Source organism: Photorhabdus heterorhabditis (genome assembly GCF_018448905.1).
Classification (GTDB): Bacteria; Pseudomonadota; Gammaproteobacteria; order Enterobacterales; family Enterobacteriaceae; genus Photorhabdus; species Photorhabdus heterorhabditis.
Map to the genome: position 1 here is coordinate 1 of NZ_RCWA01000017.1, position 57671 is coordinate 57671.

Sequence of the window (57671 nt, forward strand, 5' to 3'; positions counted from 1 at the left end):
AAAATAGTCAGCATTATATTCTTGATGTCGTTTTTAAAGAAGATGATTCACGGATTGTTCTGGATGGTGCGATTGAGAATCTTGCGTTATTCCGGCGTCTTGTCTTGAACATGGTTAAACAATGTGATTGTGGCGCCCCGAGCCAGAGAAACAAGCTCAAGAAAGCAGGCTGGAGTGATGATTATCGTGCAAGAGTGTTCTTTGGATGAAGATGAGTCAAAGTATGCTCGCGCCCTGGTCTGGATGGGGTTGATGTGGTACTTGCAGCAATCAATGATAAAGTTGTTGCTCAGCAAGCCAGTTATTCACATTTATTCCCTTATGAATTGAAACAAAAAGTTCTTGCGGTTTGCCAGGGACAGCAAACAACATTATCTGCAATAGGCCGATTAGATTATGAACTTGGTTCTTTATTTGCTGAAGCAGTACAAGGTTTATTAGATAAAACAGGGTTAACTGCAAGCGATATCACAGCGGTGGGATGTCATGGTCAGACTGTTTGGCATGAGCCAGATAGCCAAACTCCGTTTACCATGCAACTCGGTGATAATAACCGTATAGCAGTGTTAACCGGGATTACTACTATTGGTGATTTTCGTCGGCGGGATATGGCGTATGGCGGGCAGGGAGCACCATTAGTTCCTGCTTTTCATTTCGCTGTATTAGGCCATCCGACAGAACGAAGGATAATTCTCAATATTGGTGGCATTGCTAACATAACGACTTTATTGCCAGGGTCGTTAGTCAAAGGGTATGACATAGGTCCAGGTAATATGTTGATGGATAGCTGGGTATGGCGTCATCAGAAAAAACCTTATGATAAAGATGCTCAATGGGCACGAGAAGGGATGGTTAATAATAGTTTACTCAGACAAATGCTTTCTGATAATTACTTCTCACGACCAGCTCCTAAAAGTACAGGCCGAGAGTATTTCAATATGAGTTGGTTGGAGGCGCAATTAGCTAACTATCCGGATATATTGCCTGTGGATGTTCAGGCAACATTGGCTGAGCTGACTGCGGTGTCTGTGTCACAGCAAATCATGTTGAGTGGTGGATGTGAGCGTCTGATGGTTTGTGGCGGTGGTGCCCATAACCCACTAATAATGAGCCGACTTTCTGCATTATTGCCAGGAACAGAAGTGTGTCCGACAGATAAATATGGTCTTATTGGTGATGATATGGAAGCATTGGCATTTGCCTGGTTAGCATTCCGTACGATGTCGGGTGCTCCGGGGAATTTACCTTCTGTTACTGGTGCTAGCGCTGAAACTATTTTAGGGGCAATTTATCCTGTTACTAATCAATAACAATGATAAGCTGTCTGGTATTTGATGAGTGATAAGCAGAGCTACATAATGTCAGAGCATAATGAATTCAATGTTGCAGAATCACGTCGTGAATATATTCGTGGTGGGTTAAGACGTAAGGATTTGACCAAAGAACCTATTGAGCTTTTTGAGCGTTGGTTGAAGCAGGCATATGAAGCCAAACTCAGTGATCCAACGGCAATGTGTATAGCTACAGTGGATGAGCATGGTCAACCGTATCAACGTATTGTTTTATTGAAGCATTTTGATGCAAATGGACTGGTTTTTTATACAAATTTGGGTAGCCGGAAAGCAAAACATTTGGCTCAGAATAACAAAATTAGCCTTCATTTCCCTTGGTATCCTCTGGAAAGGCAAGTCTCTTTCCTTGGTAAAGCTGAACGTCTTTCTTCTATTGAAGCGCTGAAATACTTCCATAGCCGCCCTAAAGATAGTCAGATTGCAGCATGGGCCTCGCAACAGTCTTCCCGTATTTCCACGCGAGGTATTTTGGAGGGAAAATTTCTCGAACTGAAACAGAAATTCCTGAATGGTGAGGTTCCTTTACCTAGTTTTTGGGGGGGATTTAGAGTGACCTTTGATTCTGTTGAGTTTTGGCAAGGTGGTGCAAACCGGTTGCATGATCGGTTTATTTATCAACGAGAAGGTGATGGCTGGCATATTGACAGGCTTGCACCATAAATCGTGGATTATCATTTTTAATACTGGCACTTATAATAGTGGCGTTTTATGCTATGCCATACTTTTTTAAGCAGCGACTTATTATATCCCCAATGGATTTCAAGATGTATCGCGACGGCAAGGGAGCGAATCCCCGGGAGCCTATACCCAATAGATTTCAAGTTGCAGTGCGGCGGCAAGAGAACGCATCCCCAGGAGCATAGATAACTCTGTGACTGGGGTAAGTGAACGCAGCCAACAAAGCAGCAGCTTGAAAGATGAGGAGTATAGATAACTCTGTGACCGGGGTGAGTGCAGCCAACAAAGAGGCAACTTGAAAGATAACGGGTATACAACAGATAAATACACAAACTGATGGAGTCATTAATGTCTAGCAATAACCTGATAAAACAACTGCAAGAGCGGGGCCTCATTGCCCAGGTGACGGATGAGAATGCGTTAGCGGAGAGACTGGCGCAAGGCCCTGTCTCCCTCTATTGCGGTTTCGATCCGACAGCCGACAGCTTGCATTTGGGGCATCTGGTTCCCTTGCTGTGTTTAAAACGATTCCAGCTGGCTGGGCATAAACCTGTGGCATTAGTCGGTGGGGCCACGGGTTTGATTGGTGATCCAAGTTTTAAAGCCACTGAGCGTAAATTAAATACTGCGGATACTGTCAAAGAGTGGGTAGAAAAGATCCGCAGACAGGTTTCACCTTTCTTAGATTTTGATTGTGGTGAAAACAGCGCTAAAACAGCCAATAATTATGACTGGTTTGGCGGCATGGATGTTTTGACTTTCCTGCGTGATATCGGCAAGCATTTCTCAGTTAACCAGATGATTAACAAAGAAGCGGTTAAACAACGTTTGAACCGTGATGATGTTGGTATTTCTTTTACTGAGTTTTCTTATAACCTGCTGCAATCATATGATTTTGTACGTCTGAATGAAGAACATGACGTTGAATTGCAGATCGGTGGTTCTGACCAGTGGGGGAATATTACTTCTGGTATTGATTTAACCCGTCGTATCAACCAGAAACAAGTATTTGGTATGACTGTCCCGTTGATCACTAAATCTGATGGCACTAAATTTGGTAAAACCGAAGGTGGTGCTGTTTGGTTGGACCCGAAGAAAACCAGTCCATACAAATTCTATCAATTCTGGATCAACACCGCAGATGCTGATGTTTATCGTTTCCTTAAATTCTTTACCTTTATGAGTCTTGAAGATATTGATGCTTTGGAAGAAGAGGATAAAAACAGCGGTAAGGCCCCTCGTGCCCAGTATGTATTGGCAGAACAAGTCACCGGGATGGTGCATGGTGAAGAAGGATTGGCAGCGGCTAAACGTATTACAGAAAGCCTGTTCTCCGGTGCTGTTGCTGATTTGACTGAAGCTGATTTTGCTCAATTGGCACAGGATGGTATGCCAGTAATCGAGTTGGAAAAAGGAGCAGATTTACAACAGGCTCTGGTTAGTGCTGGGTTAGTACCTTCCCGTGGGCAGGCTCGTACTATGATTAGTTCCAATGCGGTAGCCGTTAATGGTGAAAAACAATCTGAACCTGAGTATGTGTTTACTGACAGCAACTGTCTGTTCGGTCGTTACACATTATTGCGTCGTGGTAAAAAACACGATTGTTTAATTTGCTGGAAATAACCGATATTGCATAGCATAACGGGCAACGGTAACTAACGTTGCCCTTTCTTACTATGATTCTTATTTTACAAATAGAAGCCAGAATAAAAAACATAGGCCACCATTGTGAAAAATATCCTTTCAATTCAATCTCATGTTGTTTTTGGGCACGCTGGTAACAGCGCTGCGGAATTTCCTATGCGTCGGATGGGAGTAAACGTCTGGCCGTTGAATACAGTGCAGTTTTCAAATCACACCCAATATGCACAATGGAAGGGGTGTGTTATGCCTGCGGGTCATCTTACAGAAGTCGTTCAGGGCATTGAAGAAATTGAACAGCTAAAATCCTGTAATGCGGTGTTGAGTGGGTACATTGGCTCACCGGAGCAGGGAAACCATATCATTGATATCGTGAAGCGGGTAAAAGCTGCGAATTCTGATGCTTGGTATTTTTGTGATCCCGTTATGGGACATCCAGAAAAAGGTTGTATCGTTGCTCCTGGAGTTGCTGAATTTTTGTGTGAAAAGGCTCTTCCTGCGAGTGATGTCATTGCGCCAAATTTACTGGAGCTTGAAACGCTCAGTATGCAGAAAGTGACTAATGTAGAGCAGGCGGTTACAGCCGCCAGAACTCTGTGCGAAAAAGGGCCGGATATCGTACTGGTTAAGCACCTTAGCCGTGCTGGTTACCGGACTGATCGTTTTGAAATGTTATTAGTGACTCAGGAACATAGCTGGCATGTTAGTCGGCCTTTGGTGGATTTTGGCGAGCGTCAGCCAGTTGGGGTTGGTGACTTAACCAGCGGTTTGTTATTAGTTAATCTATTAAAAGGTAAATCTTTACAGACGGCTCTTGAGCATGTTGCTGCCGCAGTTTATGAAGTTATGATAACAACCAAAGATATGGATGAATATGAATTACAGATTGTAGCTGCTCAAGATAGAATGGTAGCGCCTGACCATAAATTCTGTGCGACACAACTGGATTGATATATTTAACCGTTCCACGGGTATTGCATGTGGAACGGTTTGTATTATCTGTTAATCAAATTAACCCTTCAGCTTTTAATGCATCACGAACATTTGGACGTTCTGCAATCCTTATCTGATAGGCTTTAAGATGTAACAGATTGGATAAATCCACTTTAACCAAAGGTGCCCAATTACTAACAGTAAATAAATAGGCATCAGCAACAGTAAAATGATTTCCGGTAATATATGGTTGTTTTGCTAATACTTCATCCACATAAGTAAATTTCCTCAGCAAGTTATTAATAACAATTGGGAAATAATTTTCTGGTGTTCCTGGTAAAAACAGTGGTGAAAATCCTTTATGGATTTCACTGGAAACATAGCTAAGCCATTCAAGTTGATGATATCGTTCCATGGTTCCGGCAGGTGCAATCAATTGCTTGTCCGGTTTCTGGTCTGCAATATATTGAACGATAACAGATCCTTCTGTAAGGATATCATTGTTGTCTAGTAGGAGGGTTGGCACCTGGCCTTTAGGGTTAACTGCGAGGAAATCGTCGCCATTCTCTGTTTTTTTGGTTTTCAGATCAACTTTAATAATGCTGAAATCAAGTCCTGCTTCACGGAGTATGATGTGAGGAGATAGGGAACAAGCTCCTGGTTGGTAATAAAGTTTCATATGTCGCTCCTTAAAAATTTCCGGTAACAGATACAATAGAACAAAGGAACTCAGTAGGGCATTTATCATAGCCCTAATATATATTACCACGACACATGAAAATATGTTATATCAAACTGATAATTAAACCGATATAAGATTAGCTGATTATATCATTATCAGCTTCTTGTTACCTCTTTTCTTATATATCCGTCATCTTTCAAGTTGCCTCTTTGTTGGCTGCACTCACTCACCCCGGTCACATAGTTCTCTATGCTCCCGGGGATTCGCTCCCTTGCCGTCGCGATCCATCTTGAAATCTATTGGGTATATATGATAATTCATCTGGATTTTTATAATGTTTCTAGCAAAATTAACTGCGTAAATGGCGAAATTTAGGGGTAATTTTGGATGGAATTATTTATCCAAAACCACCCAATATTTAGTACCATATTGCATATTTTGCAACTAATTATATTGAACTGAATGAATAATAGGGATTATTGATAATTTCAGATATTTATTTTATATTGGCTATAAAATAATTAATATGTTATTTTTGCTGAATGATTTGTGATCATAGAAAAATAAATTAAATTTGTTTGTAAAATCGCTGAAAATTACCATGCATTGTTTATAATCTCTTGTGAATATTTCTCTTTTATTTTCTTTGTGAAAGCTCTCAATTAATTTATTGTAAATGTTATTAATTGTTTTAATTTGTTCGTTAAGTCTATTGACTGAATTATTTATATTTTCAAAACTAAATGAAATATCCGATATATTTAAAGTAATTTCCTCTATCAATGAAGAAATTTTATATATTTGTTTTTTATCTTCCCCATTGGGAATGTTCTTTAATAATTGTTGGATTTTTATGTGAGTTTTTCCTGCGAAACTTTTCATTCTCTCAAAGTCAATTTTAGTTATTTCAAAGAGTTGTGGTAATTTTGAGATAAAATCATTCACCTTGACAAAATCTAATTCAATTTCTTTCAATGCATCGCTTACCTTGGTAACATAACCATGACCTAAATACCCGCAGCTAAGTGATCCTAAATAAGTCGTTGCTTTATGTATATTACGAGTAATCCTATCAATATCTTGTTCATCAAAATTATATGCATGCTCATAGTTTTCCAGTGCTGAGGGCCAGCCAGATAATGATTTGCTAAATTCATACCAACAAGTTTCAATCTCTTGTAATGGGTCATGATTTTTCAGACATTTTGGTAATTTTATATTAGTAATCGATTTAAACATATTGGATATAATTAAAAAATCATTTTTCATTTTATGTACCTTGCTAAAATAATAAAAACTATTAAAAGGTAAAGAATATGCAATATAATATTTGAGCCGAAAATATTATAAAGATAAAATATTTTATTTTTTAAATATTAATTTTATAAAAGTTAAGTCTTTAACTATATTAAAGGACAGATTGATAATTAGTGCAAGGAAACAGAATGATATTTTTTATTTCAGTAAAATAATTATAATGCTATATCATTTAACTCTTTAATTACAAAGGGTTTAATTAATCTCTTAAATGGTTCTGATATTTTAATTTAAAATTAATTTTTACCTGTTAGTGACAATTTAATTAAGTGATTAATTTGTTTTTTATCCATAATATAATGCCCGAAAAGTGGTTTTTTCGGGCATTATAAACTAAAAGTCAATGATCATTAATTGGATTGATCATTAATTAGATTGTTGCAATTCCAGTTCATTCATTGTTGTAATGCTGAAGCCGCCGTCAACATGCAGAATTTCGCCGGTAATACCACCGGACAGATCTGAGCACAGAAATGCCGCAGCGTTACCAACATCTTCAGTTGTTACAGTGCGGCGAATTGGGTTGACGGATTCACAGTGAGCCAGCATCTTCCGAAAATCTTTGATGCCGGAAGCGGCTAAAGTACGGATAGGGCCAGCAGAAATACCGTTGACACGAATACCTTCAACACCCATAGCGTTAGCCATATAACGAACATTAGCTTCCAGGGAGGCTTTTGCCAGACCCATGACGTTATAGTTAGGGATTGAACGTTCTGCTCCTAGATAGGAGAGTGTCAGCAAAGCAGAATTTGGGTTCAGCATTTCACGGCAAGCCTTTGCCAGAGCAACAAAACTGTAAGAACTGATATCGTGCGCGATTTGAAAGCCTTCGCGGGTAATTGTATCCACATAATTACCATCCAGTTGATCAGCAGGTGCAAATCCAATGGAGTGAACAAAACCATCGAATTTTGGCCAGACTTTGCCTAACTCAGTGAACAGGGCTTCAATGCTTTCATCTTCAGTCACATCGCAAGGCAAAGTAATAGTAGAATTGAGGGATTCAGCGAATTCTTCTACACGAAGTTTCAACTTGTCATTTTGATAAGTGAAAGCCAACTCAGCGCCTTGGTCATGCATTGTTTTTGCAATACCATAAGCGATGGAGAGTTTACTGGCTACGCCAGTGATCAGAATGCGCTTACCGGTCATAAAGCCCATAACAGTATCCTTAGTGTGATAACGTCATTAATTGATATTAATGGATTAGAATTGCTCACAAAAACAATATCAATATGACGTTTTATTGTTAACAAACCTAGTGATTCTATCACGCTAGAGAGAAATATGCTGTATTTTGCAGGCTGCTCCGAGCAGTGATTAAGGTTTTGTATATCTTAAAGCATATCTTAAAGCATATCATGTCGCCAGGTATCAGCAGTGAGTGGTTCACCAAAATGGCTGGCGATCAGACGTCGAGTTATATCATGTAGAGGAGCAGCCAGCACTTCTGCTGTATTTCCCCGCTCAACGACTTCTCCCTGATGCATTACCAGTACTTGGTCGCTGATATGTTTCATCATTCCAAGGTGCTGGGTAACATAGAGATAAGAGATGCCTTGTTTCTCCTGTAGTTCCAACATTAGATTAATTATTTGGGAACGCATAGACATATCGAGTGATGCAAGTGCTTCATCAGCGATAATAATCTGAGGTTGTAAGATCAATGCACGTGCTAGTGCTACCCGCTGTTTCTGGCCTGAGGCTAACATATGTGGATAATAATTAGCGTGGTCCGGTAACAAGCCAACTTGCCGCAATGTTTGGTTAATTCGTTTTTCTCGCTCCGTAGTATTTAGTTCTGTATTGAGTAGAAGAGGGATATCAAGGATTTGTCCAATACGTTGACGCGGGTTTAACGATGTACTTGGGTCCTGAAATATCATGCGAATACGTTGACTGCGATAACTGTAATCGCCATAAGCAAGTTTATGACCTTCGATGATAATTTCGCCGGAGGTGGGTTCCATGACACCTGAAAGCATTTTTGCCAGTGTGGATTTCCCTGAGCCATTTTCACCAATAATCGCCAGTGTCTGTTTTGTCTTTAAAGTAAAACTGACAGGTTTCACTGCATCAAGATGCTGGCGATGAAAGAAACCGGTACGATAGCGGAAAGTTTTAGCCAAGTTTCTGACTTCCAACAGAGTATTCACCATTATTGCTCCTCCAAATTTAATGGGAAGTGGCAGGCAAAAGCATGGTTTTTAATTACTCGTAATCGCGGGGTTTCAATACAGGTTTTTTGTGCGTAAGGGCAACGTGGACCTAAACGGCAGCCGATTGGCAGATGCTCAAGGGAGGGAATAGCGCCAGGCAAGGTATTTAGCCTACTTTTATGAGGTAGAGAGCGACCAAAATCAGGAATAGCGCGGCTCAACGCTTGTGTATAGGGATGGTGTGGTGTCACCAATAATTCATCGGGAGCGGCGCTTTCGACCGTTTGACCACAATATAAAACATTAATGCGATCCACCAGTTTACTCATTATTTGCAAATCATGGCTTATTAATAGAATGGTGGTGTTATTGTTCTGGTTCAGTCTGGCTAACAGACGAAAGATCTGAGCCTGAGTGGTCGGTTCCATCGCATTAGTTGGTTCATCTGCAATCAGTAGACGTGGTTGGTTAGCTAATGCAATAGCAATCATTACCTTCTGGCATTCCCCTTCGGTTAATTCGTAAGGGAAACTACTCATAATATCTTTATGATCTTTAATTCCCACGCGATGGAGTAGCTCAATCGCTCGACGTTTACGCCAATTGAAACATTGCCACCAGCGGCCTTTATAAGTCCAGCGAGGGATTGCCTGAATAAGTTGTTGACCAATATTTTCAGAAGGGTCAAGGCAAGATTGTGGTTCCTGAAAAATCATTGAAATATTGTGACCGATAACTTTTCGACGTTGTCTTGGAGTCAGGCGAAGCAGATCAATATCATTGAAGCGGAAGCGGTCAGCGGTCACTTTGAGATTGTCTTTAGTGACCCCGCTTATCGCTTTGGCAATCAGGCTCTTGCCGGAGCCTGATTCGCCAACCAAGCCACGTATTTCACCTTCTATCAGTGAAATACTGACGCGATCAACGGCTTTAACTGGCCCTTTGGCAGTCATAAATTCAATCGTGAGGTTGCGAATATCAAGTAATGGCATTTATTCCGCCCCCGAATTAATTGCACGGTGTAATCCATCACCTAGCAAGTTTATTAACAATACACTCATCATTATGGCAGCGCCGGGCAGCATAACGGTCCAGGGAGCAACATAGATGAGCTCCAGTGAATCTCCTAACATAGCCCCCCATTCAGGTGAAGGCAGTTGAGCACCAAGATCGAGAAAACCGAGTGAAGCGATATCAAGTATGGCAATAGAAAGGGCACGTGTTAGCTCGTTAACCAATACTGCGGTAATGTTCGGTAATACGGCATACCATAGAATATGGTAATTAGATGCGCCATCCAGACGTGCTGCAATGACATATTCTTTATCCAATTCATCATGCACCGCACTGTAAACAGTGCGCACTATACGCGGTAATAGTGCCAGCCAAATAGCGATTATTGCATGTTGTAAGCTGGCACCAACAAAAGCGACAACAATAATTGCTAGTAATAACGATGGGATAGAAAGTAACGTGTCAAGGATATGATTGAGTACGGCGGATTTCAATCCTCGTGTCATACCTGCTAAACAACCGATGATTAGGCCACATAAAGCGGCTGCCACAGTTACTAACAGTGCTGAACCGAATGTGGATGCAGTACCTATCAATAATCGGCTGAGAATGTCGCGCCCAAGATCATCGGTACCTAAAAAGAATGCGATATTACCGTGATGTGACCATGAAGGTGGCAGTAGCTGATGACCAAGAAATTGTTGATCAAGCTGATAGGGAGCTAGATAACTACCAAGTAGACTTAAGGCAATGAGAATAAGTACCCCATAAAAACCCGTCATTGCCAGTGTATCAGAATAGAAAAAACGCCAGATGACCTTTATCGGCGACGGCATTTTCTTTTCACGATAAAAATCATCTAAGGGCATACCATTCCTTATGTTTCAGAGGGGTCATTATTGCGCCAATAATATCAGACAACACATTGACAGAAATAACGAGTGTACCAACAACCATGACCCCCGCAGAAATGGCGGAATAATCTTGTTGACGAATTGCACTGACTAGCCAGTGACCAAGTCCTGGCCAGTTAAATACCAGTTCTGTCATCATGGCCAATGTCAGCATGGTAGAAAATTGTAATCCCAATTTCGGAATGATGGGAGGTAATGCATTATGCAGTACATGACGGCGGATAATAGTTAGCCTTGATAAGCCACGGATTGTGGCAGCTTTAATATAGTTTTCACTAAAAACCTCTTCGGTGCTGTTTCTCATTAGCCGGATAACTTCAGTTGTTGGGGCGACCGCGAGGGTAATAACTGGCAAGATTAGATGTTGAATGGCATTAATAATTATCTCATTGCGATAGGGTGATTTTGATAACCAGGCATCAATTAATGAGAAACCTGTCGCAGGATTAATCTGATATAGCAAATCAAAGCGCCCGGAAACCGGTAGCCAGCCAAGATAAAGAGAAAAAAACAGGGTTAATAATAGCGCCAGCCAAAAAATTGGGATAGAAAATCCGATTAAGGCAATGGAGATGATGACGGTATCGGCTGTTTTGTTACGCCATACGCCAGCGATAATGCCTAGTGGAATGCCAGCCAGTAAAGCGGCAGAGAAAGCCAGAACACAGAGTTCCATTGTGGCAGGGAAGACTTCCCATAGTTGTTCGTTGATGAGTTCACCATTGATGCTGGATACACCAAAATCCCATAGTAATAAGCTATGGAAATAGAATGTATAAGCATCAAACAGGGATGCTCCGCTGAGCGGTGCATTGGGGGTAAAATAACTGAGGCTAAAGCTAATTAGCGATAGGAAAAATAGTGTAATAATCAGTAACAGCAAACGGCGCAGAGTGTAAATAATCATTTGCCGTCCTTTTGAGCAATATTATCGGTTTGTTTTTCCCGGTAAACACCCGCGAAAGAGGTATTACCAAATGGGCTAAGTATTAGCCCCTTAATATCATAGCGGTAAGCCTGTAAACGTAGGGAATAAGCTAATGGTAAGACAGGCAATTGTTGTTCAAGAATTTTTTGAGCATCATGATAATACTTAATCCGGGATAATAATTGCTGGTTAATCAAAGCTTGCTGCAAAATCTTATCAAATATTGGGTTACACCAATGGCTGAAATTCGTCTGTGAGGCGATAGCAGCACAGCTTAACAATGGCCGGAAAAAACTGTCTGGGTCATTACTGTCAGTAGACCAGCCTGACAGTGTCATATCGTGAGATTTATCCATCAGTTTGGTTTCCTGAAAGCGGCCCTCAACGGGCTTGATGCTCATTGTAATACCAACTTGTGCTAAATCAGCTTGAATCAGTTCTGCCATTTTTAGTGGGCTTGGATTATAAGACTGAGAAGCAGTAGGCACCCATAAGCTTAGTTTCATTCCATTCAGTCCAAGATCATTAAGCATTTTACGAGATTTTTCCGGATTGTATTCCGTAATTTCAGCTTGATTATCATAAGCCCATGACGCTCGAGGTAAAATTGATGCCGCTGTTTCTGCCGTTCCATAATAAATCGATTGCATCAGCCGTTGGTTATTAATTGCGTAGGCAATAGCTTGTCGAACTTGTAATTGGTCAAGAGGGGGCTTATTGGTATTAAAGGCAAGATAGGCAATATTCATTCCTGGACGTAAAGTCAGACGCAGGCGGGGATCGTCTCGTAAGACTTTGAGTTGACTGGCAGCGGGATAAGCTAAAACGTCACATTCACCAGTCAAAAGTTTAGACATTCGACCTGTACCGCCAGCACCGACATCAATCACTATTTGCTGCATCTGTGGTTTGCCTTTCCAGTAGTTATCATGGCGAATTAAGCGAATAAATTGTCTGGTCTGGTGGTCTTCTAGCATAAACGGACCAGTGCCGACAGGTTTCCAGTCAATTTGTTCATGGTGGTTCATTTCATGTAATCGCTGCCCATATTCTTGTGAAAGTACCGGGGCGTAATGGGTTGCCAAGTGCCAAAGAAAAGAGGCATCTGGTTCATTCAGGCGAAACTCCACCGTATATTCATTAATCTTACGGATACTTTGAATGGAATCAGCAAGCTGGAGACTATCAAAATAGGGGTAATTTCCCCCATTGACGTAATGGTAATAGTGTTGTTTATCAAACAGACGCTTAAAGCTGAAGATAACGTCGTCAGCATTCATTTTACGGGTTGGGGTAAACCAGTCTGTTGACTGAAAAGAGACATTATGGCGCAAATGAAAGCGGTAGGTAGCGCCATTATCAAGAATTTCCCAACGGGCGGCTAATTCAGGGAGTAGACGGTAAGTATAAGGATCAACGTCCAGTAGACGCTCATAGAGTTGTGCGGCCAAGGTATCGACCGTCAAACCGCTACTGGTCAGTTGTGGGTTAAAGGTATTTAGGTTGCCATTAACGCAATAAACAAACCCTTGCTGCCGGATATCAGCCGGAACGCGAGGCTTTTTTTCAGGCGTAGCCATTGTTGTTGCAATAGCTGGAGTTGAGAGGACTAATATGATCCAATAAATCAAATTGCGCATATAAGGCATCTGTTATTAATTAGAATTGACACATTGTATCTCAATTAGCGATTGAGCCAAGAAAAACGCTGCGATGACGATTAATGAGAAAAATTCTCAATAAAGTGCTTTACAAAACGTATTGATAACCATTATCATCTGTGTCGCACTTCCGGGTAACAATTTTTGTTATTCCAGGAAAGGCACGACATTGCTCACATTGCTTCCAGTGTTTTTTAGCCAGCTCGATTGCTGGCTTTTTTTTATTTGTTATTCGGGCTATTTATCACTTGCGTTGATATTGTGTTTCTTGATTAAGCCTCGTAACTGATAATAGGTCAGTCCCAGTTTTTCTGATGCTTTTCTCTGATTAAACTTGCTTTCTTTTAAGGATAACTCTATCAATTGTCGTTCGCTGTTATGTTGCCATTGTTTCAGATTAACCGGTAGGGAAGGCAGAGGCAGTGAAGATGAATTGTTATGATCACCAGCGTAAACTGAAGGGTGTTGCGCAGAAACGAATGGGTTAATAATGATATTATCAAGCTGATCGGGATTTTCGCCGTGACGATAAACAGAACGTTCCACAACATTTTTCAGTTCACGGATATTACCAGGCCAGTTGTAATTCTGTAGCTGCTGTTTTGCTTGTGCAGTGAAACCGGTGAATAAGGGTAAATTAAGTTCGCGGCACATTTGAATAGCGAAATGTTGTGCCAACAACATGATGTCTTGTTGTCTTTGCCGCAATGGGGGGATCTGAACTACATCAAAAGCGAGCCTATCAAGTAAATCAGCGCGAAACCTACCTTGTGTTGCCATTGTTGGCAGATCAGCATTGGTTGCGCATATTAATCGAGTATCGACTTGTAATGATTGACTGCCACCAACGCGTTCAAGATAGCCATATTCAATGACGCGCAGCAGTTTTTCCTGAACTTGCATCGGCGCGGTTGCTAGCTCATCAAGAAACAAGGTTCCCCCATCAGCACGCTCAAATCTTCCTTGATGCCTTTTTTGTGCGCCGGTAAATGCGCCAGCTTCATGACCAAATAGTTCTGAGTCCAATAAATTCTCGTTCAAAGCAGCACAGTTTAGGGAGATAAAGGGTCCTTGCCAACGAGGGGAGAGGTAATGCAGACGGCGGGCAATCAACTCTTTACCTGTTCCGCGTTCACCAATAACCAGTACCGGTTTACTTAATTTTGCTAGAGCAGATACTTGCTCCAGAATTTCAATAAAACTGTTTGCTTCACCTAACAGATTTTCTGTGGTCTCACCCATGGTTGTTTAAGCCAATAGTTGGTCAATATGACCACTATATTTTGTTATGATAAAAAGTCAAAGAGAAAAAATCGCTTTATATTTCATGCAAATAAAGAGAATAAAAAAGTTGGCATGACTCTTGATACATAACATTCACAATATCAACAAATCTTAAAATCTTAGTTAAAGAGGATAATTTATTATGGGTATTTTCTCTCGTTTTGCCGATATCGTGAATGCCAACATCTCTTCATTACTGGACAAAGCAGAAGATCCACAGAAAATGATTCGTTTGATGATTCAGGAAATGGAAGACACTTTAGTTGAAATTCGCTCAACCTCTGCCCGCACCTTGGCCGAGAAAAAACAGTTGGCTCGTCGTATTGAGGCAGGTGAACAGCAGATACGTGATTGGCAAGAAAAAGCTGAGTTAGCGTTAAGTAAAGATAGAGAAGATTTAGCACGGGCAGCATTGATAGAAAAACAGAAAGTCTCTGCTTTACTGGACACATTGAAACATGAACTGACCATACTGGAAGAAACACTTGAGCGTATGAAAGGGGAAGTTGTCGAGCTTGAAAACAAACTCAGTGAAACTCGTGCCAGACAACAGGCGTTGGCTCTGCGCCATCAGGCAGCTGCATCTTCCCGGCAGGTCCGCCGTCAGTTAGACAGTGGTAAAATTGATGAGGCGATGGCTCGCTTCGAGCAATTTGAACGTCGTATCGATCATATGGAAGCTGAAGCCGAAACTGTGGGTATGGGGAAACAAAAATCTTTAGAACAGCAATTTGCTGAATTAAAAGCAGATGATGAAATCAATGCGCAATTGGCAGCAATGAAGGCTAAAATAAATGCTAAAGAACAACATTAATTATAGTGTACTCAACTAACCATTAAGGAATAGTAATGGGTTTTATATTTCTTGGCATTCCATTGATGATCTTCGTGCTTTTTGTCTTACCCATCTGGCTGTGGTTGCATTACAGCAGCCGGAATTCAGACCAAAGTCGATTAGATCAACATGAAATTCAGCTTCTGGCAGAACGTGTACAACATATGCAGGCACGAATCAAAACACTGGAAGATATTCTGGATGCGGAACACCCTGACTGGAGGCAATATGGCAAATTATAACCGCCGGAAATTGTATAGAATACCTGAAAAGGGCAGGATCAAAGGTGTTTGCGCTGGGTTAGCCCATTATTTTGGCGTACCGGTAGGTTTAATTCGAGTAATGGCTGTATTGTCGTTGTTTTTGGGCTTGTTTGGTTTAGTCGTTATTGCTTATATCATACTCGCTTTTGTATTGGACCCAATCCCGATGGATTATATCGAAGAGGCTGGTCCTTCAGTACAAAAGCTGTTGAATGAAGTGGATTATCAGTTGAAAACGGGTGAACTTCGTCTACAACAAATGGAACGTTATGTTACCTCAGAAACATTCAGCATTCGCAGTCGTTTCAGCCAGCTTTAACAGTAAGGATTGTGTGTTGCCTGGCTATTGAAGATCAGAATGAAAAATCGTTATCTGTCAGGCTGGTACAATAAAATTATCGTGATATTTACCATAGGAGAGACATGAAACGGTTGCATAATGAATTAACGGCGCTTGTTAACCGTGGAATGGATCGTCATTTACGGTTAGCGGTTACAGGGTTAAGCCGCAGTGGTAAAACAGCTTTTATCACATCTTTGGTTAATCAATTACTTCATGCTTGCAGCGGTGCTCGGTTGCCGCTGTTTTCTGCTGTGCGTGATGGCCGTTTGCAGGGGGTGAAACGGGTTCCTCAGCGCGATTTAGGCGTTACTCGTTTTACTTATGATGAAGGATTGACCGCGCTTTACGGCACACCTCCCTCTTGGCCGACACCTACACGGGGTGTCAGTGAAATCCGTCTGGCACTTCGCTATCGTTCTAACGACGCTTTTCTGCGTCATTTTAAAGAAACTTCCACGTTATATCTGGAAATTGTGGATTATCCTGGTGAATGGCTACTGGATTTACCCATGTTGGCTCAAAGTTATCTGGCATGGTCACGCCAGATGAATAACTTATTACAGGGGCAAAGAGCTGAATGGGCAAAATCTTGGTTGGCACTTTGCAAACAGTGTGATCCATTGGCACCAGTAGATGAGAATCTATTGGCTGCTATTGCTCAGGCATATACGGAATATCTGATTAAATGCAAAGAGCAAGGTTTGCATTTTATTCAGCCGGGGCGATTTGTTTTACCGGGTGAAATGATGGGCGCTCCGGCTTTACAATTTTTTCCGTGGCCGGATATCGACTCTATCGTTGAATCACAGTTTGCTCAGGCAGATCCACACACGAATATTGGTATGTTGCGTAAGCGTTTTGAATATTATTGTCAGTCGGTAGTGAAAGGATTTTATAAAGAGCATTTTTTGCGTTTTGATCGGCAGATTGTGTTGGTAGATTGTTTACAGCCACTAAACGGTGGGCCGCAATCCTTTAATGATATGCGTTTGGCGCTGACACAATTAATGCAAAGTTTTCATTATGGTAAACGAACACTCTTCCGTCGTCTGTTTTCCCCTTGTATTGACAGGTTAATGTTTGCTGCCAGCAAAGCTGATCATATTACCTCGGATCAGCACGCCAATCTGGTTTCCTTACTACAACAGTTGGTTCAGGAAGCCAGACAAAATGCTGCTTTTGAAGGCATTAGTATGGATTGTGTTGGTCTGGCATCGGTGCAGGCGACCGAGAATGGAATAATTGAACATCATGGTGAAAAAGTGCCGGCTCTGAAAGGACACCGGCTAGTAGATGGTAAACTGCTGACATTTTTCCCGGGTGAGGTGCCCCGGTGTTTGCCAAGGGATGATTTCTGGCAAAAACAGGGTTTCTGTTTCGAAGAATTTCTTCCTCGTCAGGTGAATGCTGATACACCATTACCTCATGTTCGGTTGGATACCGTGCTGGAATTTTTATTGGGGGATAAAGTGAAATGACGGATTCTCTGCGGCCAAGAATTGATTTCGAAGATCCCTTGCAGGTGTCATCAGAGCCAGTTTTAAAACCAGCTCAGGTCTTTGATGGAAAAAATAGAGAAAACTTCTCTCCTGTTTCACCAGAGCTTGAGGCTGAGGAACGTGAAGGTCAGGTAGAAGGAATAGTCAATACAGCACTGAAACCCAAGCGCAGTTTCTGGCGTAAAATGGTACATACCGCCCTGATTTTACTGGCAGTGAGTGTTGTTGCACAGTCTGTACAGTGGGTCTATCAGTCATGGCAGCAACAGGATTGGATCGCATTAGGTGCAACAGCGGCAGGAGGAATGATCGTATTTGCTGGTATGGGTTCTATTATCAGTGAATGGCGTCGCCTGTACCGGCTAAGGATGCGAGCTGAAGAACGCGATACAGCGAGAGAACTATTGCAAAATCATGGCGTAGGTAAAGGCCGCGAATTTTGTGAGAAATTGGCAAGTCAGGCAGGTATTGATCCGCATCATCCTGCATTACAGCGCTGGCAGGCTGCTTTGCATGATACACATAACGATCGTGAAGTGGTGGTGTTGTACGGTAAATTGGTTCAGCCTGTTCTGGATTCTCAGGCAAGAGCTGAGATTAGTCGCTATGCTGCGGAGTCAGCATTAATGATAGCAGTCAGCCCGCTGGCAATTATTGATATGGCATTTATTGCTTGGCGTAATATCCGGCTGATTAACCGTATTGCTGCCTTGTATGGTATTGAATTGGGATATTTCAGTCGTATCCGGCTTTTTCGTCTTGTTTTGATTAATATCGTTTTTTCTGGTGTATCAGAAATGGTGCGAGAAGTTGGTATGGATTGGTTATCACAGGATATCGCTGCGCGTCTTTCTGCCAGAGTAGCACAAGGTATTGGTGTAGGTTTACTGGCAGCTCGGCTTGGCATTAAAGCAATGGAGTTATGTCGGCCATTGCCTTGGATGGAAGGAGATAAACCAAAATTAGGAGATTTTCGTCGTCAGTTAATCACTCAACTTAAGAATATCATTCCAAATAAATCTAAGAATGTAGTTGATTAAGTGATATACCCTTCATCTTTCAAGCTGCTGCTTTGTTGGCTGCGTTCACTTACCCCAGTCACATAGTTATCTATGCTCCTGGGGATGCGTTCTCTTGCCGCCGCACTGCAACTTGAAATCTATTGGGTATATATACTTTAATTTTGAATAAAGCACAAAATATCCAGATAACGACGACATTTTACGTTATTTTATTCATCTGTCTTATAGTCAATCTTAGAATTTATTTATTTTAGTGAAGGTTTCAATTTACTACATTAAAAAAACCGGGGGCTGGTCAATTTTTACTGACAGAATGCTTCATATGAATAATAGTGTAGAGTAATATTAAAAAAAATTATAGATAGTAATGTAAATAAGGTCAAAACAGATGCGCTTAGAAGTTATTTGCCATGATCGAATCGGGTTGACTCGTGAATTGCTCGATCTGCTGGTATTACAGGACATTGATTTAAAAGGGATAGAAATATCTCAAACTGGCCGGATTTATCTTAATTTTTCACAAGTTGATTTCAATACATTCCGTAGATTGATGGCAGAAATTCGCCGCATTAATGGTGTTATTGATGTTCGTACAGTCTCTTTTATGCCTTCAGAAAGAGAGCATAAAGCAATGTGTGCACTGTTGGAATCTTTGCCTGAACCTGTTTTTTCAGTTGATCTGAAAGGAAATATTGAGCTAGCTAACTCTGCGGCGTTTAATTTATTTGGCGTTAGTGAGGAACAAGCTTATCAGAAACCTATTAGCCAGTTTATCAGCGGTTATAGCTTTTCACGCTGGTTTGAAAATAAAAATGCCCAGCAGCGTGTAGAAAGGATAACTCTTAAAGGTCAGGACTACCTGATGGATATTATTCCAATTCAACTGACTGATGAAAAGCAGCAAATGCAGAGTGTGGGCACCGTGATTATGCTCAAATCTGCCGCCAGAATAGGTCATCAACTGAAAAAACTGACAGTCAATGATAGCAGTGAATTTGAGGAAATTATCGCTGTTAGCCCGAAAATGATTCAGGTTGTTGAGCAGGCTCGGAAAATGGCGATATTGGATGCGCCGCTGTTGCTGATTGGTGAGACAGGAACGGGTAAAGATGTTTTCGCAAAAGCTTGCCACTTGCACAGTTTGCGTGGAAAGCAACCATTTTTAGGGTTGAATTGTGCATCTATGCCGGATGATGTGGTGGAAAGTGAGTTGTTTGGCTATGCGGCGGGTGCTTACCCTAATGCCATTGAAGGGAAAAAGGGATTTTTCGAGCAGGCTAATGGTGGAACCGTTTTATTGGATGAAATTGGTGAAATGTCACCACAGATGCAAATCAAGCTGTTACGTTTTCTTAACGATGGTACTTTCCGTAGAGTCGGGGAAGAAAACGAAGTCAAAGTAAGTGTCAGGGTTATCTGTGCTACACAGAAAAATCTGGTTGAATTAGTACAACGGGGGGAATTTCGTGAAGACCTCTATTATCGCCTTAATGTGCTGGCTATTACGCTCCCGCCGCTACGCGAGCGTAAGGCGGATATTATGCCGCTGGTTGAATATTTTATTGATCGTTTTTCTGAAGAACAAGGGATACCGAAACCTAAACTATCTCCTGAGATTGCTCACTTCCTGACAGGCTACAGTTGGCCCGGTAACGTAAGGCAGTTACAAAATGCCATTTATCGGGCGTTGACTCAGCTTGAAGGTATGGAGTTGAAGCCGCGGGATATACTACTGCCAGAATTTGAAACTGAGATTTCTTTTAGTGAGGACGTGTTCGATGGCTCTTTGGATGAAATCAGTAAACGTTTTGAACGCTCAGTGTTGACCCGTCTTTATCGCCACTATCCAAGTACCCGTAAATTGGCTAAACGTCTTGGTGTATCGCATACCGCGATTGCTAATAAATTGAGAGAATACGGCTTGAGTAGCAGGAAGCACTCCTCCGGGTATGATTCGGATGATGAGGAGTGAAAATAATGCCCACTTTAGTGGGCATTATGCAATTGTTGGATTTATTTCAGAGCAGCTAGCACGCTGTCGTAATCTGGCTCATTAGTGATCTCATCAACTAATTGGCTATAAATCACTTTATCGCTTTCATCAAGTACAATTACCGCACGAGCTGTAAGACCTTTCAGAGGGCTGTCGCTGATAGCCACTCCATAATCTTCACTGAAAGTATCGCCACGCAGAGTAGAAAGAGTGACAACATTTGATAACCCTTCCGCACCGCAGAAACGAGACTGTGCAAAAGGCAGGTCGGCAGAAATGCATAGGACAACGGTGTTCTCCAGGTCATTCGCTACCTGATTAAATTTACGTACTGATGCAGCACAAACACCGGTATCAATGCTTGGGAAGATATTCAGTACCTTACGTTTTCCGGCATAGTGGCTGAGGGAAATATCGGAAAGATCTTTGGCTGTTAGAGTAAAATCTTTCGCTTTTTCCCCTGATTTTGGGAATTGGCCATTGACGGAAATATCATTGCCCTGAAATTTTACTGTTTGTGTCATAGTCTTTTCTTCCTCTGATAAAGAAACCATAGCGTCCCAGTGTAGAAGAATATTCGGCTTTTTCCCATCAAAATAGCTCCTGTGACGTAAAATTGTCTGATTGTGCCATTTTGACAATGGTTTATAATTAAGCACTGGAATATTTTTTTATCTATATATACAAGGTATATTACCTTATGCGCTATTTTAGTCTGACTGCATATACATTACTTATTAGTGGCTCTTTTCTCACTGTTTCTGCTTTTGCTGCGGAAGTTCCTCCTGGCACTCAGTTAAATGATAGACAAGAACTTGTGCGTCACCTTAAGGACGAGCCAGCATCTTTAGATCCGATTAATGCTGTGGGCCTGACAGAAGCGCAAATTCTGCGTGATTTGTTTGAAGGGCTGGTAAATCAAGATGCGTATGGCAACGCAATCCCCGGAGTAGCGACAAAATGGAAAACAGCGGATAACAAAATCTGGTTTTTTACATTGCGTTCTGATGCCCGCTGGTCAAATGGGGAACCGGTTACTGCTACAGATTTTGTTTATAGTTGGCAGAGGTTGGTCACTCCGGCTAACATTTCTTCTTTTGCCTGGTTTACGGCATTGGCAGGTATTGAAAATGCACAAGAGATTATTGATGGTAAATTACCACCAGAAAAACTGGGTGTTAAGGCCATTGATAAACATATATTACAGGTTACGCTGAACCGACCTGTTCCTTATTTCCCTAATTTGACGGCGAATTTTAGTCTCTATCCAGTAAATAAGAACACAGTAGAAAAATATGGAAAAGATTGGATAAAAGTTGGCAATTTGGTAGGGAATGGCGCTTTCAAATTACATGATCGAGTTGTTAATGAGAAAATCGTTCTGATATCAAATCCTTATTATTGGGATCATAAAAAAACGGTTTTGACCGAAGTCACATTTGTGCCGATTAATCAAGAATCACATGCGACTAAGCGTTATCTGGCTGATGATCTGGATATCACCGAATCCTTCCCTAAAAACATGTACAAAAAGCTGCAACATGAATTACCGGGGCAGGTATATACGCCTGATCAATTGGGGACCTATTATTACGCTTTTAACACACAACACGCACCAACTAATGATGTCAGAGTGCGTAAAGCGCTTTCTATGACGATCGATCGTAAGATCATTGCGGAAAAAGTATTGGGGACAGGAGAGAAACCAGCTTGGCATTTTACGCCAGATGTGACAGCCGGTTTCCATCCTACAATCAGTGATATGGAACAACGCACCCAAGCGGAACTGGATCAGCAAGCAAGAGCTTTGTTACAGATTGCGGGTTATGGTCCTAATAATCCGTTGAAACTTTCTCTACTCTATAATAGCTCGGAGAATCATCAAAAGATTGCTATTGCTGTTGCCTCAATGTGGAAGAAAAAACTGGGTGTGCAGGTAAGTCTGGTTAATCAGGAATGGAAAACATATATTGATAGCCGTAATACTGGTAATTTTGATGTTATTCGAGCATCTTGGGTTGGCGATTACAACGAACCATCCACATTTCTAAGTTTGCTGACTTCAACACATAGTGGCAATATTGCTAAATTCCATCAGGTTAACTATGACAAACTTCTACAATTAGCCAGTGTGCAAACAGATGATATTCTGAGAAACGATGACTATAACAAAGCGGAGCAGATGATTGCTGAACAGGCACCCATTGCGCCGATTTATCAGTACACTAATGGCAGGTTGATAAAGCCTTGGCTAAAAGGATACCCAATCACCAATCCGGAAGATGTGGCATATAGTCATACTATGTACATTATTAAGCATTAAAGTAAGGAGCTGGATGTGGAAACGATTTACGGTTCATCATTGAAAGATGCTGATGCCGTCTATACCTGCCAATTTGATGGAGATGGTGGTATTACACCGATTAATATCAATGTACCCGCCACACCAGCTCAACCTTTCTGGCAACATTTGGATTACCATAATTCCAGGAGTTATCGTTGGATTATGGATACGGATTTGTTACCAGAACCTATCAAAACGGGGTTGGCAGGGGAAAGTTTGAGGCCGAAAATGATCCGTACCGGTGACGGTACGATGATCACTCTCCGAACAATTAATAACAATGAAAGTGAACGTCCTGAGCAATTGGTAACCTTCCGTATTTATATCAATGATAAAATCATTGTTTCCAGCTGTCATCGTGAAGTTCATTCACTTGGACAGGTGTTAAGTGATTTGCAAAATGGTATAGGTGCGAAAGCGACCGGGCACTGGTTGGTAGAAATGGTTGATACTATAACCGATGAGGTTGGTAACTTTATTGAAGATCTGCATGACAATCTTATTGAGCTTGAGAATACGATTTTGGATCAACAGATGCCGGGGCGGGGAGAATTAGCGTTGCTACGTAAACAACTGATTATTCTGCGTCGTTATATGGCGCCCCAAAGAGATGTGTTTTCACGTCTTGCTAGTGAAAGATTTCCCTGGATGAGTGATGAAGATCGTCGCCGGATGCAAGAAATTTCTGACCGTTTGGGGAGAGAACTGGATGATTTGGACGGTAGCATTGCCCGAACGGCAGTTATTTCTGATGAAATTACCTCGATGATGGCAGATGCCATGAATCGTCGTACCTATACTATGTCATTACTTGCTATGATTTTTTTACCAACAACATTCCTGACTGGGTTATTTGGTGTCAATCTTGGCGGTATTCCTGGTAATGAATATTATTTGGGTTTCAGTGTGTTTTGTTTATTACTATTGGGATTGATTTTATTTGTTGCGTGGTGGTTAAGGCGAAGTAAATGGCTATGACGGTCAAAGGGTTATATTAAAGAAATAAAACATAATTACTAAAGCTTTGCTAAAACTGGCCTTTAATTTGAGATATATACCCAATAGATTTCAAGATGCATCGCGACGGCAAGGGAGCGAATCCCCGGGAGCAGAGATAACTCTGTGACCGGGGTGAGTGAGTGCAGCCAACAAAGAGGCAACTTGAAAGATGACGGGTATATCAATATTCACCAAGAATAATTGAGGCATGATGACTTCCGCAGGTGAAAACAACGTTAAGCGATGAACGTTGTGCTCTATAATTGTAGTTTTTCTCACATTGAATCTTTCTGTGACCGGAGTGAGTGCAGCCAACAAAGAGGCAACTTGAAAGATAACGGGTATAGAATAATTGCCCATTCCTGTGCCGATATTATTTTCTAATATCGGCTTTTTTTATTTTTCATTATTATCTTAATTAGAATAAGAAACTAATAAATGAAAATTAAGGTGAAAAATAAATTACCGTTCTTAAATATGTCTAAAGTGGTACTTATACGGAAAAAATCATTGTTCATTCGGATTGAGGCAGTTAGTACGGAAACGATGACAGACCGAGTTTGTCGGACCAATTAAGAGGAGGTCGATAGTAAGCACCGTTGATAACTGCTATGCCCTGGCGTATCAGCTAATCCCTGTTGGCGGATCTTGTTGGTACGCTCATACGACACGTGGGTTTCGCTACGAGAGATTTCCTCTGTACCCAATCAGAGACGATAACTGTGAATCCAATTATTCCGTGTTAAATAACCTGTTACTTTTTTGTGACGATTAACTTGCCATATAAATAGCTGGCTGTAGTCGTTCGCCTTTAGTGAAAATAGTCGTAAGTGCTCGATTGGGCGGGGAGTCGTCACCTACAGATATGTTTCAAACAAAAAGAAAAATCCGTATAATCCACTCCCTGCAAAAATCTATATAGGAAATCCATAGTCGATACAATCGACAATGTGAGAAGTCGCGATGAATCAGAAAGATACGAGAAAAGAGACACTGGAATTCAATAAGCTTCAGAAACGCTTAAGGCGGAATGTTGGCAATGCTATTATTGATTACAATATGATTGAAGAAAATGATATTGTGATGGCATGTATCAGTGGTGGTAAAGATTCATTTGCGATGTTAGATATCCTATTGAATCTGCAAAAGGCTGCACCAATAGAATTTAAAGTAGTTGCAGTGAACCTTGATCAGAAGCAACCTGGTTTTCCTGAACACATTTTACCTCAATATTTTGAGAGTCTGGATATTCCATATTATATCGTAGACAAAGACACATATTCAGTTGTTAAAGAGAAGATACCGGAAGGTAAAACCACCTGTGGGTTATGTTCAAGGCTTCGCCGTGGAACACTTTATTCTTTTGCTGAAAAAATTGGGGCAACAAAAGTTGCACTTGGACATCATTTAGACGACATTGTTGAAACTCTATTTCTTAATATGTTCCACGGCTCACGTATGAAAGCTATGCCGCCAAAGTTACGATCTGATGATGGACGTAACGTAGTCATAAGGCCACTAACATATTGTCGAGAGAAAGACCTTGTTAATTATGCGGAATATAAAGAGTTTCCAATTATTCCTTGTAATCTATGTGGTTCTCAAGAAAACCTACAGCGGCAGGCGATTAAAGCTATGTTGGTAGATTGGGATAAGAAAACACCAGGCAGGGTGGAGAGTATTTTCAAATCTATTCAAAATGTTAGCCCAAGTCAATTAGCAGATAAAGCGCTTTTCGACTTTGTCAATTTGCCGCTGTATCGTGAAGGTGAAAGAGAAGAATACGCATTTAACGAAGCAGTAATATCGTCGACTAACATTGATGAATCAATGTTTATTGATATTAGTATTGATATGTGAATTTTTATGTATCTACTGATTGTCAGATCACCTCTTTTTTCTGACTAACCGGTTTTGTAAGGAATTGTGTATATACCCTATGGATTTCAAGATGCATCGTGACGGCAAGGGAGCGAATCCCCGGGAGCATAGATAACTCTGTGACCGGGGTGAGTGAGCGCAGCCAACAAAGAGACAATTTGAAAGACAACAAGTATACAAGTTATCATGCTCTTAGCTGCCATTGGGAAAGACCTAAACATATAACATTTACGGATACGGACTTGCTCTTAAGCAAGTCCGTACAAAATTGTTGAATCACTCACTCACACCTATCTGCTTCATAAGCACAGAATCGTCCCAGAACAGATACTCTTCATCCATAACCCCTTTTTTGTTCCAGTGTCCGAGTGTCGCCATGGGGAGGTGATACGCCTTACCTGTAGGTTGAATAACCTTACCATCCGGGAGAACCATGGGTTTCGTAAATGTTCCATCAGTAAATCCTGTTACAGCGGTCCATTCCGCATCAGCAGTACCAAACCGTACCGGATGTTCTGTGATTCGGTTATCAGGAGCAAATGTCCACATATACTTCAGATCGTCAATATGCTTTCGAATACCCTGACTAGTATGACCATCAGGGTAGTGAACAATAATGTCCATGGCATGGCTCTTATGTAGATCCCACCATCTTTGGTGTGTATAGACACGGAAATCAAGATCGTCAAAGTTAGCCAAATTTCTTGCCAGAGCTTTGGGCATCCCTTGGATTTTAGGTGTTGGTTGATCGACTTTCGTGCCGGGCCAATTGTTCTGTACCGCAAATGCTACTGGACTGGTAGTAAACAGTAAAAGCGTGAATAACGATAACCTCTTGTGACTTTTCATGGTCTTTCCCCTTTGTTAAAGGAACTAAAGGATTGTTTTGTAAAGATTTAAGTATTTATTGCTGGGCTCCTTCATGAGATAAATTAAAAATGATTGTTCATCGGCTTACTTGACTTTGACTAGATAGAGAAGAACCACCAAAAACAACACAATTTAATAAAGAGTAAGTGACTAAACTGACTCACATACCTGATAACTATCGTATAGAAAGTTATCAGGTGGCCCCGATACTACGCCTAATAGAAAAGCCTGTAAATAGTCACTCAATGTAATTATAACCATAAAAAATCAACCGCTCGGATTGGCCGTTTTCACATCAAATTTTTTTCGTTCCAAAAGGAGTGTTTAGAATCTATTGTGATAGAAGAGATTAGTGATTGATAAATAGTGACGAATGTTGCTAAAGCTAGGTAAAACAATTGATTCAATGAAGGGTGTTTACTTTGGTAATCTGTTTGGTGATGAGTTCGCGTTTGATTTACTTTTTGACTTGCTTTCTAAAAAGAGCCTCTTAAATAATAAACTTGATAATTACATTTCTAAACTAAATCATGCATCGTCAGAAGTTTGCCACATTCTGAAGGATCATTTTAATAATCTTACTTGGAGAGGAAATAAAAAGGATGAAGGTAAATGGTGAGATGAATTTTATCAAAATTTTTTCTTGCAAATTACTGAAGAAAACCAAAAAAGAATAATTGACAAATATGAACTTGAATTGTTTCTGGTGATACCTTTGAAGTTATCCGAATATTAAAATTATGGTATTTACTAAAGATTTTTTTTCAACATGTAGAAAAAAATTATATTTGGTTTGCTTATGATGATTTTTTAAAATGACAATATTCATAAAATCCATAATATTCTGAGTATGGAATGAACTTTGCCTTGCCACTCTGGACGTCAACTCATATCGCGTGAGAAGAAAAATATGACAACACAAAAAATCATTTTTTTAATATTATTTTTATTTGCGAATTTATTTTAAAATGACTATTTTGTTTAGGTAGCATAAATTCTTTATGGTTTCAGTTTATTGCTTACTGGTATAATAGGATTATCTTTAACATATAAATATTCTGATTTGTAATTCTATATTTTTATTAGATAATTGTCAAATGATTCTGGCCTGAATCTTAAAGTTGTAACCTGTCATTAACTCTTTCTTCCATTTCTGGTAGAATTTCTTTAATATTTTTTATCCATCGGAAATCCTCCCGTAAACTCACGGTAAATGGGGTTTAGAAAGCGAAATATATCATTTTTGTTACGTTACACCTTAAAGAGTTTGTGATAGATTCAGCTCGTTTTTATCTATTAATGTTGAACAATTGGTTTTTTTTCTGTTATAGAGAGTAAAGAGATGAATGGATTTGTATATTTAGTAATGGCAATAGTGGCTGAAGTCGTAGCAACAGCTTCATTAAAAGCCTCCGATGGGTTCAGTAAACTGTTTCCTTCTATACTGGTCATCGTTGGGTACGGTATCGCTTTCTGGGGATTATCTCAGGTAGTCAAAGTTGTTCCATTAGGAATTGCTTATGCGATATGGTCTGGCCTTGGTATTGTGTTGGTTTCTATTGCGGCGATATTTTTATATCAGCAGAAGTTGGATTGGGCGGCTATTTTAGGTATGGTGCTCATCATTGCTGGTGTGATGGTAATAAATTTGCTTTCTAACAGCAGTGCACATTAATTAACTATGTTACTTGAATTAACTATGTTACTTGGTTTTCCCTGAATCGTTTTTTGGAGAAGAGATATGCTAAATTTCGGCGATAAGAAAGGATTCAAAGTAGCCTTATTAGGGGGAGTATTCTTTAATTGTGCTTTATTGTTTGGCTGTAGTAGTCAGGCAGGGAAAACATTTGTCCAATATCAGGCAATACAATATTCTCGGCCAGAAATTAGTCTTGGAGATGATGCCAAAGCGACGTGTGTTTATGCAGGTGGTACGCCTGCATTAGCAATACAATTAAACGGTGCGAAAGTACCTGTTTGTCAATTAGCGAATGGTAAACGTTGTGATGAAAGGGCGTTGTTGCAAGGTTTTTGTGCGTAAATTTAATATAGCAATCAAGCAACTAAAATACCTGTTATGAGCAGGAACATGCCGCTGGGACTTGGTGATGGATTGTCCCTTGGCATGATTCTGCGAGTATCTTTGATTCATCAGACAACCTATTTTCAGCCGTCTGAGTTGGAAATTATTTATGACTAAAGAATTGGCTGATTAGTACTAAGACAGCCATAACCAAATAAACTGCAAAAATACCGACTAACCATTGTGGCATCTCTAGTGTCAGGAATTGCCATTGTCTTACAGAACAGTCACCAAAGGCTTCAAATACAGAAGGAACCCACTGATTTAATGCCAGCCATGAAGGAAAGTTTACGAAAAAATCACAGGTATTAAACGGAGAAGGATACAACTGGATCATAGTATGTTCCCATGACAGTTGCAGACCACTCCAGGCACTATAAATCCACAGAATAATAGCCAGCCAACGTAACGGCGTTTTGGGGGCGATCGCGCCGAGTAATCCGGCACCTAACACACCAAACAGAGCCACCCGCTCATAAATACACATCACACAGGGCTGTAATTTCATCACATGTTGAAAATATAATGCTGAGCCTTCCAGTATCAGGGCCGTAAACGTCATTAACAGCCATGCCCCCCGTCCTTGAGAACAGTAGTTTAAAAATCGCATCATTTCCTTTTTTCCGTGCAAATTAAGATGAGCAATTGAATGCTTATTTTGCCGATTTACCTAGAATAAAAAAAGTCAATTAAGGTAAATCTGATTTTCAGGTAAAAAAATAAAGCCGTATTGAGCTAATTTGTGCTCCACACGGCATAAGTTTCTTACCGGTTATGGCAAAGTGATTAATCCCCACTGGACCATCATATCCGTTACCGGAATGAGTAAAAATTCCACACACAGTAAACCGACCAGTGTCATCACAATGGTATAGGGGAGTGCCATTATGACCATTCGACCATAAGACAGGCGGATTAATGGTGATAATGCTGAGGTTAACAGGAACAAGAATGCTGCTTGCCCGTTAGGTGTTGCAACGGAAGGCAGATTAGTGCCGGTATTAATAGCAACCGCCAGATATTCATATTGTTTATGTGAGATAAGACCATCTCGCATAGCAGCCATAGCTTCATTGATATAAACCGTACCAACAAATACGTTATCTGATACTGCGGAGAGCAGGCCGTTAAATAGATAAAACAGAGAAAGTTGTGAGGTTTCTGAAGATTGTAAAACGAACTGAATAAATGGTGTAAACAGTTGTTGATCAACTATCACTGCAACAATGGAAAAGAATACCGTTAGTAATGCAGTGAATGGCAACGCCTCTTCAAACGCTTTACCCAATGCATGTTCTTCTGTAATGCCACAGAATGAAGTGGTAAGAATAATGACTGAAAGGCCGATCAGGCCAACTTCTGCCAGATGAAATGCTAGCGCAATAACTAACCATATACCTATCAGTGCCTGAGCGATAAGCTGTGTTTTTTCCTGCCGGGTTCGTTTTGCACTGGTTTTTTCATCATAATCTTCCAGTACCTTTCGGACACGCTCCGGTAATTCTGCACCATAACCGAAGAGTTTAAAACGTTCGACCAGGAAACACACTAACAGCCCACAGATAAAAACGGGTAAAGTGACCGGAGCCATGCGAATAAAGAAAGTGACAAAATCCCAGTCAACGTGTTTGGCGATAATCAGATTTTGTGGTTCACCTACCATCGTCATCACACCACCGAGTGCAGTACCTAAACCTGCATGCATCATCAAGCTACGCAGAAAAGCACGAAACTGTTCGAGAGTTTGCTTCTTTTCTACAGTATTAATGTGACTATTATCATTAATTACGTCATGTTGATTAGATATAAAATTGTTATAGATAGAATAGAAGCCAAGGGAAACACTGATAACCACCGCAATAACCGTCAAGGCATCAAGAAATGCAGAGAGGAATGCGCTGGCTAGGCAGAATGCTAAGGCAAGCATTCGTTTGGATCTTATGGAAAGAAGTAGTTTAGTGAAAGCGAACAACAATAACTGCTTCATGAAGTAAATCCCTGCAACCATAAATATCAGCAACAGAATAACTTCCAGATTATTAGCAATTTCATGACTAATTTGTTGAGGCGATGTCATGCCGATGATAACGGCTTCAATTGCTAACAAGCCACCCGGTTGTAATGGATAACATTTAAGTGCCATTGCCAAAGTAAAGATAAATTCGGCAACAAGCAACCATCCGGCAACAAATGGGTTGATGAAGAAGAATACAAGTGGGTTGATGATAAGAAAGCTGATGATAGCTAGCTTATACCAATCTGGCGAGTTACCGAGAAAGTTTTTTGTCACTGCTTGTCGGATACTGGTTTTCATTGTGATTAAAATTCATCCAAGTATGTAAGGTTATATTCATTAAACAATAGTACGCTTTAATACAAAATATTTTAAGAGAGATTGGGGATAATTAAGTTGTTAGCGTGTCTTTTTTATGGTCATTTTTCTGGTTTCTAGACTAGATCGCTATATTGGAGGGGCGGATTCTGATATAATTTCATCTATTATTAGTTGAAATAATCGCGTTGGAATAACAAAAATATGGTCATTAAGGCTCAAAGTCCCGCAGGTTTTGCGGAAGAATATATTATTGAGAGTATATGGAACGGCCGTTTTCCTCCTGGCTCCATTCTGCCAGCAGAGCGTGAATTATCTGAGTTGATTGGTGTAACGAGGACTACCTTACGTGAGGTATTGCAGCGTTTGGCACGTGATGGGTGGTTAACTATTCAGCATGGCAAACCAACAAAGGTGAATAATTTTTGGGAAACATCGGGTCTTAATATTTTAGAAACGCTGGCCCGTCTTGATCACGATCGTGTTCCTGAATTGATTGATAACCTATTGGCAGTAAGAACGAATATTGCAGCAATATTTATTCGCACTGCTTTCAGGCATAACCCTGAGCAGTCATTGGAAGTGTTGGCAGAAAGGGAGAATGTGGAAGATAGTTCAGAGTCATTTAGCTCTTTGGATTATGACATTTTCCGTGGGTTGGCTTTTGCTTCAGGAAACCCAATTTATGGGCTTATTATCAATGGGTTGAAAGGGCTGTATACCCGTGTAGGTCGTTATTATTTCTCTAATCCTGAAGCACGCAAGTTAGCGATGAATTTTTATCAGCAATTGGTGACGTTATGCTGTGATAAATCCTACGATAAGGTCATGGAATGTGTGCGTAGCTATGGTAAAGAGAGTGGTGTAATTTGGCACAGCATGCAAAGTACGATGCCTAGTGATTTGGCTGAAGTTTGCCGTTGATATCTCATTTGTATTTTTGTTTAACTTCAAGCCTGATCTTGCTTCATTAATTTCAAATCAAAATTATTTTGAGTTGGCCCGAGGCAGAGTTCTCTGCCTCGGGAATTTTGTTTTTTTCTTTCCTCTTAGTCTTACGCCAATTATCAATGTACCTGTTTCGGAATATTATTCCGAAATTTTGGTTTTTGTCTGAGTTTTTATTTCGATTAATTGATGGTTATTGGTATCTTGTGGTTGTTTAATTGACTCGCTATTTTAGTCAAAAAATTAAGAATAATTACTGGGTATGAAATAATTAGCATGCGATCTACACCACAATTTTTATTTTAATTTTATGATTTTAATGTGTTTTTTTATAAATCGTTTGTGCATAAATAATAAATGATGTTGTTGCATAATTGTAATTTAATTGTGACCTAAATCATAAATGTAGATTATTGACGTTACCGATGATTGTTCTATATTGGTTTTTTATAAACAGCATATTATGCTTGCCTAAATTTTTTATCATCAGGGGGCCATGATGAGAATTCTTGTTTTAGGTAGTGGTGTTATAGGTGTAACCAGTGCCTGGTATTTAGTGCAGCAAGGTCATGAAGTAACCGTTATTGATCGTCAAGGAAGTGCCGCTGAGGAGACTAGTGCCGCTAACGCTGGCCAGATTTCTCCTGGATATGCGACGCCATGGGGAGCGCCGGGTATTCCACTGAAAGCAATTAAATGGATGTTTCAACGCCATTCTCCGTTGGCTATTCGCCCTGATGGATCACTGTTTCAGTTGCGCTGGATGTGGCAGATGTTGCGCAATTGTGATGCGAATCACTATGCGATAAATAAAAGCCGGATGATACGATTGGCAGAATACAGCCGTGACTGTCTCAAACAACTGAGAGCAGATACCGGCATTCAATACGAAGGCCGTCAGGGGGGGACTCTTCAATTATTCCGTACGAATAAACAGTTTGATAATGCGGTGAATGATATCGAGGTTCTTGAACAAGAAGGTGTTCCTTATAATTTGTTAACTGCGGATAACTTGGCGACGGTAGAGCCAGCATTGGCGCATGTCGCTCACAAACTGACAGGTGGTTTACAATTGCCTAACGATGAAACGGGTGATTGTCAGCTTTTTACCAAAGAGTTGGTAAAAATGGCAGAAGCTGCTGGCGTGACGTTCCTGTTTAATAAACAAGTCAAGCAGTTGTTGGTAGAAGGGCGCCGTATCACCGGCGTACAGTGCGAAGATGGTGTCATGACGGCAGACAGTTATGTTGTTGCGATGGGGTCATATTCCACCGAGCTGTTGAAAGATCTTGTCAAAATCCCGGTATACCCATTGAAAGGTTATTCATTAACTATGCCTATCGTAGATGCAGAACGGGTTCCGGTATCTACTGCGTTGGATGAAACATATAAAATTGCTATGACCCGGTTTGATAACCGCATTCGTGTTGGTGGGATGGCGGAGGTTGTGGGTTTCAATTTAAATATTCTTAAAGCTCGTTGTGAAACACTGAAAATGGTGGTACAGGATCTCTTTCCAGGAGGAGGGGATATTACTCAAGCTAATTTTTGGACGGGCTTACGTCCAATGACACCGGATGGTACCCCAATTGTTGGGCCTACCGAATATAACAATCTCTATTTAAATACAGGGCATGGTACGCTGGGATGGACAATGGCGTGTGGTTCCAGTCAGCTACTGGCCGATCTTATTTCAGGTAAAAAAACGGCCATTGCCTCTGATGATTTGTCAGTATTTCGTTATATTAATGGTTTCAATACACAACTGGGGCCATTGAGTTACCAATTACACACTGAACTGAGAAACTAATATGCCACGTCCGATTTCGGCAACTATCCATCTTGATGCATTGGAAAATAACCTAGCTGTTATTCGTAATAAGGTCGGTAATAGCAAAATTTGGGCTGTAGTTAAAGCCAATGCTTATGGTCATGGTTTACGTTGTATATGGCCGCATCTTGATCAGGCGGATGGATTTGCCTTACTTGATTTTAGTGAGGCAATTTTATTGCGAGAACAGGGTTGGCAGGGGCCAATATTACTGCTGGAAGGTTTTTTCCAACCGGAAGATTTGCGAATAATTGATGAATATCAATTGACGACAGTAATACATAACCATTGGCAGCTTAAAGCAATAGAAATGGCTAATTTGAGTAGGCCAATCAATATTTATCTCAAACTCAATAGTGGTATGAATCGGTTGGGATTTCCTGCTGATCAATATCGAGAGGTTTTATCCTTAGCAAGGAAGAGTAGAAAAATAGGGCAAATAACGTTGATGTCGCATTTTGCTAATGCAGATAAAAAGATAGGTGTCACTGAACAACTTAACGTTATCAATTCAGTTAGTCAGGGTTTGGATATTTTTCAATGTTTGGCCAATTCAGGCGCTTCTCTGTGGTATCCGCAAACTCATAGAGATTGGGTACGTATTGGTATTGCCCTTTATGGTGCTTCACCCAGTGGAAAGTGGGAAGATATTGCAGATGTTGGGTTGAAAGCGGTAATGAGTTTACAAAGTGAGATTATTGCAATTCAGAATCTCAAACAAGGGGAAATGATTGGTTATGGCAGCAAATATACAGCATCCGGCCCTATCCGAGTCGGCACTGTTGCTTGTGGTTATGCTGATGGTTATCCTCACAGCGCAATGACTGGAACGCCGGTTATTGTAAATGGCGTCAGAACTCAAATGTTAGGTGCAATATCAATGGATATGATGACAGTGGATTTAACGCCTTGCCCACAGGCACAAATTGGCAGCCCTGTCGAATTATGGGGACAAAATTTGCCGGTGGATGATGTGGCTGGCGTTTCTGGAACTATTGGGTATGAGTTGTTATGTGCATTAGCAAATCGGGTTCCGGTATCTGTGTGTCGTTAGATATTAGACAGGTAGTTTTCCCTGCAAGATGAAATGATAAATAACGGTTTATTGCTGATGTTATTGAAGGAAATGAGTTATTGTTTTCACTAAATTAATATATCGTTGTTTCATATATACCCAATAGATTTTAATTTGCAGCGCGGCGGCAAGTGAACGCATCCCTAGGAGCATAGATAACGATGTGGCTGGGGTAAGTGAAAGTAGCCAATAAAGCAGCAATTTGAAGGATGAAGGGTATAATCTGTTATTTTTGCTGGTAAGATTAATCAGAGCTTAAGCATATGATGCGCTTTGAGCAAAAGTAGAACTTTATTACTTGGAAATAAGGGAAATGACTTTTACACTTGAAACCGGATAATTGCATAATTGTTTATAGGAAATCGTAAGTAATGACTAATAAAGCTAAAATTTTAACCTTAGTTGTAACTTTTTGTCTTTCTTCATCTGTAGCCTATGCAGGGCAATGGTCAATTGGTGCATCTGTTCTGGCTGAGGCATCACCTTATAAGGGGGTAAAGAATAAAGATAAAATACTACCTGTTCCAATGGTTAATTATGAAAGTGAAAATTTCTATTTTCATACTTTGGCCGCTGGGTATTATTTGTGGAATCAACCGAAAGATCAGCTATCTTTAGACGTGTATTATTATCCTCAAAATTTCCGCCCAAAAGATAATAAAGATGAACAGATGAAAAAATTGGATCGTCGTCATGATACCATTATGGGTGGTTTCAGTTATCGTCATATTGAAGACTGGGGGACGTTACGTAGCTCTTTTGCTGCTGATACTTTGGGTAAAAGCAAAGGTATGACGGTTGACCTTGCTTATCTGTATAATTTTGAAAATGATGATTGGTCATTACAACCGGGACTTGGTGTGGTCTGGAGTAGCAAAAAACAAAACCGCTACGAATATGGAGTTAAAGGTAGTGAGTCACATCGTAGTGGACTGGAAAAATATACGCCAGGCGATAGTTGGACGCCTTATCTGGAATTATCTGCCAATTATAAATTTAATCAGGAATGGTCTGCGTTTATGATGGGACGTGTTGAACGGTTACCTGATGAAATTAAAGATAGCCCGATGGTTAATAAGTCATATGTAGGTATCGTCTGGACTGGCGTTACATATAGCTTCTAATTAGCGCTAATTCTGGATGAAATCTGAATCCATAGAATTGGATTCAGATTTTCTGGTGTGGAGTAGCATAAGATATTTACGGGTTGTCTTTTCGGCTACGGATTATAACCGAAATGTGGGCTGGACTATCATCTTTGGTGATTAACGGTTTATTTATACGGGCTGTTTCTACACAAACCATATTTTTATAATCTTCATTACCTATATCTTTCATATTACCCGACAGTTCAGCACCTGGGTTCCAGCATACAATATCACTGTGATGGTAATGGTGAATTTCAATCGTTCGTCTCAGTGATTTATCCCTTATCAGGCTAAAATCTTCTGGCTCTGTGTAAATGCGGTCAATACGATCATTGAAAATAAGATATTCTTCTGCTGTGTATTGCTCTTTGCCAGTAATAGTATCAATGTAATGTTTACCCAGACCACTGATTGAAATCTGGTTAATATCGCTTACATTCAGATAAGTATGCAGGGCACAGGTTGCTTGATAATTACCATAAGTTTCCAGTTCTACCTCACAGGTATCACTCAGTTTGAAACGAGCAATTAATGTAAAATCATAAGGCCACAATTTATGGGTATATTCATTGTCTCTCAGGGTGAAAGTTAATATGACGCCATTTTCATGTTCATTGTGTGCGCTAAATTCCCAGGGAAGAATTCTGGCAAAACCATGAATTGGTGTTCCAGCCGAGCCAAACCAAGGCCAACAAATAGGGACCCCACCGCGGATAGCTGTGCCTGCTTTAAATGAGGTTTTCTTGCTTAGCCATAATCCCGGTTCTTGATCTTTGGGGTGCCAGGAGATGAGGTGCGCTCCTTGCAGACTGATTGCACCACGCACTTTTGGATGAGAGATGACGATTAATGGAAGTTCATCCATGTTTCGTTGACTGATAGAGGGGGATATCTGTTTTGCAACCGGTAATGCAAAAATTTTATCGTTCATCCGTATAACCTTGTAAAACTAAAACAGGGGTATTGCATTATCCAAGAATAATGCATGTTGTACACAGATTAAAAAAACAAAAGAGCTGCCTTTCCCGGCAGCTCTTTTCAGGTAAGGTGATTACTCAGTTATTTAGAGATATGAGTGATCAGATCCAGAACTTTATTGGAGTAACCTGTTTCATTGTCATACCAAGAAACCAGTTTCACAAAGTTGTCATTCAGGGCGATACCTGCTTTTGCATCAAACACAGAAGTCAGTTTTTCACCATTGAAATCGTTAGATACTACGTCATCTTCGGTGTAGCCCAGAACACCTTTCAGTTCGCCTTCAGCCGCATCTTTGATGGCATCACAAATTTGCTGGTAAGTGGCTGGTTTTTCCAAACGTACAGTCAGATCAACAACAGATACGTTAGGGGTTGGAACACGGAAAGCCATACCAGTCAGTTTACCGTTCAATTCAGGGATCACTTTACCGACAGCTTTAGCCGCGCCAGTAGAAGATGGGATGATATTTTGAGCAGCACCACGACCACCGCGCCAATCTTTTGCAGAAGGGCCGTCAACAGTTTTCTGAGTTGCGGTGGTTGCGTGAACGGTGGTCATCAGACCTTCCACAATACCGAATGTATCATTGATAACTTTAGCCAGTGGCGCCAGGCAGTTAGTGGTACAGGAAGCATTAGAAACGATGTCCTGACCTGCATAAGATTTATGGTTAACACCCATAACGAACATTGGTGTGTCATCTTTGGACGGACCGGTCAGAACAACTTTTTTCGCACCAGCGGTAATGTGTTTACGTGCTGTTTCGTCGGTCAGGAAAATACCCGTTGCTTCGGCAACAACATCAACGCCTACTTCATTCCATTTCAGGTTAGCTGGGTCCCTTTCTGCTGTAACACGGATAGTTTTACCGTTAACAATCAGGTGGCCGTCTTTTACTTCAACAGTGCCATTGAAGCGACCATGAGTTGAATCGTATTTCAGCATGTAAGCCATATATTCGGCATCTAGCAAGTCGTTGATTGCGACGATTTCGATGTCTGAACGTTCTTGTGCAGCACGGAAAACAATACGGCCGATACGACCAAAACCGTTGATACCTACTTTGATAGTCATAGTATTCCACCAGCTATTTTTTAGTGAATTAAAAGTTGTTACTAAAGTTACCAAAACCTTGCCAGCCGTCAAGCGGAATCGTGTCAATAATCGAAAAACTTCGACTTCGAGTCCACCATTTAGACGTTTGCTCTTAGGATACTGGCAATCGATCCGCTCATCATTATCGGGGCACAGATAGATATTTAAAGTTAATCGGTTAGATATGCGAGTCACATCACAAATAATAGGATAAACATATCCAGTTAACCACTTAAAATAAATTCCACTGATGTGATGTTAATTTTTTGTTATTATTAATTAATTTTGTAAGAACATTAGTCTTATTTTTATTAAGGTGGTCGTGATGGCTAAGAATTCTGATGTTTCCCTTTATACAGAGCTTACTGATATTCAGCGTCATGTTACCCAGTATGCCGGGACGGAGTCTCCATTCTCAGGGAAATTACTCCATAATAAAAAAAGTGGCGTGTATCATTGTCTGTGTTGTGGACGGCCGTTGTTTATGTCTGATACTAAATTTGATTCTGGCTGTGGCTGGCCGAGTTTTTATCAGCCTGTCAGTAATGATGCAGTACTGTATATTGATGATAATAGTCATAATATGCATCGTATTGAGGTTCGCTGTAGTCATTGCGATGCTCATTTGGGACATGTGTTCTCTGATGGTCCGCAACCGACAGGCGAACGTTTTTGTATCAACTCGGCTGCGTTAAGTTTTACTGATGAAAATACAGGCGAAAAAACAGCAGGTTAGTTATTTTTATCATTGTCGGTACAACCATTAATTTAAGAAATTAAATCGTTTCAGCTAATTCTGGAAAGTAATGAGGAAATATCAATGGAACTGGATGATCTTTTATCTGTAATGACACCAGAAATATATCAAAACTTGGTTCAGGCAGTGGAACTGGGCAAATGGCAGGATGGTGTACCTCTGACGGTGGAGCAGAAGGAATATAGCCTGCAAATGGTTATGTTATGGCAAGCAAAGCATAACCATGATCCGGAGCATATGACAATCGGTACCGATGGTCGGTTGGTAATGAAGAGTAAGCAAGAGCTGAAAGCAGCCTTTCAGTCTGAAATGGTGGCAACATTGAAACCATAATCTTCAGAAGGTTAGGTTAGCGGAAAGGCTGAGTTTGTTGAACTCAGCCTGGCCCTTGTTGGTATCAGACAAGAGTATCTTCTAGTTGATCAATTCTTATTAGCATAGCGCCTTGTTCTTTTATCTCTTTGAACGCCACTTTACTGTCGTCTGGATTGAGGTTAACCCCTCGGCAGCCATCGGTAATGACCCAGGTTTCATAACCTAATGCCAATGCGTCCAGTGCGGTAAACTTCACACAATAGTCGGTGGCGATACCAATAATGAACAGACGTTCAATTTGCTGTGTTTGCAACCAGTCATCAAGCTGGGTTTTACTCTGATGACCATTGTCAAAAAAAGCGCTGTAGCTATCGATTTGTGGATTTTCGCCTTTATAGAAAATCTCGATAATGGCCTGTTTGTTTAGTTGTGGATGAAAATCAGCGCCATGTTGTCCTTGAACACAATGTTCCGGCCACCATATTTGTGGAATACCATTCAGTACACCAATATCACCGATCTTCTGACCGGAATTCACTGCGAAACTCATATGTTCAGCAGGATGCCAATCTTGGCTGGCAATAATACTGATATTGTGCTTTAGGCAAATATCAATAGCCTGATTTGCAACATCAATGACTTGTTCACTCTCTTTTACGGCCAAGGCTCCGCCAGTACAGAAATCGTTCTGTATATCGATAAGTAATAGTACTGTTTTCATCTTTTTCCTGGATTATTTGTCAGCATAACTCAATTCACCACGTAAATTTTGTTGCATTAGATATCTAATCTCTTCGTGGTTGTACGATTGACTGAGTAAATAGTGTAATTTGGTTAAAGTTGCTTCAAAAGTCATATCATAACCGCTTATCACGCCAGCCTCAGCCAGAGCATGGCCTGTTGCGTATCCTTCCATGTTTACCCTACCAGAAATGCATTGAGTCAGATTGACAACGACAATTCCTCTTTCTGTAGCCTGTTTTAGCTCTTTTAGTAATTCAGGGTGCTGTGGCGCGTTTCCAACGCCATATGAGCGTAGGATTAATGCCTTAACTGGCTGCATTAAAATATTATTCACAACCTGACTGGAAAGACCGGGGTAAATGGTTACTACGCCAATTGGCTGGGGGGTAATCCGATGGGTGATAAATTCACCTTGGCTGGCAGGCGCCGGGCATGTATTGAAAGCTTTGATATTAATACCCGCTTCCATTAATGGAGAACAGTTTGGTGAAGCAAAGGCATCGAAACCATCTGCATGGGCTTTAACTGTCCGGTTTCCACGGAACAGTTTATTATTGAAAAACAGGCTGACTTCATTAACTGGATAATTAGCGGCAAGATAAAGCGCATTTAGCAAGTTTGTTTGCCCGTCGGAACGCAGTGCTTCTAATGGAATTTGTGACCCTGTAACAATAATTGGCTTACCAAGATTCTCAAACATAAAAGAGAGCGCTGATGCGGTAAACGCCATCGTATCTGTGCCATGCAAAATCACGAAACCATCATAATCATCGTAATTCTGCTGGATATCGTCAGCAATACATTGCCAGTCTTCGGGGGTCATATCAGAAGAATCAATCAGTGGCTGATGCTCACGGATAGTAAATATCGGCATTTCAGCGCGGTGGAATTCAGGCATTTTGATTAATTGGTGCTGTAAGTGCCCGGAAACGGGAATGTATCCCTGAGATGAATGTTGCATCCCAATTGTTCCGCCGGTATAGACGACATAAATAGATTTCTTCTGCATGACTGTGTACCTCGTAAAAAGATCAACTGGATTATAGGGATATTACCAAATAAAAAAAGCCTGACAGGGTATCTATCAGGCTAATGATTTAATGCATTCAAATATTGCCAGAGCTATGTCATGAATTATCATGACATATTCTTGCTAATGGCATGGTTACGGCATTTTAGCGAATATCCTCGCAATTTAAACAAAATGCATAGCGATTTTGTGGATCATTCAAATGGCGATAGAACTCTACCTGTTGTTTCGCTTGCTGGGCCACTTGAACCAGTGGAGCAGGCAGCCATGCCTGAATAGCTTCCGGCATTATGGCTTGAGCGGTTGTCGTTAATTGGCTTATCAGCAATTCGCTAAATGACATTTCGGGTTGCATCCAGTCAAGTTCTGGCTTATCCAATTTTGCCAATTCAGCGGCTTTTGCAACGGCATCATCGAAATCACCTAATTGGTCGACCAATCCATTGGCTTTCGCGTCATTACCAATCCACACATGCCCCTGAGCAATCTTATCAACTTCTTCCGGTGTCTTATTGCGAGCATCCGCAACCAAGCCAATGAAGTTCTTGTAGCCATTCTCAATATTAAGCTGCATGAGTTCTGAGAACTCTTTACTCAGCCCTTTAGTGAAGGATATATCAGCTAATGGCGTTGTAGCGATCCCATCAGTGTGGATACCAATATGATCCAAACTGTTTTCATAAGTTGTGATAACACCGAAGATACCGATAGAACCGGTCAGCGTACTTTGGTTTGCGATAATGTAATTGGCCGGTGTGGAGATCCAGTAACCGCCGGATGCAGCCAGCCCACCCATAGAAACGACAACGGGTTTATTTGCTGCACGTAGGGCAGCCAGTTCGGTACGGATAACATCAGAAGCGCTGACGCTGCCACCAGGGCTGTTTACTCGCAGAACAACTGCTTTGATATTATCGTCCAGACGAGCCTGGCGGATCTGAGCAGCGGTTGTATCACCGCCAACCATCCCCGGAGCTTGCTGTCCATCAATGATCGCACCTTGTGCTACGATAACGGCGATATTGCCCTTGGATGATGATCTATTCTGTGGTGCATAATCATAAATACTGATGGCATTGAAATGCTGATTTTTCTCATCCCAACCAAAGGCTTTGGTCATTTCGCTTTCAATAATATTACGTGGAACAACATAATCGACCAGCTTGTGTTTAAGTGCATATTGGGCGTTATCACCCCCAGCCGCACGCAGATTAGCAATCATCTCATCAGCACCTGGAAATACTTGATGAACAGAAAGCTTACGGTTAGTGGCGATAGTATTGAGGTAGTTATGCCAAAGACCGTTGACCCAACGGCTGTCAGCTTCGCGGGCGGCTGGAGACATATCATCACGCATAACGGGTTCAACAGCTGATTTATACGTCCCGACACGGAAGATATGGGTGGTAACTTTCAGTGAATCCAGCAAGGATTTATAATAGAGATTATTGGTTGAATAGCCGTAAAGACCAACGGTCCCTTGTGGTGACAGATAAATTTTATCGGCATAGGTAGCGAGATAGTATTGTGACTGATTGTAACTGTCACTGATAGAGTAAACGGGTTTGCCGGAAGTTTTAAACTCATTAATTGCCTTACCGATATACTGCATAGATGATTGGTCAGCGCCCATGAAATCATCAAGTTTCAGTACCAGACCTGTGATTTTGTCGTCAGTTTTTGCCTGGCGAATATTATCAACAATATCAAACAGGGAGTTTTCCTGTAATTTATTGCTGGAGGCACCAAACAGTTCTCGTCCCAACTGATTCAACGGGTTACGATTGGAAACTTGATCTACAACAACGCCAGTGAGATTGACATACAAGGCTCCCTGATAACTATCTACCGTTTTGTTTGGTTGTTGATAAATCAGAAATCCGCCAACAACAGCCAGAATGAGTATGATAAAAATCAGGTTCGAAACGACTTCCCTAACAAAATTCAGTAGTTGCCAACTCCATTTAAATAATCTTGCGATCAACTTCCATAAAATACGCATATCATCTCCAAAGATGGGATCAAATGAGGCTATCCTAATGACCAGACATGTCAATGTCAGCTTCAAATAATGGCATATTGCCCGAAAAAAACGCTTTTGGGCTTTTATTCATTAACAAACAAACAGAAAATATTAGCTTATAATAAAACATCTTAATCTAGGAGAAAAATATGGACGCATTGCAACTCTTATTGAATCGACGTTCAGCATCACGTTTAACGACACCTGCGCCTCAAGGTGAAGCATTACAGAATATTCTGGCTGCAGGTATGAGGGCGCCTGATCATGGTGCATTACGCCCGTGGCGCTTTATTGTCATGCAGAATGAAGGTATTGAGCGATTCAGTCAATTACTCCATCAGGCTGCCGTTAACAGTAATTTGGGTGTTGAGGCAGAAGAAAAAGCGAAAAATGCGCCTTATCGTGCGCCATTAATCATCTCTGTTATTGCAAGAGTGACAGAGAATTCCAAAATACCGGAATGGGAACAAGTCGTTGCTGCTGGTTGTGCTGTACATGCGATGCAAATGGCTGCGGTAGCACAAGGGTTTGGTGGTATTTGGCGTTCCGGCGCATGGACTGATGATAATACAGTGCGTGCCGGTCTGAGTTGTAATGAACATGATAAAATAGTGGGTTTTCTCTACTTGGGAACACCTGCTTTGAAAGCACCAGGCAAGGTTGCCATGCCAGATATGACTAATTTTGTCAGCTACTTCTAACCGGAGTCTGCTATGTCAACAGAAGTTCGCCTTACCCAATACAGCCACGGCGCTGGGTGCGGCTGTAAAATTTCACCAAAGGTTCTGGAAACCATTCTGCACAGTGAACAGGAAAAGTTTCTTGACCCTCATTTGCTGGTTGGTAATGAAACACGAGATGACGCGGCGGTTTATGATATAGGGAATGGCACGGGTATCATCAGCACGACAGATTTTTTTATGCCGATTGTCGATGATCCGTTTGATTTCGGGCGTATTGCTGCAACAAACGCTATCAGCGATATTTATGCAATGGGCGGCAAGCCCATTATGGCGATAGCTATTTTGGGATGGCCGATTGAGAAACTGGCACCAGAGATTGCTCGTAAGGTGATTGAAGGTGGCCGGGCTGTCTGTAAAGAGGCGGGGATTGTACTGGCGGGAGGGCATTCTATTGATGCACCTGAGCCTATTTTCGGTTTGGCTGTAACCGGTATCGTTAACATTGCCCGGGTGAAACAAAACAGTGCAGCGAAAGCAGGTAGTCAGCTATTTCTGACAAAGCCGCTTGGCATTGGCGTATTAACCACGGCTGAGAAAAAAAGCTTGTTGTTGCCTGAGCATCAGGGGATAGCGACAGAAACAATGTGCCGATTGAATAAAATGGGGATTGATTTTGCCGAAGTTGCTGGTGTTACGGCAATGACTGATGTGACTGGGTTTGGCCTTTTAGGGCATTTGAGTGAAGTTTGTGAAGGTTCAGGTGTTCAGGCAACGCTCTATTTTTCAAAAATTCCCAAATTGCCGGAAGTAGAATCATATATTGAAAAAGGTTGTGTTCCGGGGGGAACCGGGCGTAACTTTGACAGTTATGGTCATCTTATTGGCGAAATGACAGAACTTCAGCGCAAACTGTTATGTGATCCGCAGACATCCGGTGGCTTGCTGTTGGCCGTTCTGCCAGAGGCTGTGGATGAAGTGAAAGCTATTGCACGATGTCATGGCATTGAACTGACAGCAATTGGTGAATTGTCTGAGCAACGGTTAGGCAGAGTGCTAATTGAGGTGAATGAATAATATCCATGCGGCTTTTTATTGCAGAAAAACCAAGCTTAGCCAGAGCGATTGCGGATGTTCTACCTAAACCGCATCGCCGTGGTGATGGCTTTATTGCTTGTGGAGATAACCAGCTTGTTACCTGGTGTATTGGACATTTGCTGGAACAGGCGGAACCTGATGCCTATGACAGTCGTTTTGCTCGCTGGTCATTGGTCGACCTTCCTATCGTTCCTGAAAAATGGCAGTTAAAACCTCGTCCCTCTGTTGCGAAACAACTTAATATCATTCAGGAATTGCTAAAAAAAGCAGATGAAGTGATACATGCGGGGGACCCGGATCGCGAAGGGCAACTGCTGGTAGATGAAGTGTTGGATTTTTTGAATTTGGATAGTGAAAAACGAAAAAATGTTCGCCGTTGTCTGGTAAATGATCTAAATCCACAAGCAGTTGCTAAAGCGGTTGACCGTTTGAGAGATAACCGGGATTTTATTCCGCTATGCGTTTCAGCTCTCGCCAGAGCCAGGGCTGATTGGTTGTATGGTATCAACATGACCCGGGCTTACACTTTGCTTGGACGCAATGCGGGGTATCAGGGTGTATTATCTGTTGGACGGGTTCAGACACCTATTTTGGGATTAGTCGTTCGTCGGGATGAAGAAATTGAGCATTTCGTACCAAAAGACTTCTTTGAAGTAAAAGCTCATATTGTTACGCCGAAAGATGAACGTTTTATCGCAATTTGGCAGCCGAGTGAATCTTGTATCGATTTTCAGGATGAAGAAGGTCGATTGATACACCGGCCTCTGGCTGAACATGTTATTGCCAGAATAACCGGTCAGCCAGCCTATGTAATATCGTATCAAGATAAACGGGAATCTGAAGTTGCTCCCTTGCCGTTTTCGTTATCCTCATTGCAGATTGAAGCCGCTAAACGTTTTGGCTTGAATGCGCAACAAGTGCTGGATATTTGTCAGCGGTTATATGAAACGCATAAATTGATTACTTATCCCCGTTCTGATTGCCGTTATTTACCTGAAGAGCATTTTGCCGGGCGTCATGCAGTGCTTAATGCGATATCTGTTCATACAACAAATCTATTACCCCAAGATTTATTGGAAGTAGATAGAAAGAATCGCTGTTGGGATGATAAGAAGGTTGATGCTCATCATGCAATTATTCCAACCGCCCGAAATAGCCATACCAATTTGACAGACAACGAAACTAATATTTATGGTTTGATTGCCAGACAATATTTGATGCAATTTTTCCCTGATGCGATATTTCGAAAATGTGTTATTGAATTGGAAATTGCTGGTGGAAAATTTATTGCGAAAGCTCGTTTTCTTGCTGAGGCAGGTTGGAGAACGTTGCTTGGTAATAAAGAGCGTGATGAAGAAAATGATGGAACGCCATTACCCGTGGTTGCGAAAGGTGATGAGTTATTGTGTGAAAGAGGAGAGGTGATAGACCGTCAGACTCAACCACCAAAGCCATTTTCTGATGCGACCCTCCTTTCTGCTATGACGGGAATCGCCCGTTTTGTACAGGATAAGGAATTAAAAAAAGTTCTGCGGGCCACAGATGGATTAGGGACTGAAGCAACGCGGGCTGGCATTATCGAATTGTTGTTTAAACGAGAATTTCTTTATAAAAAAGGACGTCATATTCATGCAACGCCAGCGGGCAGGGCGTTGATTCATGTATTGCCGGATATAGCAGCTTTACCGGATATGACAGCACACTGGGAATCACGGTTAACGCAAATCAGTGAAAAACAGTTCCGCTATCAGGATTTCATGGGGCCGCTTGAGGAGACATTGCAGCAGTTAATCTGGCAGGCTAAGCAGAACCGCAACTTGCAAGCTTTCCGTGATTTACCTCCCGTCCCGGTTAAAGGTAAAAACGGGAAAAAAGTAAAATCTGGGAAGAAAACTAAAGCAACTGCGCCTTAAGGCGCAATTGTTGCATTATTCTGCAAAAAGTCATTGATATTCAGGGTTAATTAGAATATCAAATTTCAAATTCTGCCCAAACAGGTGCATGATCTGAAGGTTTTTCCATTTCACGGATTTTGTAATCAATACCTGTAGCGATACAGCGCTTCGCTAATGGTTTACTTGCGAGCAGCAAATCAATACGCAACCCGCGATTATCATCAAACCCTTTTGAACGATAATCAAACCAGGAAAATTGGTCGTTACATTCTGGATTCAGGTTCCTGAATGTATCAACCAATCCCCAATTTTTCAGACGATCCATCCAATCTCGTTCCTCTGGCAGAAAAGAACATTTACCTGTTTTTAACCACCGTTTTTGATTGTTATCACCAATCCCGATATCCAGATCTGTTGGGCTGATATTCATATCACCCATGACAAGCACTTGTGATTGGGGAGATAAATTTTGCTCCAAATAGCTTTGCAGATCCTGATAAAACTTCTCTTTTGCGGGAAATTTCACTGGATGGTCACGGCTTTCCCCTTGTGGAAAATAGCCATTAATGACTGTTAATAGCCCGTGAGGGGTTTTTATGTCTGCCATGATAATACGGCGTTGGGAATCTTCATCATCTCCTGGAAACCCACGGCGTACAGCAACAGGAGCCTGACGCGTTAGCAGCGCAACGCCGTAATGGGCTTTCTGACCATAATAAAATACATGATAGCCAAGCTTGCTGACTTCTTCTAAAGGAAACAACTCATCATGAACTTTTGTTTCCTGTAAACCAATAACATCGGGTTGATGCTGCTCTACGATCGCAGCTAACTGATGGGGGCGGGCACGTAATCCATTAATATTAAAAGAGATAAATTTCATCTTTTACAGCCATCCAGTAAAAAGACACAAGAACAATAATAACAGATGGATTTTAAAAAGTAACTATTGACAATGGTCAGAGCGAAATAGTAACGGACCTTTCAATATTATAATTCATTGTGAAAAATATAATAATTTATAGTGAGAAACCACCTCCGATAGACCGTTTTTATCTCTAGTGTTACAAAAATTGATTACTGAAAAATGTAGAACCCTATCCTAATCTTTGATAGAAAATTGAGCTCGTTAGTAATGTTTATATTTTCTAATGGTTGATTGGTTGAGATTAATTTTTGAACCATGATAAACATGAATAATAGCGTTTATTGAGCCACCTATGTATTGAACATAAGCTTTTTTTATGTGGTATATGTTTGAGAAGTATTTGTTTTTTTGTACAAAATTTATGCCTTCGCGTATCAAACTTGATTTAACTGTCATTTGGTGAAGGCTATTTCAAAGAAATTATTTTAGCCACAGGTTATATAGGAACGGTGAATTATGTTTTTTTCTCGTAAATTAGAAGCATTCATGGCAGTGGTGGAAAATGGTTCTTTAAGTAAAGCGGCAAGAGTGATGAACCGAACAACTCCTCCAGTAGCTAAATCAATCAAAGACTTCGAGGCAACATTAGGGAAGCGCCTTTTCAAAAGGGAGAAATTTGGGATGAGTCTGACTAAAGATGGTTTAGAATTATATAACGATCTTAAAGATCTTTATTTACAAGAAAAAGAAATAACTAAAAAACATATCAGTGGTAGTATATGTAACATAGTTAATATTTATTACGATTGGGGGAAAAACAAGCATCTAATTTATTTATATAAGGCAGCTGATAGAAATAGCTCCCAGGTAAATATATTCCGGTTTAGTTATGATAACATTGAAGAAATAGTGGATTATGACGGCAACACGCTGATTCTAAGCTCAGAAAAGATACTAAGCGACCGTTTCAGTCTTATTCGTAAAATAAAGGGGCCTGAATTGGGGATTTGCTGCCGAAAAGAATTATTGGATATTGCTGGTGGAGATGTAATGCAATTGCTAAAAAATAATACTTGGTTATGCGACCCTGTACTTTATAAAAGCAGTTTCATTAAAAACTTGGAAGAAGAAGTTATTCAAAGTGGTAGTAAAGTGAATATGCGCCAAATGGATAATATGGGATGCTGTCTGAATTTTATTTATTCAAGAGACTATATTTTTATTACAGACTCTCATCCTGACGAATTGGAAGGAGGAGATGCTTTGAGTTTTGTTCCTATTGTAAAACCTGGCGTAGCAAACCAATGTTATATTTATAAATCTAAGTCGCATTCAAGTGTACTCAATCGTTTTATCGATTCAGTTAATGATATGAGCTAGAGTTTATTTTACGCGGAGTAGCTTATTGTAAGCTCCGCGTTGTTATTCTATAAGATAGTTATAGAAAGTTTTCACTGTAGTTAAATAAGAAATCTATATTTATTTTGGTTTTGTTTGAATATCTAAGATAATGTTTTATGGTGGAGGGGAAAGGTGACTTGTTCCTTGCCGTTGGGCCAATTACTGCCTTGTTGTTTTATTAGGCTCAACCAAACCTTGTTCGATATGTAAAAGAACTTTGAATAAATACCATTCATTTCTTATGGTTAATGACATATTATTTCCGGGCCGGTATTTTCCCGGTATCAAATTATTCAAGGCCATTGTTTATGGCCTTTTCTTGTTTAACTGTCAGTCACAGTTCATCTTGGCATCACACATACTATATCAACTAGCATGGATTTTGGTTTATTGTTTTAGCCACGGCGCAGTGGCGCGCTAAAAAATGATGTTAGCCTCCAGATAGTTTTCGGCAAAATCAGTGAATTTCTCTTGGATAAATGATTTTCGGGTTGGTACAGATCAGGGCAGTCTCCTAGACTGCTATCGCGACCAAATCCAGTTTACCTTTGTAACGATTGAAAAATGGATAGGCGTTTTTCATCTGAGTGGGTTTATATGGCACGATATCTGGACCACCAAGACCTATCTTATTTTTCAACACGAAATAAAACAGGCAAGATATATACCTAATGGATTTCAAGATGCGGCACGACGGCAAGGGAGCGAATCCCCGGGAGCATAGATAACTATGTCATAGAGAACTATGTGACCGGGGTGAGTGAGAGCAGCTAACAAAGAGGCAACTTGAAAGACGACGGGTATATACTGATGAGCGTTATTCCATTCGTATGGTCAGAAATTAACATATTGCACCGCATAGGGTTTTTTGAATACTTGACGGGTAAATTTAACATTGCCAAGTTCGGCAGCAAAATCCGGTTTTGTCACTTCATGTCAATATTAATGTCGGTTTCTGGCAAGTTAATACCGGTAAGACGACCATCAAACTCTTTTGCTAGCGCAGAAAGCAAATTCTGGTAGCGTTTGCGCAACTCTATGAATTCCACTGAATAGCAATCCATAGCCTTGTGCTTTGCCTTCCTTTTTCTCAAGAAAGCGATCTTGGATTTGGACAACCCGCTTCTTTTTGATCTTGCTAAGTGGCATCAGATCTTTTTCGATCGCGGAGAAATCATATTTCCTTGATGCACTTTCCAATTGCTTCCAGTTATAAATAATTTGCATACCATCAATATCCTGTCGTTCTTGCAGAGGGCGTAACTGATGGAGGTTATCAGATAAAGTATAAAGAAAGTTTTGCGGTTTTTCTGCTAATGTGGAAGCTGGATTATTCCATTCATTAATCGATGATATCAGGTTGATAATTACAACTTCTCTTTGAGCGTTGGTTGATTCACATAATAAATGCAACATCGTTAATCTGGAAGTAAGCATGTTCGTATTCCCTTAAATAATTCATTTTATGTTTTACCACCCCATGTTTTTCGGGAATGATGATGTAATCGGTTTACCACAAAATTTATTTTCTTAGCAGAGACTTCATTAAAATCGGTTCCATTTGGAAAGTATTGTCTAATTAACCCATTGATATTCTTATTGATCTCTCTTTCCCAAGACAAGTAAGGGTGGGAAAATTCCCCGATTGCGGCAGGTTTTAAAAGGTTATTGCCTGAGATGGGGGAAGATATTTCTTAGAGTATACCAACAACGAGTGAATATTATCATTGATAGAATCGATAAAGAAAATCCCAGTAATACAAATACATAATCTATTGGCTTTTCCAAAACTTTTCTCCTGCGATAGTCAAAACGTCGGAATTCCCCATCGGTTTGAAAATCTTGTAGCTGATAAAAGTGATGACTAACATATTTATCCCATTATTAATGTATTCATTGTGGATAACTTGTCTTCTAATACATGAATTAATGAACAAAATAAGTTGAAATAGCTTAGGTTATATTGCATATTGAACAGACGTAAGAACATGTGACACCACTCAAAGATAGGGTGGTTTTTTGTCAAGTAGAGTAAATTTCAAATACTGACATATTAAGGGCGTTTCTTTTCTTAAGAAAGAGCCGTATCCGAGGGGATATCATGTCATACTCAATGCAGCGAATAGAGGAAATGGCTGAAGAGATCATTTCTGGACTTTTCGCAGATGGTAGAACTCCAATGGAACAATTTGGTATTAATTGGAAGCAGGCTGAACGCTTAGAGCGTAATGCTCCCCAGATAGTTATGGGGTATGAGCCAGATGAAGATTGTTTGCAACATGTGCGTTGAGGTGTATGAAACGCAAACCAGTCGTTAAAACCCTAAAAATATGAATTCAATTATGGCCTCGCTTGGTTGCGGGGCTTTTTCATTGTCGGCTGTTGGAGCAACAGGATAAAATTGTCAGTCAGCAGGAGCGGATAAAACGCTCGTCTGATTTGGATGATAAACATATAGAGTAACTTGCTAATATTAAATCTGAAATTGACGTTTTTCAGTAACTGAACAAGATTATTTTGATCTACGAAGAATGATTGCTGAGAACGAGCAGCAAACTCAATATTTGCGGGGTGACATCAAAACTCAGCGCTAGTGAACATTAATACCAATTTTACAATGTGTTGTGTAAGTTTTCATGGTGTGGAGTCTCTTACTATCTGATTTATAAAGATAACTCTGTATTGGTGGTTATTTATTTTTAGCTAATATATAATTTTTCTTCATCAGAAACTGGGTATTTAATCCAATTTCATACCGGAGTGATTATGATCCCAATACAAACAGAAAGAGCAGCCCTTCTAATTTAATCAATTTGTTAAATTTTACATTAGAAGGGAAAAATATGAGTTACTCAAAGGTTGATATAGATCTCTGGAATAGGAAAGCGCATTTCTTGCATTTCCGTAATGTCGTGCAATGTGGATTTAGTCTGACAACAAAAATTGATATTACCCATTTGTTATCTTCGTTGGTAGAAAAACAATATAAATTCTACCCGACCATGATTTATTTAATATCAAAAGTTGTGAACTCTTACTCTGAGTTCAGAGTGGCTGTAAAAGATGAAGAATTAGTTGTATGGGATAGTGTAAATCCTGCGTATACAATCTTTCACAATGAAACAGAAACATTCTCAGCGATTTGGACTGAGTTCAATTGTGATCTGCCAGAGTTTATGAAAAACTATTCTGCTGATTATGAAACCTATAAAGATGATCTTTGTTTTTTTTCTAAACCAGAACTACCTGAAAACCACTTTCATATATCGTCAGTGCCGTGGGTAAGTTTTGATGGGTTTAACTTGAACGTTGCGAATTTTACAGATTATTTTCCACCCATATTTACGATGGGAAAATTTTACAAGAATGGAAATCAAACGCAGTTGCCTTTGGCAATTCAAGTGCATCATGCTACTTGTGATGGTTTCCATGTTGGGCGTGCTATTAATAAATTACAAGAGCTATGTGACGATTTTATTTAGTTAAAGTCAACCTGAATTTTCATAATGATGAATCATAATTAATGATTAAAGCGGCTCATGAATTTATGGAATGAGCCGCAGGCGATAGTTGAATTAATTCGGTTGTTTCTTATTTAATTTATCTCCATTTGTGAATGTTTAATAGGGTTGAAAATAAAAATTCATATTTTATTAATATTTTCTTCAATTATTAAAATATAAGTCATCATTATTTCTCAGTTAAAAAAAGGAGCAGTATATAAGATAGTAGATAACCAGATGCTTGCCGTGATGAACATGATAATAAGTTTGGTGAAACGCCAATAAGATGGCTTGGGAATTGTATTTGTGGGGATGAATGATTCGGTATTCTTAGACTGACTATCTTCTGGTTCTTTATCTTGAAATGGCAAAATAAAACGATAGCCCTGTCGGTATACTGTGTGTATTGCTTCGCCTAGCTCACAATAGCGTAGTGTCCGGCGTAACTTACAGATCAATTGCAATAGATTGGTTTCTGCTACTCCGTTTTGGCGTTCAGGCCAAACCAGCGGGATTAGCTGTTCCCGGTTTAAGGTGTTCCCTTGTGATGCATGTTCCCACAGTGCGAGTAGCAGGCGTTTCTCTTTCTCCGTAATGATAAACATATTCTTACCATGGATTATTTTGTTGGAGTCACAGTCCAAATAAACATCTCTAGTTATTTTCAGCATAACGCATTCTCTGCCTCTGTTTAATGTGTTTAGTGTTTACCTATCCGCTATAGCCAGGAGACTCAAATAGGCTTATGCCTGTTAAAATTTATATAATTTCTGCATTAATAATGCAAGAAAATAAATAATTTAAAATTTTTATTTTGTTTTGTAATGCATGTTATTTTTCTGATTTTTATTGAGAAATAAAATTAATGATAATTATTTATTTATCAATTTTATTTATATTTTTGATGGCGGTTATTTTTATTTATGAAATAAAGGGGCGTTTTATAATATAGATAAAAATTTTTTAGGTATTATTGGATTTTTATAAATCATTTTTATGCGAATTAGAGAATAGATGACTATGAGTGATGCCCCAGCTAACTGGGAAGTATTGGGTGATTGTTGGGTAATTGTATTGAATCATTGAGCAAAAGCAGCGATAAAAATAATTAGTTTTTATTTTTAACTTTTATTTAGGTATGGGTGAGTGACTATTGATCAGCGAATGGCTCTAGTGTGATGTTTATCACGTACTAATCACGTACTAATCACGTACTAATTTAGTGGGTTCAGGTGTTAGTTAGGTCGCCTCATTTCTTCTATGAGGATTTGGATATAAAAGCCGGGCTAATACACCAGAGGAATTAGGCGTGATACCTAAGGGCGGTAGCGTACCTGAAATGATGAGTGTTTTAGCTCAATATAAATTTTTTTAGGAAGGAAATAACGATGTCTACAACTGCCGATCAAATTGCTGTTCAATACCCAATCCCAACCTATCGTTTTGTCGTTACCATTGGTGATGAACAAATGTGTTTTCAAAGTGTATCAGGATTAGATATCAGCTATGACACAATTGAATATCGTGATGGAGTAGGTAACTGGCTACAAATGCCTGGACAGCGTCAAAGACCGACTATTACCTTGAAGCGAGGTATCTTTAAAGGGCAATCTAAGTTGTACGATTGGATTAATTCTATTTCTCTTAATCAGATAGAGAAGAAAGATATTTCTATTAGTCTGACCGATGAAACAGGTTCAAATCTGCTGATTACCTGGAATATCGCTAATGCTTTCCCAGAAAAGCTAACTGCTCCCAGTTTTGATGCAACCAGTAATGAAGTTGCGGTGCAAGAGATAAGCTTGAAAGCAGATCGGGTTACTGTTGAATTCCATTAATACACTGTTTGGTGTCAGGAATAATCTGGCACGTTAATACAGTGCTTTTTAAAGGCTAATATTATGACAATTGATACATCTTATCCGGGTGTCTATATTGAAGAAGATGCTTCATTGGCACTTTCTGTCCGTACAAGTGCAACGGCAGTGCCTGTTTTTGCTGTTGCAAATAACAATTTATTAATGTCAGCGACCCATATTCGCATTAGTAGCTGGTTGGACTATCTGACACGAAAAGGAGGGCAATTTAATCCCACTGACATGCTTGATATTTCACTACGTGCTTATTTTATTCATGGCGGTGGATATGGTTATCTGGTTAAAACCAAAGATTTAGCCAGCCAGGTTCCAGAACTTGATGATGTAACCTTGTTGGTTGCTGCCGGAGAAGATATCAAAGAGGCTGTAAGTACACTTTGTAAACCGGGTAAAGGATTATTCGCCATTTTTGATGGCCCAAAGAGTGATAGTGAAATAAAAGAACCCGAAAAAATACTTCAATCTTACCCTGCGACCCCTTACGGGGCAGTTTACTATCCCTGGCTAACAGCTGAATGGGGAGATAAAAAAGCTCCCGTTGATATTCCACCCAGTGCCGTGATGGCCGGTATTTATGCCAATGTCGATAACAGCCGGGGGGTTTGGCAAGCACCGGCTAACGTCCCTATTCAAGGCGGATTACAACCTAAATACCCGGTGACTGATGATTTACAAGGGGAATATAACAAAGGTAAAGAAAAGTCAGATAAGGCGTTGAATATGATCCGTACCTTTCCTAAGGGCAGCACGCTTGTCTGGGGAGCCAGAACACTTGAAGGTAGTGATAACTGGCGTTATATCTCGGTTCGTCGCCTGTTTAACAGTGCAGAAAGGGATATCAAAAACGCCATGAGTTTCGCGGTATTTGAACCCAACAGCCAACCCACCTGGGAGGTTGTGCGCCGGGCTATTGATAATTATCTCTATTCCCTTTGGCAACAAGGCGGATTAGTGGGAAATAAAGCTGATCAGGCTTATTTCGTTCAAGTTGGTAAAGGCACCACGATGACTGATGATGATATTAAACAGGGCAAAATGATCGTCAAAGTGGGTATGGCGGCGGTTCGTCCGGCTGAATTTATTATTTTGCAGTTTAGCCAGTCAATTGGGCAAGCTCGGTAAAAATCATCTAAATTGAATGAGGACGTTATAATGCCTTCTGTCGCATATACTACACCCGGTGTCTATATTGAAGAGGATGCTTCACTCTCGTTATCAATTAGCACCAGCCCAACAGCGATTCCGGTTTTTATTGGTAAGTTTTTTAGAAAAGATGGAACCCCGATAAAACCGGGTAGTTGTATTAAAATCACCAGTTGGTTGGATTTTACCTCACAGTTTTCGTTTTCGCCTGTAGTGTCAGTAAAGGCTGAGGCTACCAAGGTTGAACTTAAGCCTAAGCCTGAACCTGAACTTGAACCTAAGCCTAAAACTACGGAACCAAAAGACATTCAGAGACTTGCTGTTACTGAAGGTAGTGATTCGCTAGAGAAAGAAAAAGAGAAAAAGGAAGGAGAGGAAAAGGAGGTTAAATACACCTATACCTATGTTGCCACTATCACAGAAATTTCTTTAAGTGCCTTTGCTGTGCAGCATTATTTTAATAATGGCGGTGGTATCTGTTATTTGTTGCCATTGGTAGCAACTGATGCAGGTACTGCGACAACAGAATTAGCAACGCTGCCAGACCTGATTGAAAAACAGCAGGAGATCACTTTACTGCTCTGTGCTGAAACGGATGAAACGTTAAAACCTCATACAAAACAGGCTGTTTACGATGCGATAAATTCCTTGTTGCAAAAAAAAGTGGGTTATTTTCTGATTGCTGACAGTAAAGATGGAACAAATAAGCCAACGACCCAACCGGATAAAACCGCTGTCTATTACCCTGATTTAGAGACCTCTTTTACTTATAACCCGCCAACGGATGCTGATATTGTGTTAAGGGGTTATCAGGGGAATAAAGAGGTGAATACGCTAGCTGATCTGAATACGGATTCACCAAAAGAGTATAAAGAAGAGTATGAAAAAGCTAAAAAATTAGCTTATGACAAATGGCAGGCAGCTAACGTACCCACAACACCAATTACCTTGCCACCCAGCGCCGCCGTTGCGGGTGCTTATGCGGCAACCGATGCTAGTCGTGGTGTTTGGAAAGCGCCCGCCAACGTAGCATTGAATAATGCTAAACCAAACAAGGTGATCACCGATGATAAGCAAGGTGCTATGAATAAAGCGGGCATTAATGCTATCCGTCACTTTACTGGTAAAGGCACCCTGATTTGGGGCGCACGTACCCTGAAAGAAAGTGATGACTGGTGCTATATTCCGGTACGTCGCTTATTTAATAGTGCAGAACGGGATATCAAACAGGCAATGCAAGTTGCTGTCTTTGAACCCAATAGCCAACCCACCTGGGAGCGAGTACGGTCAGCCATTGACAATTATCTCCACCAACTTTGGCAGCAAGGGGCGCTGGTCGGTAGTCACCTTCAGGAAGCCTATTTTGTGCAAATTGGTCAAGGTATCACCATGTCCGAGACAGATATTAGGGACGGAAAAATGATCGTCAAGGTTGGGATGGCGGCGGTCCGTCCGGCTGAATTTATTATCCTGCAATTTTCGCAAAACGTAGCACAGTAACTGCATTAAGACGCGGTTTAGCGCTGCGTCTGTTTACTGCTAAGGAGATGATCATGGAGATGATAAAACAGCCAGGCGTAACCGTAACGGAAAACCTAATATCGCAGAAACAGGATAATGAATTCATCGGGGTACCTGTTTTTATCGGTGATATCCAACGTCTTGTAAACGAAAGCAGTCGCGATAAAGCCGTTAAACTCACTAGTCTGACCGATTTTACTCTGACATTTGCTCAGTCAGGATTAACGTACTATTCCGTGCGCCATTTCTTTGAAAATGGGGGACAGCAAGCCTATGTATTGCCACTGGGTCTTAATGCGCAATTAAAAGATTTTCAATCATTGATCACTGCGTTACAACAGGATTGGATTAAACAGGTCATTTCCGCAGAGAGTGCTATCACACTGATTGTCATTCCTGATATTGCCCGCTTTAATCGGATGGGTGATCCCAGCGCAAAAATAGATCTTTGGTTGCAGTTTTGGCAGTCAGTGCTCGATCTTTGTAAGAGCCGGCGTGGCATTATAGGATTGTTGGATGCCCCTGATGACCTAGCACTGGCGGCTAAATGTTTAGAGCAATTTTCCTCAAGTGATCGGCAATGGGGCGCGGTATATTGGCCAGCACTGAACAGTGCTTACCAAGACGCAGGACAAAATACTGTCGTACTTTCGCCTACGGCTGCGGTTGCTGCTGTCATTCAGAGTAACGATAAACGGAAAGGCATAT

Annotated in this window: 54 protein-coding genes and 2 pseudogenes (1 of these 56 running past the window's edge); 33 read left to right on the forward strand and 23 right to left on the reverse strand. The window is 40.6% G+C overall.

Annotation, left to right across the window (positions count from 1 at the left end; all coding sequences use genetic code 11):
* From EAE89_RS12325 to pdxY, 5 genes are all read left to right on the forward strand, one after another.
* On the forward strand, positions 1-209 hold a 209-nt coding region (locus EAE89_RS12325), incomplete at its 5' end, for a transposase (RefSeq protein WP_422615499.1).
* Positions 210-254: 45 nt separating this feature from the next.
* A complete protein-coding gene (anmK, locus tag EAE89_RS12330) occupies positions 255-1310 on the forward strand; it encodes an anhydro-N-acetylmuramic acid kinase (protein WP_339423223.1) in 1056 nt (351 codons plus the stop codon).
* 48 nt (positions 1311-1358) lie between these two features.
* Entirely contained in the window at positions 1359-2012 is a 654-nt protein-coding gene (gene pdxH / locus EAE89_RS12335; RefSeq protein ID WP_054479868.1) for a pyridoxamine 5'-phosphate oxidase, read from the forward strand.
* 366 nt (positions 2013-2378) lie between these two features.
* Positions 2379-3653, forward strand: a complete 1275-nt coding sequence (tyrS, locus tag EAE89_RS12340; RefSeq protein ID WP_054479867.1) for a tyrosine--tRNA ligase — start codon at positions 2379-2381, stop codon at positions 3651-3653.
* A 105-nt stretch (positions 3654-3758) separates the two neighbouring features.
* A complete protein-coding gene (gene pdxY, locus EAE89_RS12345) occupies positions 3759-4622 on the forward strand; it encodes a pyridoxal kinase PdxY (RefSeq protein ID WP_054479866.1) in 864 nt (287 codons plus the stop codon).
* A gap of 55 nt (positions 4623-4677) precedes the next feature.
* On the opposite strand, the gene gstA is transcribed toward pdxY, so the two are convergent.
* The 9 genes from gstA to pspF all read right to left on the reverse strand — a co-directional run bounded on the left by gstA (position 4678) and on the right by pspF (position 14524).
* Positions 4678-5283, reverse strand: a complete 606-nt coding sequence (gene gstA, locus EAE89_RS12350) for a glutathione transferase GstA (RefSeq protein WP_054479865.1) — start codon at positions 5281-5283, stop codon at positions 4678-4680.
* A gap of 513 nt (positions 5284-5796) precedes the next feature.
* Positions 5797-6555: a hypothetical protein gene (locus EAE89_RS12355; protein WP_054479864.1), complete on the reverse strand. Its 759-nt coding sequence runs from the start codon at positions 6553-6555 to the stop codon at positions 5797-5799.
* A gap of 414 nt (positions 6556-6969) precedes the next feature.
* Entirely contained in the window at positions 6970-7767 is a 798-nt protein-coding gene (fabI, locus tag EAE89_RS12360) for an enoyl-ACP reductase FabI (RefSeq protein ID WP_054479863.1), read from the reverse strand.
* Between the two features lie 188 nt (positions 7768-7955).
* Positions 7956-8765, reverse strand: coding sequence for a putrescine export ABC transporter ATP-binding protein SapF (gene sapF, locus EAE89_RS12365; RefSeq protein ID WP_054479862.1), 810 nt, complete (start codon positions 8763-8765; stop codon positions 7956-7958).
* The gene (sapD, locus tag EAE89_RS12370; RefSeq protein WP_054479861.1) at positions 8765-9757 is read right to left on the reverse strand and encodes a putrescine export ABC transporter ATP-binding protein SapD; all 993 of its coding nucleotides are present in this window, start codon (positions 9755-9757) and stop codon (positions 8765-8767) included. The genes sapF and sapD overlap by 1 nt, the downstream gene beginning before the upstream one ends.
* A complete protein-coding gene (gene sapC / locus EAE89_RS12375) occupies positions 9758-10648 on the reverse strand; it encodes a putrescine export ABC transporter permease SapC (RefSeq protein ID WP_054479860.1) in 891 nt (296 codons plus the stop codon).
* Entirely contained in the window at positions 10635-11600 is a 966-nt protein-coding gene (gene sapB / locus EAE89_RS12380) for a putrescine export ABC transporter permease SapB (RefSeq protein WP_054479859.1), read from the reverse strand. The genes sapC and sapB overlap by 14 nt, the downstream gene beginning before the upstream one ends.
* On the reverse strand, positions 11597-13261 hold the full coding sequence (sapA, locus tag EAE89_RS12385; protein WP_054479858.1) for an ABC transporter substrate-binding protein SapA: 1665 nt from the start codon (positions 13259-13261) through the stop codon (positions 11597-11599). Before sapA ends, sapB begins: the two co-directional genes overlap by 4 nt.
* 258 nt (positions 13262-13519) lie before the next feature.
* Positions 13520-14524 (reverse strand): phage shock protein operon transcriptional activator, encoded by a 1005-nt coding sequence (gene pspF, locus EAE89_RS12390; protein ID WP_214085972.1) that lies wholly within the window; start codon positions 14522-14524, stop codon positions 13520-13522.
* 184 nt (positions 14525-14708) lie between these two features.
* On the opposite strand from pspF, the gene pspA reads away from it, so the two are divergent.
* From pspA to tyrR, 6 genes are all read left to right on the forward strand, one after another.
* Positions 14709-15380: a phage shock protein PspA gene (pspA, locus tag EAE89_RS12395; protein WP_054479856.1), complete on the forward strand. Its 672-nt coding sequence runs from the start codon at positions 14709-14711 to the stop codon at positions 15378-15380.
* 35 nt (positions 15381-15415) lie between these two features.
* Complete coding sequence (pspB, locus tag EAE89_RS12400) at positions 15416-15643, forward strand: envelope stress response membrane protein PspB (protein ID WP_054479855.1); 228 nt, start codon at positions 15416-15418, stop codon at positions 15641-15643.
* Entirely contained in the window at positions 15630-15983 is a 354-nt protein-coding gene (gene pspC / locus EAE89_RS12405) for an envelope stress response membrane protein PspC (protein ID WP_054479854.1), read from the forward strand. The genes pspB and pspC overlap by 14 nt, the downstream gene beginning before the upstream one ends.
* A gap of 104 nt (positions 15984-16087) precedes the next feature.
* Positions 16088-17485 carry a YcjX family GTP-binding protein gene (locus EAE89_RS12410; RefSeq protein WP_214085973.1) on the forward strand — a complete coding sequence of 466 codons (1398 nt, stop codon included), beginning with the start codon at positions 16088-16090 and terminating at the stop codon, positions 17483-17485.
* The gene (locus EAE89_RS12415; protein WP_214085974.1) at positions 17482-18546 is read left to right on the forward strand and encodes a YcjF family protein; all 1065 of its coding nucleotides are present in this window, start codon (positions 17482-17484) and stop codon (positions 18544-18546) included. The genes EAE89_RS12410 and EAE89_RS12415 overlap by 4 nt, the downstream gene beginning before the upstream one ends.
* Before the next feature lie 370 nt (positions 18547-18916).
* Positions 18917-20500 (forward strand): transcriptional regulator TyrR, encoded by a 1584-nt coding sequence (gene tyrR, locus EAE89_RS12420; RefSeq protein WP_054479851.1) that lies wholly within the window; start codon positions 18917-18919, stop codon positions 20498-20500.
* A gap of 41 nt (positions 20501-20541) precedes the next feature.
* Here the strand turns inward: tyrR and tpx are convergent, their stop codons facing one another.
* Entirely contained in the window at positions 20542-21045 is a 504-nt protein-coding gene (tpx, locus tag EAE89_RS12425) for a thiol peroxidase (RefSeq protein WP_054479850.1), read from the reverse strand.
* Between the two features lie 176 nt (positions 21046-21221).
* Between tpx and EAE89_RS12430 the strand changes: the two genes are divergently transcribed.
* Together EAE89_RS12430 and zntB are read left to right on the forward strand one after the other, a co-directional pair.
* Complete coding sequence (locus EAE89_RS12430; protein WP_054479849.1) at positions 21222-22844, forward strand: peptide ABC transporter substrate-binding protein; 1623 nt, start codon at positions 21222-21224, stop codon at positions 22842-22844.
* A 15-nt stretch (positions 22845-22859) separates the two neighbouring features.
* On the forward strand, positions 22860-23843 hold the full coding sequence (gene zntB / locus EAE89_RS12435) for a zinc transporter ZntB (protein ID WP_149616940.1): 984 nt from the start codon (positions 22860-22862) through the stop codon (positions 23841-23843).
* A gap of 90 nt (positions 23844-23933) precedes the next feature.
* Here the strand turns inward: zntB and EAE89_RS12440 are convergent, their stop codons facing one another.
* Positions 23934-24224: a hypothetical protein gene (locus EAE89_RS12440; RefSeq protein ID WP_214085975.1), complete on the reverse strand. Its 291-nt coding sequence runs from the start codon at positions 24222-24224 to the stop codon at positions 23934-23936.
* A 603-nt stretch (positions 24225-24827) separates the two neighbouring features.
* Between EAE89_RS12440 and ttcA the strand changes: the two genes are divergently transcribed.
* A complete protein-coding gene (ttcA, locus tag EAE89_RS12445) occupies positions 24828-25724 on the forward strand; it encodes a tRNA 2-thiocytidine(32) synthetase TtcA (protein WP_054479847.1) in 897 nt (298 codons plus the stop codon).
* Between the two features lie 297 nt (positions 25725-26021).
* Here the strand turns inward: ttcA and EAE89_RS12450 are convergent, their stop codons facing one another.
* The gene (locus EAE89_RS12450) at positions 26022-26594 is read right to left on the reverse strand and encodes a nuclear transport factor 2 family protein (RefSeq protein ID WP_054479846.1); all 573 of its coding nucleotides are present in this window, start codon (positions 26592-26594) and stop codon (positions 26022-26024) included.
* 1363 nt (positions 26595-27957) lie between these two features.
* Here EAE89_RS12450 and EAE89_RS12455 point away from each other — a divergent pair.
* Positions 27958-28290 (forward strand): DMT family transporter, encoded by a 333-nt coding sequence (locus EAE89_RS12455; RefSeq protein ID WP_054479692.1) that lies wholly within the window; start codon positions 27958-27960, stop codon positions 28288-28290.
* A gap of 66 nt (positions 28291-28356) precedes the next feature.
* Positions 28357-28656, forward strand: coding sequence for a putative hemolysin (locus tag EAE89_RS12460; RefSeq protein ID WP_054479694.1), 300 nt, complete (start codon positions 28357-28359; stop codon positions 28654-28656).
* Between the two features lie 145 nt (positions 28657-28801).
* Here the strand turns inward: EAE89_RS12460 and dsbB are convergent, their stop codons facing one another.
* Positions 28802-29311 (reverse strand): disulfide bond formation protein DsbB, encoded by a 510-nt coding sequence (dsbB, locus tag EAE89_RS12465; RefSeq protein ID WP_054479697.1) that lies wholly within the window; start codon positions 29309-29311, stop codon positions 28802-28804.
* A 159-nt stretch (positions 29312-29470) separates the two neighbouring features.
* The gene (gene nhaB, locus EAE89_RS12470; RefSeq protein ID WP_054479699.1) at positions 29471-31012 is read right to left on the reverse strand and encodes a sodium/proton antiporter NhaB; all 1542 of its coding nucleotides are present in this window, start codon (positions 31010-31012) and stop codon (positions 29471-29473) included.
* Between the two features lie 222 nt (positions 31013-31234).
* Between nhaB and fadR the strand changes: the two genes are divergently transcribed.
* The 4 genes from fadR to EAE89_RS12490 all read left to right on the forward strand — a co-directional run bounded on the left by fadR (position 31235) and on the right by EAE89_RS12490 (position 36008).
* Positions 31235-31954: a fatty acid metabolism transcriptional regulator FadR gene (fadR, locus tag EAE89_RS12475; RefSeq protein WP_054479702.1), complete on the forward strand. Its 720-nt coding sequence runs from the start codon at positions 31235-31237 to the stop codon at positions 31952-31954.
* 523 nt (positions 31955-32477) lie between these two features.
* A complete protein-coding gene (locus EAE89_RS12480; RefSeq protein WP_054479704.1) occupies positions 32478-33788 on the forward strand; it encodes a D-amino acid dehydrogenase in 1311 nt (436 codons plus the stop codon).
* A gap of 1 nt (position 33789) precedes the next feature.
* Positions 33790-34863: an alanine racemase gene (alr, locus tag EAE89_RS12485; protein WP_054479705.1), complete on the forward strand. Its 1074-nt coding sequence runs from the start codon at positions 33790-33792 to the stop codon at positions 34861-34863.
* A gap of 392 nt (positions 34864-35255) precedes the next feature.
* Positions 35256-36008 carry a MipA/OmpV family protein gene (locus EAE89_RS12490; RefSeq protein WP_054479706.1) on the forward strand — a complete coding sequence of 251 codons (753 nt, stop codon included), beginning with the start codon at positions 35256-35258 and terminating at the stop codon, positions 36006-36008.
* Between the two features lie 76 nt (positions 36009-36084).
* Here the strand turns inward: EAE89_RS12490 and EAE89_RS12495 are convergent, their stop codons facing one another.
* Positions 36085-36963 (reverse strand): D-hexose-6-phosphate mutarotase, encoded by an 879-nt coding sequence (locus EAE89_RS12495; RefSeq protein ID WP_054479708.1) that lies wholly within the window; start codon positions 36961-36963, stop codon positions 36085-36087.
* A gap of 128 nt (positions 36964-37091) precedes the next feature.
* Complete coding sequence (gene gapA / locus EAE89_RS12500) at positions 37092-38087, reverse strand: glyceraldehyde-3-phosphate dehydrogenase (protein WP_054479710.1); 996 nt, start codon at positions 38085-38087, stop codon at positions 37092-37094.
* 346 nt (positions 38088-38433) lie between these two features.
* On the opposite strand from gapA, the gene msrB reads away from it, so the two are divergent.
* Positions 38434-38844: a peptide-methionine (R)-S-oxide reductase MsrB gene (msrB, locus tag EAE89_RS12505; RefSeq protein ID WP_054479713.1), complete on the forward strand. Its 411-nt coding sequence runs from the start codon at positions 38434-38436 to the stop codon at positions 38842-38844.
* Positions 38845-38928: 84 nt separating this feature from the next.
* Positions 38929-39198 (forward strand): YeaC family protein, encoded by a 270-nt coding sequence (locus tag EAE89_RS12510; RefSeq protein ID WP_054479715.1) that lies wholly within the window; start codon positions 38929-38931, stop codon positions 39196-39198.
* Positions 39199-39262: 64 nt separating this feature from the next.
* Here the strand turns inward: EAE89_RS12510 and pncA are convergent, their stop codons facing one another.
* The 3 genes from pncA to sppA form a co-directional block, all read right to left on the reverse strand.
* On the reverse strand, positions 39263-39901 hold the full coding sequence (gene pncA / locus EAE89_RS12515; protein ID WP_214085976.1) for a bifunctional nicotinamidase/pyrazinamidase: 639 nt from the start codon (positions 39899-39901) through the stop codon (positions 39263-39265).
* Positions 39902-39913: 12 nt separating this feature from the next.
* Positions 39914-40933: an asparaginase gene (gene ansA, locus EAE89_RS12520; RefSeq protein ID WP_054479720.1), complete on the reverse strand. Its 1020-nt coding sequence runs from the start codon at positions 40931-40933 to the stop codon at positions 39914-39916.
* 166 nt (positions 40934-41099) lie between these two features.
* Positions 41100-42956 carry a signal peptide peptidase SppA gene (gene sppA, locus EAE89_RS12525; RefSeq protein WP_054479722.1) on the reverse strand — a complete coding sequence of 619 codons (1857 nt, stop codon included), beginning with the start codon at positions 42954-42956 and terminating at the stop codon, positions 41100-41102.
* A 170-nt stretch (positions 42957-43126) separates the two neighbouring features.
* Here sppA and EAE89_RS12530 point away from each other — a divergent pair, with 170 nt between their 5' ends.
* The 3 genes from EAE89_RS12530 to EAE89_RS12540 are packed head-to-tail and all read left to right on the forward strand — an operon-like array spanning position 43127 to position 46668.
* Complete coding sequence (locus tag EAE89_RS12530; RefSeq protein WP_054479725.1) at positions 43127-43678, forward strand: NAD(P)H nitroreductase; 552 nt, start codon at positions 43127-43129, stop codon at positions 43676-43678.
* A gap of 12 nt (positions 43679-43690) precedes the next feature.
* Positions 43691-44734, forward strand: a complete 1044-nt coding sequence (gene selD, locus EAE89_RS12535; RefSeq protein WP_054479727.1) for a selenide, water dikinase SelD — start codon at positions 43691-43693, stop codon at positions 44732-44734.
* 5 nt (positions 44735-44739) lie between these two features.
* Positions 44740-46668: a DNA topoisomerase III gene (locus tag EAE89_RS12540; protein ID WP_214085977.1), complete on the forward strand. Its 1929-nt coding sequence runs from the start codon at positions 44740-44742 to the stop codon at positions 46666-46668.
* Positions 46669-46726: 58 nt separating this feature from the next.
* Here the strand turns inward: EAE89_RS12540 and xthA are convergent, their stop codons facing one another.
* Positions 46727-47533, reverse strand: a complete 807-nt coding sequence (gene xthA, locus EAE89_RS12545) for an exodeoxyribonuclease III (RefSeq protein WP_214085978.1) — start codon at positions 47531-47533, stop codon at positions 46727-46729.
* A 501-nt stretch (positions 47534-48034) separates the two neighbouring features.
* Between xthA and EAE89_RS12550 the strand changes: the two genes are divergently transcribed.
* On the forward strand, positions 48035-48898 hold the full coding sequence (locus EAE89_RS12550; protein ID WP_054479734.1) for a helix-turn-helix domain-containing protein: 864 nt from the start codon (positions 48035-48037) through the stop codon (positions 48896-48898).
* A 1005-nt stretch (positions 48899-49903) separates the two neighbouring features.
* Here the strand turns inward: EAE89_RS12550 and EAE89_RS12555 are convergent.
* On the reverse strand, positions 49904-50356 hold the full coding sequence (locus tag EAE89_RS12555; RefSeq protein ID WP_214085979.1) for a hypothetical protein: 453 nt from the start codon (positions 50354-50356) through the stop codon (positions 49904-49906).
* Positions 50357-50382: 26 nt separating this feature from the next.
* A pseudogene (locus EAE89_RS12560) lies at positions 50383-50556 on the reverse strand (IS30 family transposase); the annotation flags it as partial.
* A 464-nt stretch (positions 50557-51020) separates the two neighbouring features.
* Here EAE89_RS12560 and EAE89_RS12565 point away from each other — a divergent pair.
* The 3 genes and pseudogenes from EAE89_RS12565 to catA all read left to right on the forward strand — a co-directional run bounded on the left by EAE89_RS12565 (position 51021) and on the right by catA (position 52401).
* Positions 51021-51209: a hypothetical protein gene (locus EAE89_RS12565; protein ID WP_054479736.1), complete on the forward strand. Its 189-nt coding sequence runs from the start codon at positions 51021-51023 to the stop codon at positions 51207-51209.
* Positions 51210-51432: 223 nt separating this feature from the next.
* A pseudogene (locus EAE89_RS24175) lies at positions 51433-51513 on the forward strand (lysis protein); the annotation flags it as partial.
* 249 nt (positions 51514-51762) lie between these two features.
* Positions 51763-52401, forward strand: coding sequence for a type A chloramphenicol O-acetyltransferase (catA, locus tag EAE89_RS12570; RefSeq protein ID WP_214085980.1), 639 nt, complete (start codon positions 51763-51765; stop codon positions 52399-52401).
* A 215-nt stretch (positions 52402-52616) separates the two neighbouring features.
* On the opposite strand, the gene EAE89_RS12575 is transcribed toward catA, so the two are convergent.
* Positions 52617-53027 (reverse strand): winged helix-turn-helix domain-containing protein, encoded by a 411-nt coding sequence (locus EAE89_RS12575; protein WP_235525477.1) that lies wholly within the window; start codon positions 53025-53027, stop codon positions 52617-52619.
* Positions 53028-53810: 783 nt separating this feature from the next.
* Between EAE89_RS12575 and EAE89_RS12580 the strand changes: the two genes are divergently transcribed.
* The 4 genes from EAE89_RS12580 to EAE89_RS12595 all read left to right on the forward strand — a co-directional run.
* A complete protein-coding gene (locus EAE89_RS12580; protein ID WP_015834130.1) occupies positions 53811-54260 on the forward strand; it encodes a phage tail protein in 450 nt (149 codons plus the stop codon).
* A 63-nt stretch (positions 54261-54323) separates the two neighbouring features.
* Positions 54324-55421: a phage tail sheath family protein gene (locus EAE89_RS12585; protein ID WP_054479740.1), complete on the forward strand. Its 1098-nt coding sequence runs from the start codon at positions 54324-54326 to the stop codon at positions 55419-55421.
* A gap of 30 nt (positions 55422-55451) precedes the next feature.
* A complete protein-coding gene (locus EAE89_RS12590; RefSeq protein WP_214085981.1) occupies positions 55452-56942 on the forward strand; it encodes a phage tail sheath family protein in 1491 nt (496 codons plus the stop codon).
* A 53-nt stretch (positions 56943-56995) separates the two neighbouring features.
* A protein-coding gene (locus tag EAE89_RS12595) for a phage tail sheath family protein (protein WP_214085982.1) crosses the window boundary here: on the forward strand, positions 56996-57671 show its 5' portion. It continues 524 nt past the right edge of the window; only the first 676 of its 1200 coding nucleotides appear in the window; it begins with the start codon at positions 56996-56998; the stop codon falls past the right edge of the window.

What these genes read in the sequence shown, in the direction of transcription:
- selD (WP_054479727.1), top strand. Translation starts at nt 43,691, where the DNA reads ATGTCAACAGAAGTTCGCCTTACCCAATACAGCCACGGCGCTGGGTGC.
- tyrR (WP_054479851.1), top strand. Translation starts at nt 18,917, where the DNA reads ATGCGCTTAGAAGTTATTTGCCATGATCGAATCGGGTTGACTCGTGAA.
- sapB (WP_054479859.1), bottom strand. Translation starts at nt 11,600, where the DNA reads ATGATTATTTACACTCTGCGCCGTTTGCTGTTACTGATTATTACACTA.
- EAE89_RS12415 (WP_214085974.1), top strand. Translation starts at nt 17,482, where the DNA reads ATGACGGATTCTCTGCGGCCAAGAATTGATTTCGAAGATCCCTTGCAG.
- EAE89_RS12490 (WP_054479706.1), top strand. Translation starts at nt 35,256, where the DNA reads ATGACTAATAAAGCTAAAATTTTAACCTTAGTTGTAACTTTTTGTCTT.
- pspB (WP_054479855.1), top strand. Translation starts at nt 15,416, where the DNA reads ATGGGTTTTATATTTCTTGGCATTCCATTGATGATCTTCGTGCTTTTT.
- sppA (WP_054479722.1), bottom strand. Translation starts at nt 42,956, where the DNA reads ATGCGTATTTTATGGAAGTTGATCGCAAGATTATTTAAATGGAGTTGG.
- EAE89_RS12540 (WP_214085977.1), top strand. Translation starts at nt 44,740, where the DNA reads ATGCGGCTTTTTATTGCAGAAAAACCAAGCTTAGCCAGAGCGATTGCG.
- xthA (WP_214085978.1), bottom strand. Translation starts at nt 47,533, where the DNA reads ATGAAATTTATCTCTTTTAATATTAATGGATTACGTGCCCGCCCCCAT.
- EAE89_RS12455 (WP_054479692.1), top strand. Translation starts at nt 27,958, where the DNA reads ATGAATGGATTTGTATATTTAGTAATGGCAATAGTGGCTGAAGTCGTA.
- EAE89_RS12440 (WP_214085975.1), bottom strand. Translation starts at nt 24,224, where the DNA reads ATGGGCAATTATTCTATACCCGTTATCTTTCAAGTTGCCTCTTTGTTG.
- EAE89_RS12480 (WP_054479704.1), top strand. Translation starts at nt 32,478, where the DNA reads ATGAGAATTCTTGTTTTAGGTAGTGGTGTTATAGGTGTAACCAGTGCC.
- sapA (WP_054479858.1), bottom strand. Translation starts at nt 13,261, where the DNA reads ATGCGCAATTTGATTTATTGGATCATATTAGTCCTCTCAACTCCAGCT.
- EAE89_RS12530 (WP_054479725.1), top strand. Translation starts at nt 43,127, where the DNA reads ATGGACGCATTGCAACTCTTATTGAATCGACGTTCAGCATCACGTTTA.
- pdxH (WP_054479868.1), top strand. Translation starts at nt 1,359, where the DNA reads ATGTCAGAGCATAATGAATTCAATGTTGCAGAATCACGTCGTGAATAT.
- EAE89_RS12555 (WP_214085979.1), bottom strand. Translation starts at nt 50,356, where the DNA reads ATGCTTACTTCCAGATTAACGATGTTGCATTTATTATGTGAATCAACC.
- alr (WP_054479705.1), top strand. Translation starts at nt 33,790, where the DNA reads ATGCCACGTCCGATTTCGGCAACTATCCATCTTGATGCATTGGAAAAT.
- EAE89_RS12585 (WP_054479740.1), top strand. Translation starts at nt 54,324, where the DNA reads ATGACAATTGATACATCTTATCCGGGTGTCTATATTGAAGAAGATGCT.
- pspF (WP_214085972.1), bottom strand. Translation starts at nt 14,524, where the DNA reads ATGGGTGAGACCACAGAAAATCTGTTAGGTGAAGCAAACAGTTTTATT.
- EAE89_RS12590 (WP_214085981.1), top strand. Translation starts at nt 55,452, where the DNA reads ATGCCTTCTGTCGCATATACTACACCCGGTGTCTATATTGAAGAGGAT.
- gapA (WP_054479710.1), bottom strand. Translation starts at nt 38,087, where the DNA reads ATGACTATCAAAGTAGGTATCAACGGTTTTGGTCGTATCGGCCGTATT.
- ansA (WP_054479720.1), bottom strand. Translation starts at nt 40,933, where the DNA reads ATGCAGAAGAAATCTATTTATGTCGTCTATACCGGCGGAACAATTGGG.
- ttcA (WP_054479847.1), top strand. Translation starts at nt 24,828, where the DNA reads ATGAATCAGAAAGATACGAGAAAAGAGACACTGGAATTCAATAAGCTT.
- tpx (WP_054479850.1), bottom strand. Translation starts at nt 21,045, where the DNA reads ATGACACAAACAGTAAAATTTCAGGGCAATGATATTTCCGTCAATGGC.
- EAE89_RS12460 (WP_054479694.1), top strand. Translation starts at nt 28,357, where the DNA reads ATGCTAAATTTCGGCGATAAGAAAGGATTCAAAGTAGCCTTATTAGGG.
- pncA (WP_214085976.1), bottom strand. Translation starts at nt 39,901, where the DNA reads ATGAAAACAGTACTATTACTTATCGATATACAGAACGATTTCTGTACT.
- EAE89_RS12430 (WP_054479849.1), top strand. Translation starts at nt 21,222, where the DNA reads ATGCGCTATTTTAGTCTGACTGCATATACATTACTTATTAGTGGCTCT.
- sapF (WP_054479862.1), bottom strand. Translation starts at nt 8,765, where the DNA reads ATGGTGAATACTCTGTTGGAAGTCAGAAACTTGGCTAAAACTTTCCGC.
- EAE89_RS12510 (WP_054479715.1), top strand. Translation starts at nt 38,929, where the DNA reads ATGGAACTGGATGATCTTTTATCTGTAATGACACCAGAAATATATCAA.
- EAE89_RS12355 (WP_054479864.1), bottom strand. Translation starts at nt 6,555, where the DNA reads ATGAAAAATGATTTTTTAATTATATCCAATATGTTTAAATCGATTACT.
- sapC (WP_054479860.1), bottom strand. Translation starts at nt 10,648, where the DNA reads ATGCCCTTAGATGATTTTTATCGTGAAAAGAAAATGCCGTCGCCGATA.
- gstA (WP_054479865.1), bottom strand. Translation starts at nt 5,283, where the DNA reads ATGAAACTTTATTACCAACCAGGAGCTTGTTCCCTATCTCCTCACATC.
- pspC (WP_054479854.1), top strand. Translation starts at nt 15,630, where the DNA reads ATGGCAAATTATAACCGCCGGAAATTGTATAGAATACCTGAAAAGGGC.
- pspA (WP_054479856.1), top strand. Translation starts at nt 14,709, where the DNA reads ATGGGTATTTTCTCTCGTTTTGCCGATATCGTGAATGCCAACATCTCT.
- catA (WP_214085980.1), top strand. Translation starts at nt 51,763, where the DNA reads ATGAGTTACTCAAAGGTTGATATAGATCTCTGGAATAGGAAAGCGCAT.
- dsbB (WP_054479697.1), bottom strand. Translation starts at nt 29,311, where the DNA reads ATGATGCGATTTTTAAACTACTGTTCTCAAGGACGGGGGGCATGGCTG.
- msrB (WP_054479713.1), top strand. Translation starts at nt 38,434, where the DNA reads ATGGCTAAGAATTCTGATGTTTCCCTTTATACAGAGCTTACTGATATT.
- EAE89_RS12575 (WP_235525477.1), bottom strand. Translation starts at nt 53,027, where the DNA reads ATGTTTATCATTACGGAGAAAGAGAAACGCCTGCTACTCGCACTGTGG.
- tyrS (WP_054479867.1), top strand. Translation starts at nt 2,379, where the DNA reads ATGTCTAGCAATAACCTGATAAAACAACTGCAAGAGCGGGGCCTCATT.
- EAE89_RS12495 (WP_054479708.1), bottom strand. Translation starts at nt 36,963, where the DNA reads ATGAACGATAAAATTTTTGCATTACCGGTTGCAAAACAGATATCCCCC.
- EAE89_RS12410 (WP_214085973.1), top strand. Translation starts at nt 16,088, where the DNA reads ATGAAACGGTTGCATAATGAATTAACGGCGCTTGTTAACCGTGGAATG.
- nhaB (WP_054479699.1), bottom strand. Translation starts at nt 31,012, where the DNA reads ATGAAAACCAGTATCCGACAAGCAGTGACAAAAAACTTTCTCGGTAAC.
- sapD (WP_054479861.1), bottom strand. Translation starts at nt 9,757, where the DNA reads ATGCCATTACTTGATATTCGCAACCTCACGATTGAATTTATGACTGCC.
- fadR (WP_054479702.1), top strand. Translation starts at nt 31,235, where the DNA reads ATGGTCATTAAGGCTCAAAGTCCCGCAGGTTTTGCGGAAGAATATATT.
- EAE89_RS12450 (WP_054479846.1), bottom strand. Translation starts at nt 26,594, where the DNA reads ATGAAAAGTCACAAGAGGTTATCGTTATTCACGCTTTTACTGTTTACT.
- EAE89_RS12550 (WP_054479734.1), top strand. Translation starts at nt 48,035, where the DNA reads ATGTTTTTTTCTCGTAAATTAGAAGCATTCATGGCAGTGGTGGAAAAT.
- EAE89_RS12565 (WP_054479736.1), top strand. Translation starts at nt 51,021, where the DNA reads ATGTCATACTCAATGCAGCGAATAGAGGAAATGGCTGAAGAGATCATT.
- EAE89_RS12580 (WP_015834130.1), top strand. Translation starts at nt 53,811, where the DNA reads ATGTCTACAACTGCCGATCAAATTGCTGTTCAATACCCAATCCCAACC.
- fabI (WP_054479863.1), bottom strand. Translation starts at nt 7,767, where the DNA reads ATGGGCTTTATGACCGGTAAGCGCATTCTGATCACTGGCGTAGCCAGT.